Source organism: Flavobacterium sp. 1, from assembly GCF_002797935.1.
Taxonomy (GTDB): Bacteria; Bacteroidota; Bacteroidia; order Flavobacteriales; family Flavobacteriaceae; genus Flavobacterium.
Genome location: NZ_PGER01000001.1, coordinates 230,687 through 288,357 on the forward strand (window position 1 = coordinate 230,687; position 57,671 = coordinate 288,357).

The window sequence follows — 57,671 nt, forward strand, 5'->3', positions numbered from 1 at the left end:
TTGTCCGCTGGCTTGTGCAATGATGTCCTGCAGTTTTACATATACGTTGTGATACGCCCAGCGTGTTCCTGCATCGGCGGTGTAGGTAAGGGCAGAGGGAGAAACATCATCGGTGCTGTCATCCAGACCGGAAGTCATGGTTAATAAATGTTTGCAGGTGATTAGGTTTTCTTTGGCAAGAGGTGCGCTTGTCCAGCCCGTTCCTATATATTGTGATACTTTGTTGTTGATATTGATGAGGTTTTCCTGTTGTGCAATTCCCGTAAGGGTTGATGTCAATGTTTTTCCTGCGCTAGCCCAATACCAATTGGCAGCAGCATCATGACCGTTGAAATAATTTTCCATTACAATGCGCCCATTGACAAGGATAATAAAACCTTTGGAATGTTTGACTTCCAAATAATCCAATAGCGGCTGCACGGCCGATTGCTTCCATCCAAGGTTTTCTATGGATTTGGTTTCCCAATCAGTGCCTGTGAGTGGCGGAAAATAGAGTGTTTCTGTGGGAGTTGGAACGGGTTCATCATTATTTGAGGAACAATTGATGCAGAAAAATGCAAATACAAGTAACAGTATTGATTTTGACATGGTTGCGGAGGTTAGTTTTGGGTAAGACCAAAAATATCAAAAATAGTTTAATGAGAATGTGTTTTTTTTATTTTCTTTGGATTTTTAAAGTTTAACTTTGTCGTATTAACTGAAGATGTTGATCAATTGGATGCCCTAGCCCTGATAGAAGCGGTATCCTTTTTTTGTGATTTTTCATCACCAAAAAAAGATACAAGCGGATAGCAGGAAGTAGCTCCTAAAAAAGAAAATTATTTTATGAAAAAAGTATTTGGTGTTTTATTGGTTGTCCTTTTATTTGTTGGATGCAAGCAAAAAATAACTCCTGCTGATGTTGTTAAAATCAACGGTTATTGGGAGATTGAAAAAGTGGTTTTGGAGGATGGAAAAGAGAAGCAGTACGGTATGAATGAATCATTTGATTATTTTCAAATTGACAAAAAGAATGTGGGGATTCGCAAGAAAGTGATGCCGCAATTGGATGGTACATTTTTAGTAAATGATACGTTTGAAAATGTAAAAGTACGTTTTGCCAATGATCAGACTTTTTTGGATTACAGTACAGTATATATGAAATGGAGCGAGGAAATACTGGCTTTGACAGATAAAGAGTTGGTTGTTTTGAATGCTGAGAAAAAAGAATATCATTATAAAAAAAACGGGACCAATAAATTTAGATGACTATGGCAAAAAGATTAAATAATCAAAGTTCGATAGGGGACGTTTTGAAGCAAATTATCGAGGTCAATAAATTGCAATCTGGAATGGATGAGATTGATGTGAAAGATGCTTGGCGCAATTTGATGGGGAACGGTGTGAACAGTTATACCAATAATGTGGTTTTAAAAGGTTCAACTTTGTATGTTCAGTTAACATCGGCGGTGTTGCGCGAGGAATTAAGCCATGGTAAATCCAAGATTATTAAAATGATTAATGAGGAATTGCGGAGAGATGTGGTGAGGGATGTGGTTTTGCGTTAGACTTTTTTTTGACTTTTAAACGGATCTGAATTATTAGATTTTAATTTTAAAAAATATAATTAGCACTTCTATTTTAGAAGTGTTTTTTTTATACATTTGATAGTAAGTATTTTTTTAATAAATAAAAAAGCTTACTTGTAAAATAATCAACAACTAAAAACAATTAAAAAAAAACAATGAGAAAAGTATTATTTATTTTAACCGTATTATTTGCTTTAAATAGTTATTCACAAAAGAAAAAAGTAGCAGTTGTTGCTTTTTATACCGACAAAACAATCGATTTTTCTGATTTGGGTCTAAATGGTTTGGCTTCAATAGCTGATTTAGGCAATAATCCAGACTTTAATCTTACTCCTATTTTAGAGAAATATCATAATGCTTTTTTTAATGTTTATTCTAAACAATTTCCATTTGATATAATTCCTGAAAATGAAGTGACTCAAAAACAGGGATATATTGATTTTTCTCCTAAATTCGCTAGAGAGGGTGAAGCGGGAAAAACTATAATTAATTACCCAGGATACAAATATATTTATGAAGGAATAGCTGGTGAAGCAAATGAAGTAGGAACTGCTACTATTTTTAAAGAAATTGCAGATGGTGTTTTATTTACAGAAATACATTTTGCTTTACAAAAAGGTTTTGCTGTTGGAGGGACAGGAACAGTTAAAATGAGAGCTTATGCTAGAATTTCTTTGTATGATAAAACAGGAAAAAAAATATTTGCTTTCAATGAAGGGGCAAACTCTAAAAAAACTGGAGCTATCATAGGTGGAGTTCCTGTTTTAACTCCTGAAAAAGTACTGCCTATGTGCGAAAGCGCTTTAGAGGAACTTCTAAAAGATTTAGATGAAAGAGTTAATAAAATCATTAAAAAGACAGCTGATAATCTTTAATAATTTTGCTATTAAAAAAAGAAACCCACTTCATAGAAGTGGGTTTCTTTTTTTGAATTTAAGTAGCCTAAGAATTTTAAATCTAGAAATCTAAAATTAGAACTGCTCTCTTCCTGCAAAATGAAAAGCTCCTTCGATAGCAGCATTTTCATCGCTATCAGAACCGTGAACAGCATTTTCTCCGATAGAAGTTGCGTATGCTTTACGGATTGTTCCTTCAGCAGCTTCAGCTGGGTTTGTAGCACCAATTAAAGTTCTGAAATCTTCAACAGCGTTTTCTTTTTCTAAAATTGCAGCAACGATTGGACCACGAGACATAAATTCTACTAATTCTCCATAGAAAGGTCTTGCAGCGTGTACAGCGTAAAATGCCTGTGCATCTGCAACTGTCAATTGTGTTAATTTCAAAGAAACGATTTTGAAACCACCGTTTGTAATCATTGCCAATATGTTTCCGATGTGTCCGTTTTGAACTGCATCTGGCTTAATCATTGTAAAAGTTCTATTAGTCGCCATTTTTTCTGTGTTTTAAAATTTTGTGCAAAAATATACTTTTTTTATCGAATGATTTTAGCAAATTGTCAATTTACGGGTAAATATCTGTTATTACTTTGGTGTTTTTTTGATTCTAAACTTTGAAATACATTTTGTTTTTATAAAAATAAGCCAAAAGTACAGACCATAAACCTACATAAAGAATTGCAAATATTAATGAAGCGGTCATCGGATTATTGAAAAATGGCTGCACTCCCGCAACATATAAATAATCTAAAAGATTGATTTGTTCTGTTGGGGTTTTTGGGTTCGGAAACGAAATCATCACCATTGCCTGCGGTATTATTTCGGACAGGAAAAATACAATCATTGGATTTACTCCCCAAATCAGAAATAATTTGGTTCCTTTTTTATAATCAGCAATATCAATGATATAGTATAAAATGGATAGGGTAAGCGTAGCAAGCCCAGCAGTGTATAGAACGAATGAACTCGTCCAAAGTGCTTTGTTTATAGGAAAAATGATATTCCACAACTGACCCAATGCAATAAGAACGATTCCTATTATGGCCATTTTTTTTGCTTTTTCTATTTTTAGCAATGGGCTGTTAAGCAATTGTCCAATAAGCAAACCTATTATTCCTGTTGCAATTGCAGGAATCGTGCTTAGTATTCCTTCTGGATCCCATGTATTGGTTACTTCCCACATGTGTCCTTTTAAGAAAATACTATCCACCCAAGCAGCTAAGTTGGTGGCTTTTTCAAGGTTTGTGATTTCGAATCCTGGTGCTGGAACCAGTGTCATGATTGCCCAATAACCTAGCAATATTCCGATAGCAGCAAGTAATTGTGTCTTTTGAGTAGTTTTTAGATACAAAAGCGAGGCGATGAAATAGACAATTCCGATGCGTTGCAGCACACCTGGGAGTCTTACTGTTTTATAGGCTTCGATACCGCTATAGGCCAAGATTAAATAAATTGCAAAAATGGATACAGCCAAATAGGTTTTTAGTTTAGCATTAAAATTACCCATTAATGCATAACCAACTCCAGCAGTTATAATTAAACGACCAATCACTAATGGAATGTCTTCCAATCCAAAGAGCTGTATTTTTCCAAAAAAATTAAAAAATACCCCCAAACAAACCATGCGTAACGAACGGGTCAGTATTTTGTTAAAGGTGGTTTTGTCGTAGGTTTTGGTAGGCATTGCAAAAGAAATGGCTACTCCCATAATGAAAATAAAGAACGGGAAAACCAAGTCGGTTGGGGTACAGCCGTGCCATTCGGAGTGGAGTAAAGGAGGATAAACATTTGTCCAACTGCCGGGGTTGTTGACAATGGTCATTAATAAAATGGTTAATCCTCTAAATACATCAAGCGAAATAAGGCGGTCTTTGGTCATTGGTTTTTTGGTTGAAGTTACTAAGTTGCTGAGATTATGAGTCTCTGAGTTTTTTTTAAGGTTTTCAATTTTGTTATTTAAATCTTAGTTGCTTAAAATCTTAGAGATTCAGCAGTTTAAAAAGTTACTATATTAAAATTTTGTTCCAATGGTTTGAGCTGTTTCATTATTTTCGGAATCAAACGCGCTCCATTTTCCAGATAAAATTCTGAAAAATTAGCTTGGCGTTCCTGTAAACTTTGGTTGGGAAACAATTCGTTCTGCAAGTCAATAATGCGTTGCAGTTCATCATGATATTTTCTTTTTTGAGCAATAAGCAATCTTTTTTCGAGAGTTTCTAATCCTTTAGTTTGTTTGACTTCTTGTGCTTTTACTGCACCTAAAAAAGATTTGTCTGTATGATCAGCCAGTTCTAAAAGTGTTTCAAATTGTTTTCGCAATGCTTCTTTCTGCTCGGTGAAATCAATTGGGAAATCAGATAATTTTTGAGTAATTCGATTGACTAAAGTGGCTTGTTTGGAAAATAAATCAGACCAGCTTAAGTTTAATTTATCGGCTTTTTTGTTCTGTTTTTCGGTTGTCAAAAGCGCGGAGTTTCTCAACAATAAGATCGGAAAAGTAACTTTTGCGGAAGCGAAAAAAGATTTTAATTCCAGCCAATAAGCAATTTCTCCGCCTCCGCCAATGTAGCATAAATTGGGTAAAATAACTTCTTGGTACAAAGGACGCATGATGACATTTGGACTAAATTTTTCAGGATTGCTTTCCAGTAATGCCAGAATTTCAGATTCTGTGAATTCTATTTTGGTGTGGTTGACCTTGTAAATTTCATTATCCAGAATAATTCGTTCACGCAGATTATCCTCAATATAGAACAAATTGATTTCGCGCGGATTCACCTGAACGAAATAGTCTTTTAATTTTTCGATGGTTTCCGTTACCGCCTTAAAGGAAGATTGGCGAAGCAATTCTTCTTTTACGTATGGAATAAAACTGCGTTTCAAATTCTGGTCATCAGCATCCAAAATAACTAAACCTGATGCTCCAAAAAGTTCGTTTGCTAAATATCTCGTAGCATCGGCTAAGCTGTCGTGTTTGAGGTAAGAATTTTCAAAAAGTTTTATAATGGTTTTTGCATTGATGCTGGAGCCTATTTCCAGGGCATAAATTTCTAGAAAATCGGATAAGCCTTCTGTAGATAATCTTCCAACTGGCCCTTTGCTGTCTCTATTCCAGTGAAATTTTTTTCCTTTGAAACTGAAATAATTTATTTCTTCGAAATCATGATCTTCGGTTGCCATCCAATATACGGGTACAAAATTATAGTCAGGATATTTCGCCTTTAATTCGCTTGTCAAGTTAATAGTCGAAATGATTTTGTACAAAAAATACAAAGGACCACTAAATAAGTTGAGTTGGTGTCCAGTAGTAACGGTAAAGGTGTTCGGATGGTTTAAAAGCTGAATATTTTGTTTAGTTAAATCCGAAATTTCAATTCCGGCATATTGTTTTTTTAAAGCATCAACTAAAGCAATTCGGTTTTCATTATTGAAATTATCCTTTTTTTCAATGATTTGATCTTCAAAGTTTTCAAGAGTGGGGAAACGATGGTATAAGGGGTTTAATTCGTTTTTTTGATTTAAATAATCGTTCATCAATGGAGAGAAATATCCGGAATTTTGATAGCTGATACAGTCGGTTGGCATACACTTTTATTTTATTGCTAAAATAACAAAAATATTGCAAGAGATTATTTAAATGTTGTCTTTTGAGGTATAACCTTATCTTGAATTCATGAATGTTTATTAGAATGACTATGTTGTAAGTTGGTAACTCTATTTTTTTAGGGTAGGGGGCTTTTTTTAGTAAATCTTTAAACATTATAAAAACTAATTCATCAAACATGTTTAAAATAAGAAAAGGCAACTCAAATTGAGTTGCCTTTTCTCAAATAAAATTAAAGTTAAAAAGCTTACATGTGATTTTGCTCAGTAATAAAAAAGAAAACTATTAGTATTACTGATATAATCAGCATCCTATAAATTGATGATTTAAACATTGCCGTACCATTGAGTTGGTCTTCTCTTCTCTGTTTAATAAGATTAAAAATCATAAATGGAATGAGTAATGGTATAGACAGATATAAGAAGTATCTATAATATTCACTATATTCTTTTGAAATAAATACAAGCATAAATATCCATAAATAGATAATCACATTTACTGGTGTGATATGTTTCTTTATCATAATTATAAAATTATTCTTTTGTTATTAATTAACTCTTCCAACATATTTACCATTGGAGTCTGTTGTCCAACAACTATCCACTACTGCATCTAAAGTGCAATGTATCGTTAATTCTCCTGTTGGTGGTGGCACACCTTCTATTACTTCTGTTAAACATTCTGTATAGTTTTCCTGTGCTCTGTTCTGACAATTTACTTTATTATACATGCAAATTGCTGCCATTACTAAGCCTGGCCATCCCCCTGCATACGTAGAAACAATAGCACCTACTGCACATCCTCCAAAATCTTGATTACATCTATTCCAATTTCTAATAAGACGCCTTCCACATTTAGTGTCAGGAACAACTTGTCCTATATTTGGTAATGGTGTATTCCAAATATAAGTGCTTTTGGTTAGGTCAATACTTGCATTTAGTAGTTCGATTCGTGTTTCTATAGGTAAATTATAAAAGCTTGGATTTTCAGAAATAAAATCTTGTTGTGCTGTGACCATAGTCTTCAGTAGATCAATAACTTCTTGACTATTTGCTATTCCCGCCTTCTCAAATGCAAATCTTAGATCATTTTCGTTTGTTGCAACATTCACCAATTGAATAGCTTCATTATTAAATCCTACATAATTATTTTTGTTTAATGCAGTTTCTATACTTTCGACATTTGCGAAAGTTTGTTGTGAAAATGAATTTACATTCCCAGTATCATAATCCGAAATAACAACTTCTGATTTATTTAAAGTTTCATTTTTGCCTGATTCTTTTTTAGCTTCAGCATTTCCTGATTTAGTTATCGATTCAACTTCGGTATTAGAACATGAATAAAAAATTATCATAATCAATACTGTTATAAATCCGTACAGGTAAATTTTCAGTTTCATTTGACTGAAAGGCGCATTAGAGATGTTTTTTGTTTTTTTCATAATTATAGCTTTTTGTTTATTAAAAATACTACAAATATATTAATAAAAAAAGAATAATCTTAATAATAATAAATTAATTTGATGAATTTTCTGTAAAAATTTATGATTGTTTTTTGAAATTCAATTAAAAAAGCAGTTCAAAATTGAACTGCTTTTCTTCAAAAAATAATTAATTAAGTTTCCAAGTGGTTATTATATATGTTATTAAGACTATCCGTAAAATATGTATCAGTTGTTTTTTCTTCCACTGATTTCACTGATTAATAAAACTTGTGAACTCTATTAATCTTGGCTACGGATAGTCATAAATTTTATTAGGTATTTTATACCAATACTGATTATATTCTAAGCCAATCGTTCTGGTATAATATCGTATGGGCATTCAATATAATCCAATTTTTATTCAACTATATTTTAGCATAAACGATGTTAATTTATTATTGAAAAGCCCAAGTTGTCATTCTAAAAGGGCTATCAGTACTTGTGAAAGTAAAAACAGCATTACTTGCGCCTACTGTAAAGTTTTCTCTTTTAAAGTATAAACCTTTTGGATTCATTAAATTGTCATCTAAGTCTTTCAAATTTGCTTCAGCTGATATAGTAACGGCATTCGCAAAAGTTGATCCCTTTTTCCATATAGTTGTAGGATGTAAGGTTATAGTTTTGTTTGTAGCATCACTTGTTAGCGTAAAATAATGATAGACTCTTGTTGTCGCTCCTGTTGAACTAACAAATCTATACTCGACGTAGCTCCCATTAGGAGTATTAAACCAAGGCTGTATTCTGGTCAGCTTTGATCCGACCGCCAAAGTGGACTCAATGGTTTTAAAAATTGAAATAAATGAAAGGGAATTTGTTGGAGCTAATTCAAGTATAGATCTGTCATGCCCATATACTACATTTGCATTTAAAGGTAAAAGAATTTTATAATCATCAGTCAGAACCAAAGGTTTACTTGAATATTTAATAGTTGCACTTACACCGTTTGTACCTGTAGCTGTAAAACTTCCATCAGCATTATTGTAGACAAAAGTTGTTAACTTTTGGCCTCCAACTTCTACCGCAGGACTAACTACAATACCTGTTGGCGAATAACCAATTCCCATATCATAGGTTACAGAATAACCAGTCTCAACAGAATTTGCTTCGGCAAAACGAGTAGCCTCAGAAAAAGAAAAATCGAATTGGTGTATTGTTTTACCATCATTGGTTTCAAGTAATCTGAAAAGAGGTCTAGATGGGTCTCCAATGACATTGTCAATCATATCTATGTTTTTAGGCAAGTCAGTCCAATCTTGAGCAGTTGCTTTTACAAAGCGGAGCTCTTGATTGCTTCTATTTGTTCTAAAAATAATTTCTCCATTCTCCTGTCCATAATACAGAAATTGAAAATCACCAAGATATCCTTTTGCTCGCAATGCTGGAATAGGATAATTATCTGATTCGGATAAAAGATGTATTCTGTTTTTGGTAGTAAATACCAAACTTACCGTACTTCCTAGTTGAATAGCATACTCACTTTTATAAACATCAGTATCGTCATCAAAGTCAGAAGCCATTTCGACAGTTCCATCTTTTGCAAATTTGATTAAATGAGTGTAGCCTCCTAAAACGGTATTGTCAGTAAAATAAACTACTTTCCAGCCATTTTCTGAAGAAAGCAGCATATCGGTTAATTCTTTCTTCTGCGAATTTAAACGTTCAGTTGGTGTTTGTTCGAATTTTTGCTCAGCGTCTGTATTAGTACAAGCAGCCAGCAGTAAGGCTATAAAACCTACAATTAGATATTTATATATATTTTGTGCTTTCATAATTATTGGTGTTTAATTAGTTTATAACAGCATTCGTATTTTTTTCAGCTTCATCGCGTAAAGTATAAAAATCCATATCAAAAGCATCTTTAAAATATTTTACGACTAACGCTTCTTTTGCTATTAGTGCAAAATATGCCGAATCACTTATAATATTATTCAAAAAAGCAGCATACTCAGCTTTTGAACTGATTAATATAACAGAGGCTGTTTCGGCAAAATCTTCATTAATATTAGATCTCGCATAACTAGTAATAAAACCTAATTCATTTGAGGAAGGAATTGTATAATTGTACCAATCGGCAGTATATCCAACTGGAGTAATTGCCGCCCAAGCTTTCTCATCAAAAGGTTTATTCTGATTTAAAATATGAATATACTCGTGTTGAATGGTGTGTATAAACTCTTTTATATTTGCTCGATTTGTTTTGTCGATATAATCAGTTTCAAAAAGTGTTACTCGTTGTCCTCCTTCGGCTAGTCCTAAGGTTCTCGTACCTACACTATTTAAATTAACTCCTCCTATCAAAACAATTTCTCGCGGAGCAATTTTTTTTACAAAATCTGCCCCGCCGATTGTTTTATAGCTATCAAGCCATATTTTTTGAACTATCTCAAGTGCTGGCTGGACGCTGCTTACTAATGGCGGGAATAAATAGCGGCTATTATCTACCGTATTTTGGTTCCACTTATATTGGACATTTATATTGTAAGGGTTTAGATAATTTATACCTATCCAATTATCCAGTGCAGTTTTTGTTGGCTGATTATAATCAAGCTGGCTTTCACCTACTTGATCATCATTCGAACAAGCAACAAGAGCCGCCAATGTCAAAAACAAAACTGCTATTTTATTATATTTTACTATTTTCATGATATTTTGCTTTTAAAAATTATCTAGGATTTAATTCGATACCATTACCTGATGCGTGAAGAGGTATTTGTAAAGCTCTACGATTATCATCTTTGGCTAAAACATTGGTTGGTTTGTTTTCAATTTCATGATTAACAACAATATTAAAACGCTTTACATCGAACCATCTCATCCCTTCGTGTATAAAATCTCTTCGTCTTGTTTCGGCAATTGCTTTTATATAAGATGTTTGTACTGGAGTCATAGTATAAAACGGAGTGTACTCATCAGCAACTACAGGATATTTTGCAACAACTTTAGCTTGTGTTAGTTTATCAGTAGTGGCGTTGTATCCTACTGTTCTAGTCGATAAAAAGTATTCCAATTCATCATTTGCCAAACTTATCTGTCCAGCCATAACATGGGCTTCTATACGATTTAAGAAAAACTCATCATTGCTTAGCAAAACTTCAGCAACATAAGGTTCTCCAATTCCCGCTGTTACATTTGTATACTTGAAATACTCATAGAACTTAGGAAGAAATACAGTTCTGCTGCTATTGTATGAATAAAAATTGTACAGCCAGCTTTTTCCAAAAAGACTGGTACCAGACCCCAAAATTTCTCCATACCTAGTTCCCGACAGATAAAATCTACTTTGGGAGGCTGATCTTCCGACAATTGAATTTGCCGATACTATTAATAAATTTGTTTGAGCTGCACTGCTGGCATAGCTTACACGCTGCTCATCTGGAGTCATTAGATCATAGGATGCAAAATCTCTTATTTTTCCAACTGGTGGTTTAGAACCTAAGTCGTTTGATAATGCGATTACCCTATTCCAATCTCCTTTTATTAAATAAAACCTGCTTGCAAATGCTTTAGCGGCATCTTTATTAAAATGGAATTTTGGTTCTTTATACCCATTGGTTATATATGGCAGTCCTTCTTCAATATCTTTTTGAATAAAGTCAAAAACTTCTTGAACTGTGTTTCGCTTGTATTGAGGAGCTAGCTCGGTTTCGGGTTTTGTAAGATAGGGAATTCCTATAGTTGAGCTAGCTGTAGCAGGGTTGTACCGTTGTGACCAAAAAGACACTAACATAAAATGAGCATAGGCTCTAGCTAATAATGCTTCTCCTTTTTGAGGATTTAGACTGCTTGGACTTCCTAAATCTTCAATTGCCTGCAGTGCTGTATTTGCATGTGCAATAGCTCTGTAGCAAGCATCCCAATAGTAGGCTTGGGTATCAATATTATTAGTTTCTGTTTGAATTTCCCAATTGTAGTTTTGAAGGTTTTTTATGAGTGTGTTTCCAAATTGGATTCCACTATCAAAAACGTTATCAGACATTGTTTCGGCAATATCAAAATAGCTCATCTGAGGATAAGCATTGACCAAAACTTCAGAGATTTTATCAGGAGTATTTATTTCGGTTCTATTATCGGGTTTCTCAGAAAGAAAATCATCACAACTGCTAACACCTGCAAGGATTAGAAGTAATAGTGTTATTTTTAAGTTTTTCATAATTTTATAATATTAAAATGAAAGGTTTATAGCAAAAGTATATTGAGTGGTAACTGGCATGGCAACGCCTCCAGTATTTCGGAATTCAGGATCTTGGCCATTTAATTTTTTGTCAGAATAAATTAGCCAAGGATTAACAGAAGAGCCTCTTAAAGTAAAGGCACTAAGTCCTAATTTTTTCTTCAAATCTTTTGGGAATTCCCAACTCAATGATATGTTTTTTAATCTTACAAAATCACCATCTGCAATTCTAACATCTGAATAGTTATAAGTATTATAAGCTCTTGCTAATGTTCTTGATCCATCGTAGTTTGTATTCATTTGTTTATCAGCAATAACTGGAACATTTGTGTAATTTTCATCGCCAGGGTTGATCCAACGGTTAGTAAATTCTTTGGTAAAAACGGTTAAATCATCATAAGTGCTATCATAAATAGGATTTAGACGTATTTTGTTTCCACCAGATCCAACAAAAAAGACATATAATGACCAATTTTTATAGGTAAATGTATTTGCTAAACCAATAGATTTATTTGGTTCAATAGAGCCTTCGTATTTTAAATATTTAGTAACATCTTGATTATCTTGAAAATTAGCTCCTGTGATTTTATCTGTTTCTCCTTCAGCCATTATAAAAGTTGGTAAACCTTGATTATTTAAGCCTGTAAATTGATAAGAATAAATTGCATTTCTCGGGTGTCCAACAGTATTACCGCCATTACCATCAATTAAATCGAATGCAGTAGGCTTATTTTGTAATTTTGTAATCTCTTGATTATAAATTGAAAAGTTTAATGTTGTTGACCATTTAAAATCTTTATTATTAATGTTTTTTGTTGTAAAACCAACTTCAAGACCTTTGGTTTCCATATTTGCATAGTTACCTTGTTTTATTCTTTGTCCTCCTACCCCAGAGGTAATAACATAATCCACTAAATCAAATGCTTTTCTGCTGTACACATCTGTTGTAAATTGTATTCTGTTATTAAACATTCCTAAATCTAATCCTAAATTAGTCTCAAATTGTTTCTCCCAAGTCAATGCTCCGTTTTGTAATTCATCGATTTGGATTCCTGATTCTCTGTCATCAATATTAAAACGATCAGTAATATAACTTTTGTAGATTGCCAATGAGTTTGTCGCCGGTCCAGCTGTTGCAGTAAGTCCATAAGCCCCCCTTAGGCTTAAATTGTTTACAGATTCAATATTCTTCATGAAATTTTCTTCAGAAAGATTCCATTTTCCACTAAAAGTGTAAGTAGGTAACCATCTTGAAGAACCGCTGTCTCCCTGTCTGTTTGATCCATCATAACGGCCTGTTACTGAAGCTGTATAGCGGCGGTTATAAGTGTATCCAACTTTACCGAAGAAACCTACCGTTCTTTCTTTTTCTACATTAAATCCATAATAAGAATCTCCTCCGTTAATTATTTTTTCGATAATTCTAGGGTCAGTAAAAGCGGTAAGACCTCGGTCATACTGAATTCCAGCTGCTGTAAAATTATCACTGCTTCTATCTACAACACGCATTTCAGTACCGAAGAAACCTTCTAATTCATGTTTATCTTTGAAAACATCTCTGTAGGTAATACTATTTCTAAGATTATAAGAAGTCATATCATTTGTGAATTTTCTCAAGAAACCGCCATTTGGTAAAACCGAAACTTTAGGAGCAGTTAAGTCATTAGGATCTTGATATAAAAAAATATTCTCATCCCTAACCAATGTGTTAACACCATCTTCACCATCAGGAGTTCCTGCTTTGTAAGCGCCCACAACATTTGAATTTTCTAATATTTTATGTTCACGGCTTGTATTTGCGTAACGGCCAGATCCTGTTAGATTATAGTTTAGTTTGGAATTAATTTTATAATCTAAATCTAGTTGAAATCGAATGTCCTTAACTTCAATTTCCATAAAATTGTTTTTCAATTCATTTAGGATATTCATCGAGGCCCAATTGTTTCTGTAATATTCTAAATTCCCATTATCATCATAAGGTCTTAAGGTTCTGCTAGTATTTAAAACATAATTAAAAGGATTGATATCAAAATCTCTGGTAACTTTTCCAAAAACTTCATCTTTTTCACTTTCGTAACTTCCTGGAGCGTTTTGATTACGAACTGAAGCTAGAGTTGATAAGGTTATATTTAATTTATCGTTTACAAAAAACGTTCCTTTGATGTTTGATGATAATTGGTTTACTTGATCAGCAATAGTCCATCCTGGATCATTGTAATAGCCTAATGAAGCATAAAAGGTGTTGTTTTTACCTCCTCCGGCAAAACTCAAAGAATGATTTTGTGTAATTGAGGGTCTAAAGAGTACATTGAACCAATCTGTATTGGCTAATTCATATTTTTTTAGGAAATTATTACGGCTTACAGGATCATTATTTACTAAATAACCGCCAGTTTCTGGAACATATGTATTGATTGCTCTTCCTAAAATGTTATAAGCACCTCCATATCTGCCATTTACTGTTGATGGTAAATCCAAATATCCTTTAGCTTCCATTTCTTTAAAAATACTCATTGATTCTTGAGAATTTAAAATGTCATATTGTCCATAATTTGGCACAGTTCTAAGGGATTGCTCTAGTGAGTATGTTATTTTTAAAGGCGAATCTCTTCTGCCTTGTCTGGTAGTAACAACAACAACACCGTTTAGAGATCTTGAGCCGTAAATAGAAGTCGCCGATGCATCTTTAAGGATTTCTATACTTTGAATGTCGTTAGCGTTTAAACCCGCAATTGATGAACTTAGTAAAGTCTCTGAGTTTCCTGAAGCTAAATCAGCAAATGAAAGATTGATAATGTCTTCTTGTACTACTCCATCAATAACCCATAGCGGTTTTGTATCTCCGAAAATTGATGAAGATCCACGTACCGTAATTTTTGGTGCAGTACCAAAAGTACCTGTAACATTTTGTACAGTTACCCCGGCTGCTTTACCTTCAATCATTCGGCTAACATCAACTACTCCGTCTACTTTTAGTTCCTTATCGGTAATTTTGCTGACAGCTCCTGTAAAAGTTCTTTTTGATGTTTTTTCATATCCAGTGGTAATGATAACTTCGTTAAGACTTTGCCCTATTTCAGATAAGACTACAGTGATAAAATCATTAGTAACATCAATTTCTTTGGTTTGCATGCCAATGTAACTAATCACAATTTTTGAACTGCCGGCAGGTATTTCTATCGAGAATGCCCCGTCAAAATCGGTTAATGTGGTAACCTTACTTCCTTTTACCAATATTGATGCTCCTGGTAACGGATTGCCATTGGAATCTATTACTTTTCCTTTTACAATCGTAGCTGCAATTAAATTAGAATTTAATGACTCTAAAAGATCAAAATTTGCAGGTTCTTTAGCAGGTATAGTCTGTAGAACAATCTGGTTGCTTATTTCAGAGTAACTGATGTTTAATGGTAAAAGTATTTCGTTTAAAACACTGGAGAGTATTTCATCGTTAGCATTAATGTTCACTTTTTGGTTAAGCTGTGTTATTCTTGAATTATAAGAGAACTTTACGTTAGCTGATTTTTGAAGTTTAGATAATGCACTGGATAAACTCAAGTTGGTAATCGAAATGGTAACTTTTGTATCTAGTTTTTTCTGTCCTTTGACGCTGTTGGCCATTAAAACAGTCGAAAAGACAAAAGCCAGTACTATCTGAAAGAGTGTTATTTTCATGATTCGATAGAGTAATCGTTGTTTGACAACAGGTTTTTTCATAATTTTGATTTTGTTTTGATTAATACTTTTTAAACGGGTGTTTTGAAAAACTTACCAAAATGCTTTTTACAGAAAGCTTTTGATATTAATTTAGCGTCGAATGTGTTACAGCATATTCGGCGCTTTTTTTGTTTCTAGTACATTTTTTACATAGGCTTGGTTTTTAATTGCATCCTTGGGATGTTATGATAATCTGGTTTCCGTTCATTTCATAACTAGTATTATTCCCAATGCTTTTACAGATAATCTTTAATTTTTCGGGTAAAGGCTGATCGATTAATGAAGTAGTTAAATGACAATTTTTTAATTTTTCTTTTGGAAAATCAATCTCTACTTCGTAGGCTTGCTCGATTGTTTTAAATATATGGCTAACAGGCATGTCTGTAAAATCGAAACTCAATTGTTCTATGGGTTTTGCAGTTTGTTTCAGAACAATATCTCTAGTGACATCTGTTATTTTATCAAATTTGGCAGTTTCTCTCACGAAGCGTACAGCTTCATTGGGTAATAAAAAAACTTCTTCAGAAGAAGTTTTTGCCGCCTGATTGTTAGAGTGAACTTTTACTTTTCCAGTGCGGACTATTACTTCTACATTAGGCTGGTTCTCAAAAGCACAAATTCTAAAACTCGTTCCTACAACTTTGGTCACAATTTCGTTGGCAAAAACAAAAAATGGTTTACTTTTATTTTTACTTATTTCAAAAAAAGCTTCACCCGACAAATACACCTTCCGTTCATTTCCGATAAAAATTTTAGGATAGCTCAGTTTACTTTTAGGTTGTAACAAAATAGAACTTCCATCAGATAAGGTTATGATTTGAGGATTTTTGGAGTTGTTTGTTTGCTCAACTAATCCTTCATTATTTTCTATGAGAAGTTCTTGGTAAACACGATTGTCTTTGGCTGTGTCAAAAAAGTTGAAATATCCCCATGAAAATGCTAGACCCATTACCAAAACAGCTGCTGCGGATCTAAACCAATTGCTATTCCAAATTTTAGATTTTGGATTTTGGACACTTTTAAGAGCAGCCTCTTTAAGAGCGATTTTTTTCCAAGTATTTTCTAAGGCCGATTCCACTGTTGCCGTTAACATCTGGGTTTCCTCGACTTTGGTAGCAAGAACCCATAAACGAGCTTCTCCTACTAATTTTGCTCTTTCAGGATTTTCGAGTGTCCAATTCTCCCACTTGGAAGCATTTTTATTTTGCAGAATCCATTGGCGAAAGGAATCATCACCTAAAAAGTCTTCTATCTGAGTATATTTATTTCGCTTTTGCATCTTTGTAATAAGGGTTACAAAAACAATAAGGACACCTCTTTTGTTATATACTCACCTAATTGTGATTTTTTTTAAAATAAATTAAATAAATATTTTACAACCTAGATATATGATGAGTATAATATCAAAATGATTGAAATATTCTCTTTCCAATCTTTGCGTAATTTTTTTATTGCCCGGTTTTGAACGTAAAGGACAACAAAGATCTTCAAGTTCCCGCTGATGTGAATTTAATTGCAATTGAAAATGCCTTGGTGAAAAGGGATAGAAAAGTAACTACCAAAAGTATTGCTAATTTGAATCATCTTTTTCAAGAATGCGAAACCAGTTTGTCCATTGAATATGGAATTATTGAACAGACATTCTCTCCAACTGCCTTGGATGAAATTTCTAAATGGATTTTGGTTCACGTCAAGTAAATCGATTTATGATTTATAAAGAGACTGTTCAAAAAAGTAATTTTCGGACAGTCTCTTTAATTTTAATGCTTTATTATGTGAAATTTGCTAATACCTCGAATAAGTTATGGTGTTTTATCTTCCTTAGGTTTAAATTTTTCAATTCGTTTAGAATATAAATTAACACCAAAAATTATTGTTCCCATAATGAATGGGATAAAGTGAGAAATTTGCCAAAAAAGATCGATTCCGGTTTTCAATCCTTCATCAGACAGATCAAATATACCTAGTCCTATAAAAAATAGACATATAACAAATAAAATAAATTGGATCTTATAGTTTATCTTAATCATAGATTTTGAATTTGTGTAAGAGTGATTTAATATTACAATGATAAAGTAACTAAAATTGGTGAACTGTTTAAATCTCCTTCAGCGTCAAATGTGATTAATTCCTCAACTTTCTGCTCTTTTGGTGCTTTCCACGCAGGTTGTTTAGGCGGCTTATTCCCGCCGCAAGCTGCACCCCATTCTGCACTTGCCCATATAAATCCGGCAACAGCAACTCCTGTAGCTGCGCCAAATGAACCAACTTCAATAGTAGCAAGACCAACAAATGCTATACCTACTCCTATAGAAGCTGATGCACAGCTTCCAAAGAATCCTCCATTCTTTTTAGAAGTTAAAGTGACTCCTTTGAAAAAGTCTGGATCGTAATTGTTGATAACTTTTAAGCCATCGATAAAGTTATAGAAACGTTGTAATTTTTTACTTGACATCGGTAATAATAAAATTGCGCTTTCAAAATGAGATATTGAAGTATCGAAATTTTTAGTGTTTAATAATTCATCTTTTAGTGTGGAAACTGTTGCTAATTCTTGTGTAGTAAATAAATGCAAATCAGTTAAATATTGGATATTTTATTCATATGTCTGATCTAATATAGGTGCTATTCTACTATCTATTTCAATACTTAAATCTTGAACTTCTAAAAGTTCTTGATATTCTTCATATGGCTCTTCAACGGGAGTTTCAGTAAGGCTTTTATGTGATAAACTAACTCTTTCGGTTGCTAATTGTGCATCTTTGGTTTTGATTGCATTACTAACTGTTAAAATATCTTCGTCTGTTAATCGATGTGTTGCAATGGTACTATTCCTTATTGAATCTTCTTTGGTTTCGCAAGATGATATTAATAATATACAAGTGATAATTAGTGTGCAAAATTTAGACTTTAGTTTATAATTTATCATTTTGTTGTGTTTTTATAATGAATAATGTATCTGGTGTTTTCTTACGAGTTTTAATCAAGTAATTGTATACTTGGTTAAAATTCTCAAATAGCCTCTGCAATTTTTTGTTAAATTTCTTTTTTATAGGCGTATATTTATTTCGCTTTTGCATCTTTATGATAAGGGTTACAAAAGCAATAAGGACACTTCTTTTATTATATACTCACCTAATTGTGATTTATTTTAAAAATAAATAAATAAATATTTCACAACCTAGATATATGATGAAGATAATATCAAAATGATTGAAATATTCTCTTTCCAATCTTTGCGTAAGTTCTGTATTCCTCTAAATAGAATGTTGCTTGCAGACTGGTAATTGACTGACATTATTTCGGCAATTTGATCTACCGTTAGTTGTTGATGATAGCGTAAATATAAAGCCTCTTTTTGTCTAGACGGCAAGCTGTTAATCAGCATATTGAGTTGTAATACTTTTTCAGCTGTAGTTTCATCATCAATTAATTGTTGTTCAATGGAGAAATCAAATAGGAATTCAGTAGTTTCTATATTGCTTTCTTTTTTAAAAAAGGGATCGCGTTGGTACAATCGGGCAATTCTTTTTCGAACACTGGATAATAAATAGGCTTTTATAATAACGTTATCGGAAAGTGATTCTCGATACACCCAAATATCTGTAAAAACATCCTGAACACAATCTTGTACCCTGTCGTCATAGGAACACAAAGAATTGCCATAACGTACTAAATCAGAATAGTATTTTTCAAAAAGTATTGAAAAAGCTTTTTCATCACCAGTTTTCAAATTATTCCACAATGTGAAATCATCTAAAATGTAAGTATGGTTAAATTGTATTTTCAAAATTAATTTGAGGCTATTTAATTATTAAGGTATCGTTAATTTTTTTGTAATTTTACGTTTTTTTTAACAGAATATCAAGTTTTTGTTCTTTTTGTGTATTGATTTATTTATTTGATAAAATGAAGCCCTGTTTTTTTCATTGTCTAAATAAAAGATAAGGTTTAAATATTAAAAACAAATATTTGCCATATTCAAAAATAAGATTCATTTTTACATCCTATTTTCTTAAAAAACTATATCAAAACCGCATGGAACAGGACCAGAATAAAAAGAACTCTTTAAAACACGTTCTTTTTGGAAGCCTAATTGGCACCACAATCGAATTTTTTGACTTTTATATTTATGCCAATGCAGCAGTATTGGTTTTTCCACAGCTGTTTTTTCCGAGTTCAGATACGACGATGGCAACATTAGAATCCTTGGCAACCTTTTCGATAGCTTTTTTATCCCGTCCATTGGGTTCGGCATTTTTTGGACATTATGGTGATAAAATTGGCCGTAAGTTTACTTTAGTAGCTGCCTTGTTAACTATGGGAATTTCGACAGTGACTATTGGTTTTCTGCCAAGTTACGCAAGTATTGGTGTTGCCGCTCCATTATTATTGATGTTGTGTCGATTTGGGCAAGGAGTTGGATTAGGAGGAGAGTGGGGAGGAGCTGTTTTATTAGCAATCGAAAATGCTCCGTCCAACAAACGCGCTTGGTATGGAATGTTTCCGCAATTGGGCGCTCCAATTGGTCTGCTTCTTTCGGGAGGAACTTTTTTGCTGTTAACAGATTCAATGAGCAGTCAAGATTTTATGAATTATGGTTGGAGAATTCCTTTTATTGCCAGTTCTCTTTTGGTTGTAGTTGGTTTTTATATCCGAACTAAAATTACCGAAACTCCTTCTTTCGAAAACTCAAAAAAACAGCACGAAGAAGTTAAAATTCCTTTTCTTACTTTGGTTAAATCGTATAAAAACCAATTGCTTTTTGGAACATTGGCATCTATTACCACTTTTTTGGTATTTTATTTAATGACGGTATTTACATTGAGTTGGGCAACATCCGATTTGGGTTACGAGAAAAGAGATTTCTTGTTGATTCAGTTGTTTTCGGTGTTGTTTTTTGCTTTGTTTATTCCAATTTCGGCTGTAGTTGCCGATAAAATTGGGCGACGCAAAATGCTGATTATTGCTACGACAGCCATTGCATTTTTTGGTTTTTTCTTTTCACATTTTTTAAATTCCGGAAGTACAGTAATGGTAACATTCTTTTTGTGTACAGGAATGGCTTTGATGGGATTCACTTATGGACCTTTGGGAACTTTTTTATCCGAATTATTTCCTACTACTGTTCGTTATTCAGGAGCTTCATTAACTTTCAATATGGCCGGAATCCTTGGCGCAGCTTTTGCACCCATGATTGCTATTTGGCTTGCATCAACTTATAGTTTGACTTATGTGGGTTTCTATTTGACTATGGCTGCTTGTATTTCGTTGTTTTCTTTATTAGCGATTAGTAGGAAAGAGCACAAATTTTAAAATAAACAGTAATACAGTTTATTTAAAGAGCTCCAAAATCGTTTTTGCAGCTCTTTTTTTGTTTTACAAATTCGCTTTTTGCTTGAATGCTAGAATATAATACCAAACGCATTTAATTTTTAGACCAAATTTGATCTAAAAAGACGTAGGCATAACCACAGATACTCATTACCTCTTTTTTACTTGTGTTTTTAACTGCAGTAATAATGAAATCTTCTACATCTTCGATTGAATTATAAAATTTATTAGAAAATTCTCTTTTGTATTTTGCCCACATTTTTTCGGCTGGATTAAGTTCCGGGCTATATGGTGGCAGGAAAACCAAAACAATATTTTCTGGAACGATCAATCTTTTAGCCTTATGGAATCGCCCATTATCCAATACCATTATTTTGAGTTCTTTGGGGTTTTCTTTTGAAAAATTATTTAGAAAAATTTGAAAATTATCAGTGTTGCAATGTGGAAGTATTAATTGAAAATGATCCCCTGTTATGGGCGAAAAAGCCCCAGAAAGCCATGTTGATTTAAAAACTTGTTGGAAAGTGCAAATTGGTTTAACCCTAATTGCAGTAACTGATTTTCCATTTCGAGTAAATAAGCCAAAACGTGACTCATCTTGAAAATATAAATTTACAGAGCTAAAATCGCCTACAGCATTTAGTGCTGTTTCTTGACAGATTCTTCCGAAGTCTTTTTAAAAGAGCTTCCTAGGTCTTCATCTTTTTTGACATGACTTTTGCGGGCAACTTTTACACTTGATTTAAAATTTCTGATGCAGTAATAAAGCAAGGTGTTGTAATTAAAGCTTTTTCCAGTTTCTTTTTCAATCCAATCTTTTAATTCTACATAACCTTGAAGCCCATTTTGAGGGTTATTGAGTTTTGTTTCCAACATCGTGTGTTCAGCAGCATTAAAAACAGATGGCTTGAAGCCTGTTTTTCCATGTTTAATCAAACCATCAATTCCAGAATTGAGGTATAATGTCCGCCATTTCTGAACACTGTTTGGGGCAACCCCTGCTAATTTAGCAACTTCACGTCTAGAAATCCCTGTTTCTTCATTTTGCTTCAAAATTAAAAGTACTCTCAAGCGTTGTCCAATAAATGGAATAGATTGCTTAAGTAGATTTTTAATCTCTTTTTCAGTTTCCTTAATTACCAAAATTTTTGGATGTGCCATGATCACTGTTATAATATAGTCCAAATGTAATCTAAAAAAAACAATTATCAAAATTGGTATTTATTATATTTTTGTTTGGTATAATTTAAAATTTATTTGGAAGATTGAAAAAATATTTAGACATTTGTCTAAATATATAAATACTTTAAATTATGAATGACATATTTAAAGCATTAAATGATGCCACGCGGAGAGAAATACTAGAGCTTTTGAAAACAAAGAACATGTCTGCCGGAGAAATAGCCGATAAGTTCAATATGTCGAAGCCGAGTATTTCCCATCATTTGGATATTTTGAAACGTGCCGATTTGATTACTGCCGAAAAATCAGGTCAATTTATTTTCTATTCCATCAATACAACCATAATGGAAGGTGTGTTGCAGTGGATTTTAACTTTTAAAAAATAAAACGATGACTGTAACTTTAAAAAAAGAACTTCCTATTATTGGAATTGTGTTAATGCCTTTTATTTATTTGGCTTTTATTTGGAAAACATTACCCGATAAAGTCCCAACCCATTGGAATTACAAAGGCGAGGTAGATCACTGGGGAGATAAGTTTTCCCTGATTGGATTACTTTTTATGCTGCCTGTTTTGACGTACATTTTACTGCTTGTCATTCCAAAAATAGATCCTAAAAAAAGAATCGCTTTTATGGGCGGGAAGTTTTATCAATTGAAGTTTTTTCTTGTTTTATGCATGTCAATGCTGGCTTTGTTTATCATTTTCATTACCAAGAATCAGTCTTTTTCCAGTTCAAATTTAATCTATATCATACTCGGGGTTTTGTTTTTAGTGTTGGGTAATTATTTCAAAGTAATTCAGCCCAATTATTTCATAGGGATTCGCACCCCTTGGACTTTAGAGAATAATGAAGTTTGGAAACTTACCCATGTTTTTGCAGGTAAACTTTGGTTTATTGGAGGATTGCTAATCGTTTTGGGCGGATTGATTTTTGAAAATAATTCATTCACAATTGCTTTTCTTTCCCTTGTTGCTATTTTGGCGATAGTCCCAATAGTGTACTCCTATATTAAGTTTAAGGAAATAGAGAAAAAAGGTAAATAGCCACTTTGATTATTAATCTGGAGCAGAATGATTTGGCATTTTTAGGTAATATCGTCCCGTTTTCCGCTACAACCTTTTGTGCCGAACCCCGGCACAAAAGGGTTTCCACTTCAACCGGGGCTAAGGGGAAATATTTTGCTTTTTTGCCATTATCTAAAAAAAGGTAAGATGGTAACAATTAAGTTCACGTTTTTAAACTATTTAATATCAGTTTTAATTTAAAAAATAGAATCATCTAAAATGAAGAAAGCAGTATTTTTTTTAATAGCAGTTTTGGTCTCTTTTACTATGTTCGGGCAAGAAATTACAGGACAGTGGAACGGAATTTTAAAACTCCCGGGAGGACAATTAAGAGTTGTATTTAATATAACTAAAACCGAAAATGGTTACAGCTCGACAATGGACAGTCCCGATCAGGGAGCCAAAGGAATTCCGGTAGCGACAACCAGTTTTGAAAATTCAGTTTTGAAGCTTGCCATTCCAAGTGCTGCAATTGTTTATGAAGGAACATTAAAGGATAATGCAATTGCTGGTAATTTTAAGCAAGGCGGTCAATCTTTCTCGCTGGATATGACAAGAGGAACAGCTGAAAAGGAAGCTATAAAAAGACCTCAAGAACCAAAAACTCCGTTTCCATATTATACAGAAGAAGTCACTTTCGAAAATAAAATCGATAAAAATATTTTGGCAGGAACTTTGAGCCGGCCTAGTAAAGAAGGCAAATTTCCAGTTGTGATTCTAATTACGGGAAGCGGTCCAGAGAACAGAGACGAAGAACTGCTAGGACACAAACCGTTCCTTGTTCTTGCCGATTATTTGACAAAAAAAAGAATAGCGGTTTTAAGATTTGACGATCGCGGAGTAGCAAAATCCACTGGTGATTATAAAACAGCAACCACAATGGATTTTGTCAAAGATGTTCAGGCAGGAATAGATTATTTGAAAACCAGAAAAGAAATCGATAAAAACAAGATTGGATTAATTGGCCACAGCGAGGGAGGAGTAATTGCGCCGATTGTTGCTGGGAATTCAAAAGATGTAGATTTTATCGTTTTATTGGCAGGAACAGGGATTCGCGGAGATAAATTAATGCTTTTGCAAAAAGAAAAAATCGAACGCCAAATGGGAGTTCCTGAAAATGAAATTCAAAAAGGACAAGGAATTTTCAAGGGTGCTTATGATATTATTTTGGCTTCATCTGCAAACGATGATACTCTAAATACTAAAATCAACAGCTATTTGAAACTACAATTTGGGGACAAAATGAATGAGAAACAAATAAGCGGATTAGTTTCACAAATTACTAGCCCTTGGATGGTTTATTTCTTGAAATTTGATCCAGCATCTGCTTTAGAAAAAGTAAAATGCCCAGTTCTTGCAATCAACGGTGATAAAGACGTGCAGGTTCCCGCCGATGTAAATTTGGATGCAATTAAAAAATCCTTAGCAAAAGGAAGGAATTCAAAAATAACAACCAAGGTTTTACCCAATTTGAATCATTTGTTTCAAGAATGCAAAACGGGTTTGCCAAATGAATACGAAACCATTGAGCAAACATTTTCACCAGTGGCGTTAGAGGAAATCTCCAAATGGATTTTGGTTCAAGTCAAATAAAGGAATTTATATTTTACTCAAAAAGCCCATTATTGGGCTTTTTTTATGCATATATTTTTTATCTCTTCAAGCTAAAATGACTTTTAAATTCAGTTCCATTTAAGCGGGTAACCACAAACCAATAATCCGTTGAGGGCAAGGGTAGATTTTGATAATTTCCGTCCCAGGAAATATCCGGTGTTAATTCTTTGATTAATTTTCCATAACGATCAAATATTCTGATGGTTGATTTGGGTGCCAAATAAGCAAAGTCAATTGTCCAATGATCATTGAATCCATCATTATTTGGTGTGAAGAATTTTGGATAGGGAAGTACGTCAATAAGATTGATGCAATCAGCAGTTGTAGCTTCCTGAATTTTAACAGTTATAGGAGTTCTTTCGCTTTCGCAATTGGAAATGGTTTGCGAGGCATAATAAGTAATTCCGTTTTCAAGAGGAGTTGATTCTGATAGATTTGCTCCATTTGTTATAGCATCATACCACTTAATGTTTTGTCCATTAATTTTAATAGTATTGATTGTTACATTTTGCTGAATACAAAAACTCTGGTAAGCATCAGCAATTGGAGTTTGAGTATCTTGAATTTTTATAACAATACCAAGTCTGTTACTTTCGCAACTATTATTAGTTTGAGAAGCATAATACGTTTTGTTTTCAAGAGCTGTTGTAGTTGTCAAAACGTTACCAGCAGATGATACATCATACCATTTTAAGTTTTGGCCGGTTATCATAATATCGGTTAAAGTTGCATTTTGTTGAATGCAGAAGGTTTGAGAAGTAGTTGCCGTTGGCAATGGTTGATCACTAATAGTAACAGTTTGATTTTGATGTGAGATATTCCTATTCCCATCATCATAATTCCAAACAATAGTATAAGTTCCTGGCAAATTATAAGAGAGTGGGCTTGTGGTAGTGGCTGTAATTTCTCCTACACAAGCATCTGTGGCGGTTGGGATTGTTGTTATTGAAGTGTGACAATCTCCAGTTATTGTTTGGAGAGTTGTTAGGTTGGGAATAGGAGCAACGGTATCACCAATAATTACATCAACAATTAAAACACCATCACAACCACCAGAACCAGTAATATTACAACTGTATTGACCACTATTTAAAGCAGTAGCATTTGGTATTGTTGGGTTTTGATCTGTTGAAGTAAATCCGTTTGGTCCAGTCCAAGCATAATTTGTACCTCCAGAGGCTTTTAGATTTAAATTAGCACCTATGCAAATTGGAGAGTTGCTTGACGCTAATGGATTAGAAAACATTTGTGAATCTTGAAATTTAATTAAAAATCCTTGCATACCATGACTTGGAGTGTCTTGATATGCCCCTGGACTTGCAATATCATTATCTGGGAAGCCATTAAAAATTCCAGTAACAAAAATATTATTTGTTCCCTCACTTATGATTATTGGATCGCGAATAAGACTTGTTTTACTAAAATAAGTTCCCCAGTTTTTTTTACAATTTTCATCTAATTTTATTATAAATCCAGAAAATGTAGAATTTATTGGATTATAAGCATTGGGACATGCGATATCAAAACCATATGTTGATTCTCCCGTGATGTAAATTTCATTATCATTTTTGGGATAAATTGATGTAACATTTCCTAACGAATAACTTAGCCAGGTTAGTTTTTGCATAGTTAAATTAAATTTCGCAAAATAACTACTTCGATAAGAAACTTTCATAATAGGATCGAAGGCATTTGGTGTTGAAATATTATTGTTTTCAGTTTTTCCTACTATATATAAGTTGTCTTTGTAAATTTTACAATTATATATCCAATCACTGTTTTTATCACCAAAATAGGTACTCCAAATTCTTTGACCATTGGGATTGAACTTTACAATCATTCCATCACCCCTTGAAGATAAATCCCCTAGATGATAAGTGGGTTGGTAAGAATTAGTTGTTGCAATATCATTTTCACTTTGACTGTAGCCAACTAAAATAATATTTCCATCTTTATCAATAGCTGAATCTTCAAAAGAATCATCTTTATCTCCTCCAAAATAAGTTCCCCAAATTCTATTTCCGTTTGTATCAAATTTTGCTAAAAATCCATCAAATCGATTATTATCAATTCTTGTTTCTTTGAATGAATTTGGAGTTGAAATAAATTCATCACTTGTGGTTGCACCTGAAAGATAGATGGAGTTCTGTTCGTCCACTGCAATACTATTTGCAAAAGTCAAACCATTATCATTCCCATAATAAGTAGCCCATTGCCTAATTCCATTTGAATTTAATTTACCTAAAAACATTTCAGAATATGACCCTGATTTGTTTTCTTTAAAAGATCCTGCAGTAGATATATTACTTAGACTGTTTGTATTTCCACAAAAGACAAGATCTTTACTATTGGTAACTTTTATTGATTTAATATAATCGTCATAATTTCCGCCATAATATGTTGCCCAAAGTCTATTTCCATTAGAATCAAATTTAGAAATATATCCATCATAAGTAATACTTCCAAAGATTTTTATAAAACCTGCGGATGATTGATGAGAACCTGCAGTAGCAATAGTTGAAACACTGGCTGTTTTACCTGCAAAATAAATATTTCCAAGGTCATCTTTATCAATAGTATTTGATTCTGTCCAATCTGCTCCGCCATAAAATGTTCCCCAAAGCCTTGTAGGAACTGGATCTATTATAACCGTCTTGTCAGAAACATTTTCAGCACTTTCAAACCCATAAACATTCTTCTTAATCTTAGTATATCCTACAGGAATCTCTTTTTTAAGTTCTCCATCTTCAGTCCAGCTCATTGGAAGGGTTTCTTCCATTTCTCCAAAACGGACACTCATTCGGATTTTATTATCAACCAATTCTGTTTGTACTCCACTGAATTTTAATTGAATATCGGATATCTTCCCTTTGGGATGAACCACAAAATTATATTCTACGGTTTTTAAGGTGTCTTTTGGCATAGAGAAAACTACGTCAATGTTGGGGTAAATATTTTTATAGGTTATTTGCTTGTATTGGTATACCATCAAAACTCCCTCGGGTTTATTGGGGATATTATAGTAATTGTCATAGTCCAAAGATTTTTCTTCCGTAATCAATTCTACTTTTGGATTTGAATTCAGGAAATCTATGTCTATTCTATGAAATTGGTATTCTAAAGTATAGTTGGGAAGATTTTCATTGTCTTTTGAGGGAAATGGTAAAGGTTTTTTCTTTTCATCGTGAGAATGATTGACAGGATTTTTTTTTGCTTCATAAACATCATAAGAAAAACCATTTTTTCTCAGCTGAATATTCAATCCGCCTGAGTTTAAAAGATATTTCACGGCATTGTTGGGTTTGCCTTTTTGATCTATAATTTGGCCTTTGTTCTCTTTGAAACCAATTGTTTTGTTTTTGTTTTGAGCAACGGAAGAAATTGTGATTAATGTTATAAAGAAGAGTAATTTTAGGTTCACTAGGGGTACTTTTAAATAATTTTGTAAATGTATTTAAATCTTTACAAATTATCTAATTTGATTCTTATTTGAGGATAAAATAACATATTGAAAAGTTACAATTAGCTTTTATGGAGAGAAACTAAAAATATCCCTTATTTTTGCACAAAATAATATCCCTTGAAAACCAAACTTTTTCTCATCACGCCTCCTTTTACCCAACTGAATACTCCGTATCCGGCAACCACTTATATAAAAGGGTTTTTGAATACCAAAGATATCGAATCGGTTCAGGCGGATTTGGGTATTGAAGTGATTTTGAAATTGTTTTCCAAAGACGGATTGAGGAATTTATTTCAATCCAACAGCCAAGAGCCAATAACGGATAACTGCAAACGAATTCTAGCTTTGCAAGACGAATATATTAAAACCATCGATTCGGTTATAGCTTTTTTGCAGGGTAAGAATCCAACATTGGCACTGCAAATCTGCCAAGAGGATTTCCTGCCGGAAGCTTCAAGATTTGCACAATTGGAAGAACTCGATTGGGCTTTCGGAACGATGGGAACTCAGGACAAAGCCAAACATTTGGCAACTTTGTATCTCGAAGACATTTCGGATTTTATAGTGGAATGTGTTGATGAAAACTTTGGGTTCAGCCGTTATGCGGAAAGACTGGGACGAAGCGCCAATTCTTTTGATGAATTGTACGAAGCTTTGCAACAGGCACCAACTTATATTGACGGGATTCTGCTTTCGATTTTAAAAGAGAGAATAGAAACGATTCAGCCGACATTATTCTTGATTTCGGTTCCGTTTCCGGGAAATTTATATTCCGCTTTTCGCTCGGCGCAATGGGTGAAAAAGCATTATCCGAACATCAAGATTTCGATGGGTGGCGGTTTCCCGAATACTGAATTGCGTTCGCTTTCAGATGCTAGGGTTTTTGAGTTTTTTGATTACATCACTTTGGATGATGGAGAAACACCAATAGAGGAATTGATTTCCAATATTGAAAAGCCAAATCACAATTCGTATAAAAGAACATTTCTTTTAGAAGACGGAAAAGTGGTTTACAAAAATAATTCTGCTAAACCAGATTACAAACAATCCCAAGTAGGAACGCCAGATTATTCGGATTTGCTTTTGGATAAATACATTTCGGTTATCGAAATTGTGAATCCAATGCATCGTTTGTGGAGCGACGGACGCTGGAATAAGCTCACTATGGCGCACGGCTGTTACTGGGGGAAATGCACATTTTGTGATATTTCTCTAGATTATATAAAGGTTTACGAACCCGTTGCGGCGAGTTTATTGTGCGACCGAATGGAAGAAATGATTGCCCAAACAGGTGAAAACGGTTTTCATTATGTCGATGAAGCTGCGCCACCAGCGTTGATGCGTGCTTTGGCACTCGAAATCCTTCGCCGAAAACTAGCAGTAACCTGGTGGACAAATATTCGATTCGAAAAAAGTTTTACCCAAGATTTATGTCTGTTGCTCAAAGCTTCGGGTTGTATTGCCGTTTCTGGAGGGCTAGAAGTAGCTTCGGATAGATTATTGAAACTGATCGACAAAGGCGTAACGGTAGAGCAAGTGGCGAAAGTCACCCGCAATTTTACCGAAGCAGGCATTATGGTACACGCCTATTTGATGTATGGTTACCCAACGCAAACGGTTCAGGAAACGGTGGACAGTCTCGAAATGGTGCGTCAGTTGTTTGAAGCGGGCGTATTGCAATCGGGGTTTTGGCATCAATTTGCGATGACTGCTCACAGTCCGGTGGGAATGTTTCCAGAGCAATTTGGAGCTGTTAAAGAAACGGAAACAATTGGAACTTTTGCCAACAATGATATTAATTTTATTGATAAAACAGGAATCGATCACAATAAATTTAGTTTTGGACTCAAGAAATCGCTGTTCAATTTTATGCATGGCATTTGTTTTGACTATGAATTGCAGGATTGGTTTGATTTCAAAATTCCGAAGACAAAAATTGGTTCTGATTTTATTTTTGATGCACTTCAGGAAGAAACTAATTTCAATACCAAACCAACTGCCAAAATCGTTTGGCTGGGAGGAAAACCATCAATCGAAGCATTTACCAAAGCCAAAAAAGGGAATTCTTGGGAAATGATGACTTTAACTTTTCACGACAAAAAAGAAAGCTTCACTATTCAGACCAATAAAACAGAAGGAGAATGGTTAAATGAAATGCTTCTAAAACTCTCGGTTTCGAATAGTAAAACCTATTCATTTCAGGAAGTAAAAACCGATTTTGAAACCCAACTGGAAGATTTCGAACTATTTTGGTATTCCAAACCCGTGAATGCTTTGAGAGAATTTGGACTGTTGGTTTTGTAATTTTTCTTAATTCAATATTAATTTTTTTTAGAGCAACAACATTTATGCATTTACTGAAGTACATCCTCGTTTAAATCTGTAATTAGAAAATATTGTAGTTGTACAAAAGTAATTACAAAAACAATAATTTTATATTGTTGATAGTCAGTATATTGTAATATTATACATCTGTCTAATTGAAAAAATTGCATTTGAGCTATAAAAATATCCATTAAACGAGTTTAATTTTTATTTCGTTATTAAGTCGTTCTATTTGCGGATTGAAATTCATTTGTCTTTTTTTAAAATGAATGATCTAAATGCTTATATATTAGAATTATACCGATAATAAAATTAGCCCTGAATGTCCAAAAATTTTGTTTGTGTTTTTATTATTTTTTTTGGTTTCCTTAATTCATCTGTTGCTCAATCTTCGGTAGCTCATGAAGTAGGCGGTTTTTTTGGCTCTAGTTTTATGAAATCGGATTATGGACAAAGAAATGATAATTCCTCTAGTTACGGGAATGCTGGTTTCGCTATTGGTTTGGTGCATTATATAAATTTTTCATCCAAATCGATGAGCAGTGCATATTTCAAAGAACATTTTAAAGTGAGATCCGAATTATCTTTTAATAAAACCACATTGAATCATTTTGGCAAATGGGCCGAAAATGGTAATAGTATAGGAAAACAGCAATTAAGGGCGATGGAAGGTAAATCATCTATTCTAAATTTAGGCGCACAATTAGAATATTTTCCATTTAGTAGAATTCACGATTTTGAATATACTATTGGAGGAATTTCTCCTTACGTAAGTTTAGGTATTCAATATAATTTTTATAGCGCAAATTCCTCCTCAACAATGGGTGAATTAGGAACTTCAAAAACAACTTTTCCAAAATATCTAGTCCCTTCAGATGGGCATCTTTATGGTTTTTCTTCGGAAAGCAGCAGTACTTGGTCTGTTGTTTCCGGTATAGGTGCCCGTTATAAATTGACCGCTTTATCAGACTTAATGATTGAAGCCCGTCTTCAGTATTTTGGTTCTGATTGGGTGGATGGACTAAATCCCAATAAAGAAATTTATACCGAAAACAAATACAACGACTGGCAGGTTTGGATGACTTTTGGTTATATATTTTACCTAGACTAACGGACTATTGTTATCAACTCGCTTTAGATATCTTATTTTTATAAGGAAACCACGTCCTTAATTATATATCTTTTAAAGATTTTGTCTTGATTTTTATTTTTTTTCACGAAAACGTTTTCTTTTCCTATTTTTACTACTCTAAAAAAGAGTAAAGAATGAGTTCAAATTACAAAGTAACTGTAAATGATAGTTTCCATTTTGATTTTGAAAAGGAAAGTATTTCTCAACTGGATGCTGTGCCAACGGAAGTGAACGCGTTTCATGTACTGCATCAAAATAGATCTTATAAAGCAGAAATCACTGTTTCGGATTTCAATCAAAAAAGTTATACAATTAAGGTAAATAACACCAATTATACTGTCGTAATTTCAAATCCTTTGGATATTTTGATTAAAGAAATGGGATTTGAAGTTGGGTTGACCAAACAGGTCAATGCGATTAAGGCGCCTATGCCGGGATTAATTTTGGAAATTAGCGTAGTTGTTGGACAAACTGTCAAAGAAAATGATAACCTAATCATTCTTGGTGCCATGAAAATGGAGAACAGTTTTCTGTCGCCTCGCGATGGTGTGATTAAATCTATTTCGGTGAGTACCGGAGATGCGGTGGACAAAGGGCAGTTGTTGATTGAGTTTGAATAGTGAGAAAAAAGAGAATAGAGAATAGAGTATAGAAAATAGATAAAAAACTAGAATTTATAGACTTTTACTTCAGGGAAATAGTCTTTGCTCTTTATTCTATTTTCTTTATTCTTTTAGTTTTAAAATATGAAAAAAATATTAGTTGCCAATAGAGGGGAAATCGCCATTAGGGTGATGAAAACCGCACAGAAAATGGGCATTAAAACGGTGGCTGTTTATTCGACTGCCGACAGGAATGCACCACACGTAAAATTTGCCGATGAAGCGGTTTGGATTGGAGAAGCTCCTTCTAACCAATCCTATTTGTTGGGAAGCAAAATTATAGAAGCTGCCAAAGCTTTGAATGTTGATGCAATTCATCCTGGATATGGATTCCTGAGCGAAAATGCCGATTTTGCCGAAGAAGTTGAAAAAAATAATCTCATTTTTATTGGTCCAAAATCACACGCCATTAGAATCATGGGAAGTAAATTGGCTGCTAAAGATGCTGTTAAAGAATACAATATTCCAATGGTTCCCGGTATAGATGAAGCGATTACCGATATCGAAAAAGCAAAGCAAGCTGCGACAACAATTGGATTTCCTATCTTGATTAAAGCTTCGGCTGGAGGTGGTGGAAAAGGGATGCGTGTGGTAGAAAGTGAAGCTGATTTTGAATCCCAAATGAATCGTGCCATTAGCGAAGCAGTTACTGCTTTTGGTGATGGTTCTGTTTTTATAGAAAAATATGTGGCTTCTCCAAGACACATCGAAATTCAGGTGATGGCAGACAGTCATGGCAACATTTTGTATTTGTTTGAAAGAGAATGCAGTATTCAGCGCCGTCATCAAAAAGTGGTTGAAGAAGCGCCTTCGGCTGTTTTAACGCCTGAATTAAGGAAGAAAATGGGTGAAGCGGCAATTTTGGTGGCAAAATCTTGTGATTATCTTGGAGCGGGAACTGTCGAGTTTTTATTGGACGAAAACAATAATTTCTACTTCCTCGAAATGAATACCCGTTTGCAGGTAGAACATCCCGTTACGGAATTGATTACTGGTACCGACTTGGTTGAACTGCAAATTAGAGTGGCAAGGGGAGAAGCATTGACTATTAAGCAGGAAGACCTAAAAATAAAAGGTCATGCGTTGGAATTGCGTGTTTATGCCGAAGACCCAATGAATGATTTCTTGCCGAGTGTAGGTCATTTGGATGTGTATGAATTGCCTGTTGGCGAAGGGATTCGTGTGGACAACGGTTTTGAGCAAGGTATGGATGTTCCGATTTATTACGACCCGATGCTGGCCAAATTAATCACTTATGGACAAACTCGAGAAGAAGCAATTCAGTTGATGATTAAAGCGATTGAAGATTATCAGGTGGAAGGTGTTCAAACGACTTTGCCTTTCGGGAAATTTGTTTTTGAGCATGAAGCGTTTCGTTCGGGGAAATTCGACACGCATTTTGTGAAAAAATATTATAATGCAGACGCATTGAAAAACCAAATGGCACAAGAAGCCGAAATTGCAGCTTTGGTGGCATTGAAACAGTATTTTGAAGATCAAAAAATAGTACGATTGCCAATTCAGTAAAATCAACAGTAAAATTAAACACATAGAAGCATAGTTTTTCTTTACTGTAGCATAAAGGCGTTTTACTTTTCATAGATTTCATAATGCTATGTGGAAAAAATATTTTCTATTAATTTCTTTCGGCTAACATTTTGAAATTTTTCTATGTTTCTATGTGTTTAAATTTTTAAGGGATAATCAAAAACAATAATTGACAACAAATGGAATCTAAAATAAAAACACTAAACGATAAAATCGCTGAAGCCCATTTGGGTGGAGGAATAAAACGCATTGCAAAACAGCATTCGAACAAAAAACTGACTGCAAGAGAGCGCATCGATTATTTGATGGATGAAGGTTCTTTTGAGGAAATCGGGATGTTGGTAACACACCGTACTACCGATTTTGGGATGGAAAATGAAATGTACTACGGAGATGGAGTCATTACAGGATACGGAACCATTAACGGAAGATTGGTTTATATTTTCGCTCAGGATTTTACGGTTTTTGGAGGTTCGTTATCCGAAACACATGCCGAGAAAATCTGTAAGATTATGGATATGGCTGTCAAAGTTGGAGCACCAATGATTGGATTGAACGATTCGGGTGGAGCGCGTATTCAGGAAGGTGTTCGTTCGTTGGGCGGGTACGCCGATATTTTCTTTCGAAACGTACAGGCCAGTGGTGTGATTCCGCAAATTTCTGCAATTATGGGACCTTGCGCCGGTGGAGCCGTGTATTCTCCTGCCATGACCGATTTTACGATGATGGTCGAAGACACCAGTTATATGTTCGTTACTGGGCCGAATGTGGTGAAAACCGTGACCAATGAATCCGTGACTTCGGAGGAATTGGGAGGAGCGAGTACGCATTCTACGAAGTCGGGTGTGGCACACTGCACATCGGCGAATGATGTGACTTGTTTGGAAGACCTCAAGCGACTGTTAAGTTATTTGCCTCAAAATAACAAAGAAACTGCACGCAATTTACCTTACGAACTTAAGGATGAGGTTCGCGAGCAATTAGCCGATATTATTCCGGATAATCCGAATAAACCTTATGACATGCACAGCGTGATTGGTGGGATTATAGATGAAGATTCGTTTTTTGAAATTCATAAGAATTATGCCGAAAACATCCTTGTGGGTTTTGCCAGACTGGGTGGACGAAGCATAGGAATAGTAGCCAACCAACCGATGTTTTTGGCGGGCTGTCTGGATGTAAACAGTTCGAAAAAAGCAGCGCGTTTTACCCGTTTTTGCGATGCGTTTAATATTCCGTTATTGGTGTTGGTGGATGTGCCGGGTTTTTTACCTGGAACCGACCAAGAATGGAACGGAATCATTGTTCACGGAGCAAAACTGCTTTACGCTTTAAGCGAAGCTACGGTGCCAAGAGTTACCGTGATTACCAGAAAAGCGTATGGTGGTGCTTATGACGTAATGAATTCCAAACACATTGGAGCCGATATGAATTTTGCATGGCCTACCGCCGAGATTGCCGTAATGGGAGCTAAAGGAGCTTCGGAAATTATCTTTAAAAAAGAAATCCAAGATGCAGAAGACCACGAAGCCAAACTCCTAGAAAAAGAAGCCGAATATGCCGAGTTATTTGCGAATCCATATACCGCAGCCCAACGTGGTTTTGTAGATGAGGTAATTCTACCGCAAGATACGAGACGCAAACTGATAAAAGCGTTTAGCATGCTTGAAAATAAAGTAAGTGTAACACCAAATAGAAAACACGGGAATATTCCTTTGTAATCTTTAAGTAATAGAAATAGAAAACCACCAAATTAGGGTGGTTTTTTTGTTTTAGGATTGTTATGGATTTAGAATTTGAATGTAGCAATCTGTTTTATCTTTATTTCAACAATTCGACTTCAATAGAGTTCAACAGAAGCGAAATCTGATCAATAAAATATAGGATTATCCTTCAAGTTATACAAAGAATAGTCATTCAAGTCTTTTGTTTGAGTAATCTTTTATTAGTAATACTATTCAAATTATTATAACTACAGAATTAATTAATTTAAGGCTCCCTATTTTGGTTAAATAATAAGTATACGTAGTATTACTCTATTTATAATCAGGTATTTATACTCTTTAAAAAAATATTATTCTTTCTAATCTTTGTGTTGTTATCAGAAGGAAAGTTGTTGTAAAATAAAATAGGACACAACTATTTTTAAATAATAATCACACACGGCGTAATCCGAAAAGCCTAAAATAGAGTAGGAAAATTTTAAAAATAACACATATGGAAACTCAAGAACTTAATGAGAATGTAGGAATTGGACTAGCTTCATCAAACGAAATTATCAATGTTCAAATCATCATTGATACTGATAAAATTATCAGTGATATGAAAAAGAAAGGTATAACACCTAGTACAAATAAAGATGCTCCAACTGGTTTAGATCATAGTTACCAATTTATGGTTGTTTCAACTTTGGCAAATATTAAAGGTCAAGGAACTGCTGACTTAGAGTTTAAAGCTGAAGTTGGTGATGTTGTGAGATTTAATACTGTTTCTGAATATAATAATATGGATAATGCAGTATTACTGTATCAAATTAAAAAGTTTGGTGGTACTGATGTCTTCAACGAATTTTCGTCAAAGGTATATACTAAAAAAGTGATTCAAGCCGCCGGAGGTACCTCACCACTTCCTCCGACTTTTGCAGATGTAAGATTCTGGTTTTATGAGTCTAGTATAGCAAAGGCAGGAACAGAGGATTTTGATATCCGTTTTGCATTATATACAAGAGTAAGAGGCCAAGAAAATCCAGTTTTATATGGCTATTTCTATTGGGATCCAAGAGTTGTTGTGAAATTCTAATTTCTAAAAGAACACTTATTGGTTTTATTAGTTATGAGAGACTGTCCAAAAACTAATTTGGGCAGTCTTCTTATATTATAGCTGTTCTTTTTTATTTGATAGATCTAAAAAAAGCAGCAAAAATTGAAAAGTCTTAGATGGAACAGAAAACCTAAAAAAAGTAAACATGAAAACAGAAGAAATTTACGAAGAAACTAATGACTTTGTAATCAACTCAATAAATGAAATAATAAATGTGCAAATCATTATTGATACAGATAAATTAATAAGTGATTTTGAGACTCCTAGTGTAGACGATGAGAGTCCTATTGCCATAGATCATAATTATATGTATGTAGTTGTTTCGACCCCAAATGAGACAATAGGTCATGAAAGTAATATCAATTTGAAACTTAGTGCAGAAGTAGGAGATATTATTCGATTTAATACTATTTCAGAATACAATAACATGGATAATTCGGTATTGCTTTGTGAAGTTAAAAAAGTTAAAGGGGCCAATGTTTTTGGAAGGTTTAAATCTAAGTTTTTCAATAAAATTAGTATTGAGGCTGCTATAGGAGAATCACCACTGCCGCCTGTCTTTGTAAAGAGGGCTTTTTGGTTTTATGAATCGAGTGTCAAAAAGATAGGGAAAGAGACATTTTCTTTGAAGTTTGCTTTATATGTAAGGAGGAGGGGTCAACAAGATCCTATTCTTTGGGGTTATTATATTTGTAATCAGGTTATAGTAGTTAGAGGCTTATCTGCTATTCATGAGTAGCATATATTAAACCATATTTAAAGAAGACTGCCTAAAGTATTTTAGACAGTTTTTTTAAATTAAAGTGTTTTGAAAAAAACAATATCAGGTTATTCTCGAGTCAAAATCATTATAGTAATTCTAAAAAATGAGTTATTAAGTTTTTTAGATTTTGTGTGGTTTCTTCGTCTTTTATATTTCCATTTTCGTCTGCTTTACCTCTAGCACCTTTTATCAGAAGAGTAGTGTTGTCATTAAACTTTGCCTCAAGCGTCTTCATTATCAGATTTAATTCTTCCTGGGCTTTTTCTCCCGATGCCGTTATCAAAGCAACGGGCTTTTTTGATAACAAGGTAGTAGAAACAGTCCATTCTAATCCATTTTTAAAACTTCTAGGCAAGCTAAGCACATATTTGGGTGTGCAAATAAGGATGCCATCTGCAATTCTTATTTCTTCTCGAAAAGAATGAATTGATTCCGGTAATTGTTGATTGTCTAAATCAGGATTGAAATGAGGCATGTCTGCAATGGTATCAAAAATCAAAAAAAGAGCTTTCTCTGAAAATGTTTTTAATATTGCTTTTACGATTTGTAGGTTAATCGAATTTTCTCTAGTGCTTCCTAATTTATGGATATGATTCTTTTTTTATCAGACATTTCTGTTTCGTGATTTTAATACTTTGGGAAAAATTTAAAAAATAAAAGTAACTATCTATCGATTGTAAAACGAAATCCTATTGCGTGTAAATTTTCAATTGCAATTCCTTTTTCGTTTGCCAAAATTTTACGCAGGCGGGAAATAAACATGACTAAGTGTCTTGAACCACTTGAAGAGGTGTTTTTTTTGTAAATTATGGACTCTTGAAGATTTTTGATTATAATTTGAAAAAATAGTATCTAATCCTAAAAGGCATTCGCTTTATATTTGTTGTCAATAGTATTATGAAAAGCCTAAAAGATTATGAATTACAAAAAAAAATACCTTTTATTTTTATTGATTGCCATTTCGTTTGCTTCTATTGCCCAAAAAAAGACTGAAACCCAATCGCTTTTTGAATATCAGGGGAGAGTCGAAAAAATGCCCGACAATAAAGCAATTCTTATTGGTGCCGCTTCATCAGTGTCTTTTGATTTCATCGAAAATTCCTGTTCTGTATCTCTGCAAAGTGTTGAGAATCATCAAAACTATGTTTCGATAGAACTTGACGGAAACTATATTGGGAGAGTTCGAATTGAGAAAGGGGAAATGAAAACCTATCCTATTAAAGTTTCTAATAGTAAAAAAACACATCATCTTTCCATTTATAAAGCCACAGAAGCGGCCAATGGTGGTGTTTTATTTGGAGGAACTACTGCGAAGTTAGCCGAAAGTTCGGTTTCCAAAAAGAAGAAAAAAATTGAACTTATAGGCGATTCCATAACGTGCGGTTTTGGAAACGATGCTTCAACAATTCCTTGCGGGAGCGGAGATTGGTACGATCAGCACAATGCGTATTGGGCTTATGGTCCCGTGCTTTCCAGAGCATTGAATATCGATTTCGTATTGAGTTCTGTTTCTGGTTACGGCATGTACCGCAACTGGAATGATGAGCATGAGAACGAACCCATTATCCCGGATGTATATGAAAATTTATATCTGAATAAAGACAGTTCAAAACCCTATGATTTTGCTTTTCAGCCTGATTTGGTGAGTATTTGTTTGGGAACCAATGACCTTTCGGATGGTGATGGCAAAAAAGCTAGATTATCATTTAATGAAGAAAAATACGTTTCAAATTATATTGATTTTATCAAAACGGTTTACAAACACGCACCTAACACCAGAATTGTTTTGCTGAACAGTCCGATGGTTTCGGGAGAGCGGAATGTGACTTTGGTAAAATGTTTGAAAAAAGTGATTCAGGCTTTTGAAAATGATAAAACACACAAACCAATTGTGCTGTTTGAATTCCAGCCGATGTCTCCAAAAGGCTGCGGTTATCATCCCGATATCGCTGATGATAAAGTGATGGCAGATCAATTAATTCCTTATTTTAAAAAGTTACTAAATGAAATGAGCATTCCTAAGAAGCTCTAATCAAAAAGGAAAGTTTGTATGCGAATTCCATTTGACAAATAAAAAAACAATATAATACACAAATGAAAAATAAGATAATTGTCTTTGTTCTTTTCCTGATACTTTCAAATACCGCTTCCGCAAATGTTACGCTTCCGAATATCTTTTCGGATAATATGGTTTTGCAGCGCAATAGTGAAGTTATCATTTGGGGATTTGCTAATCCGCAGGAAGAAGTTGTGGTTACACCAAGCTGGAATAATCAGGAGTATAAAGTAAAAGCAAGCAATCAGGCAAAATGGGAACTCAATATTCCAACTCCAAAAGAAGGAGGACCTTATACTATTATCATAAAAGGATACAACGAAATCGTACTGAAAAACATTCTGATTGGCGAAGTTTGGATTTGTTCCGGTCAATCGAATATGGAAATGAATGCTAGTTGGGGAATTGAGAATGGTGATGAAGCGGTAAAAAATGCGATGAATCCTAATATCCGATTTTTTTTGGTGCCTAAATTAACCGCCATGACTCCGCAAAATAACATATCGGGAACCTGGACGGAATGCTCGCCGGAAACGATGAAATATTTTAGTGCCGTGGGGTATTTTTTCGGAAAGCGTCTGCAGGAAGAATTGAAAAATGTACCCATTGGTTTGATTTCGTCTAATTGGGGAGGAACGCCTGCTGAGATCTGGATGCCGGAAGAGGTGATTCAGAACGATGCCGTTTTATTGGAAGCAGCCAAAACACGAAAAGAGGAAAGTTATGGGCCAAACCAGCCTGGACGCGCTTTTAACGCGATGATTTATCCGCTTACAAAATTAAAAATTGCTGGAGCATTGTGGTATCAGGGAGAAAGCAATGTGGGATCAGCGGTTTATGACAAAACACTTTCGGCTTTAATCATTTCGTGGAGAAAATTATGGAATTATGATTTTCCGTTTTATTTTGTACAGATTGCACCTTATAAATATGGAGAAGATCATTTTGGAGGAGCTATAATCCGAGATGCCCAGCGAAAAGTACTGCAGGAAGTCCCGAATACAGGAATGGTAATGACGAGTGATATTTCGCCTATAGATGATATTCATCCAAAGGATAAAAAATCGGTGGGGATTCGTTTGGCCAATTTGGCTTTGGCGAATACCTACAAAACGAATACAGCATTGGTAAACGGACCGCTTTATAAAGCAATTACCGTTGAAAAAAATAAAATAATAGTCGCTTTTGATTATGCAGATGGCTTGTATTTTAAGGACAAGAAAGCTGATTTGTTTGAAGTGGCAGGAAGTGACAATGTGTTTTATAAAGCTGCTGCTGTTATTAAAAATAATGCGGTAATAGTACAGTCGGATAAGGTGAGAGCACCGGTTAAAGTGCGTTATGCTTGGAAAAATACCGATCAGGGAAGTCTTTTTAATAAAGCGAATTTGCCTGCTTCGTCTTTTATAACAGAATAATTTCATCTTATTTTAGTACAAAAGACACATTTGTTTTAGTTTTTGCATCATCTGTTTTATTGGAGAAAGAATTAGAAAGGTAAATTGCTTTCTGTTTTTTATGGAGCTTGATTCGTTTTTAATCTGGTAAGAATAAAAAGGTCTTGAAATCCGTAAAGCTGCGTGAGGGATAGAGCAAGGCGCCTTAGCGCTCGTGATAGCCCGACCGCTATGAATAAAGGGGGCGAATAATGATTTCTAAAGTCTGCCCCCTTTGTTCATCGCGGTCACGCCCAAATAATTAGAATAGAACAGTTCGTTTTTTAAATGATGTAAAAAAATAAACCCTTAACTCTTGAAATGAAAAAAATAATTACAGCAGGGATTTTTACCCTGATTACAATTGGAACTATGATTGCACAAAAATTACCCCATTTAGACAAAACTAAACCTATTGAAGAGCGCGTTGATTTGCTGTTGAAACAAATGACACTGGAAGAGAAAGTGGGACAAATGAACCAATACAACGGATTTTGGGAAGTTACGGGGCCAGCTCCAAAAGGCGGTACTGCCGAGCTGAAATATGAGCATTTACGTAAAGGATTTGTGGGATCTATGCTGACAGTTCGCGGTGTGAAAGAAGTTCGAGCTGTACAGAAAATTGCAGTTGAAGAGACGCGATTGGGGATTCCGCTGATTATTGGGTTTGATGTGATTCATGGTTATAAAACATTGAGTCCTATTCCGCTCGCAGAATCGGCAAGCTGGGATCTGGAAGCGATAAAAAAATCAGCTCAGATTGCGGCTGATGAAGCTTCGGCATCTGGAATTAACTGGACTTTTGGACCAAATGTAGATGTTGCCAATGATGCCCGCTGGGGTCGTGTGATGGAAGGGGCAGGAGAAGATCCTTATTTGGGAAGTAAAATTGCGACTGCCAGAGTTAAGGGTTTTCAAGGAGAAACCATTGCCGATTTGGCAAAAGTAAATACGATTGCTGCCTGCGCGAAACATTTTGCGGCTTATGGTTATGTAGAGGCTGGATTAGAATATAATATTGTGGATATCAGCAATTCTAAATTGTATAATTCAGTTTTGCCACCGTTTAAAGCCACTGTTGATGCGGGTGTTCGTACGTTTATGAATTCCTTTAATACGCTGAATGGTGTTCCGGCAACAGGAAATGTGTTTCTGCAAAGAGATATTCTGAAAGGAAAATGGAAGTTTGATGGTTTTGTAATTTCTGACTATGCTTCGATTCGCGAGATGATCGCGCATGGTTATGCCAAAGATGAGGAAGATGCTACTTTGAAAGGGGTAGTTGCAGGATCGGATATGGATATGGAATCGTATTTGTATGTGGCGAAATTAGTTGGGTTGGTTAAGGAAGGAAAAGTTAAAGAAGCTTTGGTGGATGATGCTGTCCGCAGAATTTTGCGTGTGAAATTTGAATTGGGATTATTTGATGATCCTTATAAATATTGTGATGAAAAACGCGAAAAAGAAGTTATTGGAAGCAAAGCCAATAATGAAGGCGTTTTGGACATGGCGAAAAAATCCATAGTGTTATTGAAAAATGCTCCCTCTCCTTCGGGGAGGGCTGGGGAGGGGGTGCTTCCACTAAAGAAATCAGGGCAAAAAATAGCTTTGATCGGTGCTTTAGCAAATGATAAAACCAGTCCATTGGGAAGCTGGAGAATAGCATCTGACGATAATACGGCAGTTTCGGTTTTGGAAGGGATGCAGCAATACAAAGACAATAAACTAACTTTTGAAAAAGGCGGTGATTTGACGGTTGGGAAAATTTCGTTTTTGGATGAGGTTGTTTTCAATACTACTGACAAAAGCGGTTTTGAAGCGGCCAAAAAAGTGGCTAAAGAAGCGGATGTTGTTGTAATGGTTCTAGGAGAACACGGTTTCCAAAGCGGTGAAGGACGCAGCAGAACGGATCTTAATTTGCCTGGTCTGCAGCAGGAATTGCTGGAAGAAGTTTATAAAGTGAATCCAAATATTGTTTTGGTTTTAAATAATGGACGTCCGTTGAGTATTCCGTGGGCAGCAGAACATGTTCCTGCCATTGTTGAGGCTTGGCATTTAGGAACGCAAACTGGAAATGCGGTAGCACAGGTTCTATACGGGGATTATAATCCAAGCGGCAAACTGCCAATGTCTTTCCCAAGAAATGTGGGACAGGTTCCGATTTATTACAACAGATACAGCACTGGAAGACCTGCAAATACTGATAAAAATGTATTTTGGACGCACTATACAGATGTCGAAAAAACGCCTCAATTTCCGTTTGGTTTTGGTTTGAGTTATACAACATTTGATTATAAAAATTTGAAGTTGAATAATACTGCTTTCGCAAAAGGAGAGCCTGTACAAGTAACTGTTGAAGTGACCAACTCCGGAAATTATGATGGAAAAGAGGTTGTACAATTGTATATTCATGATGATTACGCGAGCATTATTCGCCCGATAAAAGAGCTAAAAGGGTTTGAATTAGTCAATTTGAAAAAAGGAGAAACCAAAACTATTTCTTTTACTTTAACTGATAAAGAGCTTGGTTTTTATGACAATGATGGAAATTATTTGGTTGAGCCAGGAACTTTTAAAATTATGGTTGGAGGAAGCTCAGACAAAGGGTTGGAAAGCGGTTTTGAATTGAAATAGATTTCGGATTAGTCTTAAAATATTTTCACGCAGATTTAGCAGATTACCATAATCTGTTAAATCTGCGTGATTTTTTTTGTATTTTTAAATTTTTAAAACCTTCAATTATTAAATAAAAAATGAAATATAACAGATGTGGAAAAAGCGGGCTATTATTGCCTGAGATTTCTTTAGGATTATGGCATAACTTCGGTTCAGTAGATAATTTTGAAAATGCTGAGAGTATTGCTAAAGAAGCTTTCGATAAAGGAATCACTCATTTTGATTTGGCTAATAATTATGGACCAGTTCCAGGTTCAGCTGAAGAGAATTTCGGTAAAATATTATGGCATAATTTTCAGGGAAATCTTCGTGATGAAATTGTAATTTCGACCAAAGCAGGTTACACTATGTGGGATGGACCTTATGGAGATTGGGGTTCCCGAAAATATTTGCTGTCGAGTTTAGATCAGAGTTTAAAGCGCATGAATATTGATTATGTAGATATTTTTTATTCGCATCGTCCTGATCCCGAAACGCCAATTGAAGAAACTATGATGGCACTTGATCATGCTGTGAGAAGCGGAAAAGCTTTGTATGTTGGAATAAGCAATTATTCGGCAGAACAGACTAGGGTTGCCGTAGATGTATTGAAACAGCTGGGAACGCCTTGTTTGATTCATCAAGCCAAATATTCAATGCTAGTGCGTTGGGTAGAAGATGGCTTACTGGATGTTTTAGAAGAAAAAGGAGTGGGCTGTATTGCTTTTTCGCCTTTGGCGCAAGGGCTTTTAACCGATAAATATTTAAACGGAATTCCTGAAAATTCCAGAGCGCATAATCCAAACGGACATTTAAGAGAAGATGAGGTTACGCAGGAACGTATTCAGAAATTAATTCAATTAAATGAAATTGCTCAAAACAGAAATCAGTGTTTGGCACAAATGGCTCTGGCGTGGCTGCAAAAAGACAAACGAATTACTTCGGTTTTAATTGGTGCAAGTTCTGTTAGACAATTAAATAATAATATTGAATGCCTGCAGAATCTGGATTTTTCTTCGGATGAAATAAATGCAATTGAGAAAATTTTGATATAAATAAAATTAATGTAGAAAGATAATTTATAAGAAAAAAAATGAGCATATATTCTAATATTTATGAAAAAGTTTCTTTACTTATTGATAATAGGGATTTTATAATTCCAAATAAACAACCCAATGATTCTTACTTCCCAACATATTTAGAAAATCTTTTGAATGAGTATATAAAATTTTACCAAAATAATCTTTCTACTTTTATTGACGATGTAGTTCCATTTAGTGATGAAAATGGTGTTAAAAAAAAGAATGTTACAATTAATAAGATTAAATTTTTATCAGAGACAATTATCCGGACTGTTAATCTACATTATGAGGGCAAAACATATCAGGCTTCAAAATATTTCATTGAAAATTTAAATAATGAATCAATAAATGATTTGATATTTTCTTCAAAGGTTTCAATTAATACTGATTTTTATAGGGCAAGAAAGGATGATGGTAATCAATTTAAGGCTTCTGATTTATTTCATATAAATTACGATTTAAGGCATATCGTGTCAACGAAAAGATATAGTATTCCTGGTTTGCCTGCATTATATTTTGGAAATACAACTTATGTATGTTGGGAAGAATTTGATAAATCGCAATTTAGAGATTTATGGTTTGTAAAAATGCAAAATCAACAGGAATTAAATGTTACAGTAATTCAAAGAATTGAAGATTTTTTATTAGATCTTGAAAAATTACACGATGATTTTAAATTGACTTATTTGTTAAGTTATTTAGTCACTTTTCCTTTAACTTTAGCAACTACAATTAAAGTAAAAAATAGTAAAGGTAATTTTAAACCTGAATATATAATACCTCAAATGCTATTGGAATATATTTCTAATAATGAAACCATCGATGGAATTAAATTTCCTTCGACAAAAGTGAATTACAATTCTTTACACAATCTTCAAGCATACAACTATGTATTTCCTGTTAGAAAAATAAAAGAGTCTGGATTTTGTGATGAATTAACGAATATTTTTTTTACAACTCACCCAACTTCTCTCAACTTTGAAGAGATACTTGATAATCCTCATAGAAAAGCCTCAGTTGCTGGGTTTGGGATACCTAAAGATGACAAAGAAATTGAATTAATTGAAGAAGTAAGAGTAGAATATAATAAAACAGCTTTTGGAAAACTTGAAAATAAATTACAAAAAAGAAATCTGTACAAAATTAAATAATACAGTGATAAAGTAAAGATGCATTTCCAGTGCATCTTTACTTTATCACTGTATTAATATTTTATAACCATTGCTAATCCGCCGCCGCCTGCTAATCGGTATTTTAGTTTAGTAGCAGAATCTACGGCTATAATTTCTCTTTTATAATCTACAGCGGCTTTCTCAGCGTTTATTCCGTCAGAGAAAATTTCAGCTTCGTATTTTTTGCCTTTTTCAAGGAATGAAAAATCAATTGTTATTTCTCTGGAATCCCAATTCGTAATCGCTCCTAAATACCAGGTTGAAGCTTTTCTTCGTGCCAATGCTACAAATTTACCAACTTCGCCATCTATAGCCACAGTTTCATCAAAAGTTGTTGGTGTTTTGGCAATAAAATTAGTACTTTCCTGTTCTTTCATATAAGCCGTAGGACTATCAGCCATCATTTGCAAAGGAGCTTCAAAAATAGTATAAAGTGCCAATTGATGACATCTTGTTCCCTGACTTTCGGGAGCAGAATTACTTGGTTTGAATTCACTTTTTGTAGCATTTCGCATTGCACCCGGTGTATAATCCATTGGGCCTGCCATCATTCGGATAAACGGAATCGAACAATCATATGTCGGAACATCATCATTTGGTGTCCATTTATTATTCTCTAAACCTTTTACACCTTCAAAATTTAGGATATTTGGGAAAGTACGCTGAATTCCAGTTGGTTTATGCATGCCATGAAAATCTATAAGCAATTTATTATCAGCTGCTTTTTGAGCTATATCATAAATCGAATTTACCATTTTAGCATCATCACGATCTAAGAAATCAACTTTAAATCCTTTAATTCCCAAGTTGGCATAATTCTTTAAAATTCCTTCTGTATTTTTGGTTAAAGCCATCCAGGAGCACCACAAAATAATGTCCACATTTCGTTCTTTTCCGTATGCGATTAAAGTTTCCAAATCTACATTTGGGCTATGTTTCATTATGTCATCTTCAAGGCTCCAACCTTCATCCAAAACAACATATTCGACTTTGTTTTTTGAGGCAAAATCAATGTAGTATTTATAAGTTTCAGTGTTAATTCCGGCTTTAAAATCAACATTATAAATGTTCCAGTCGTTCCACCAGTCCCAGGCAACTTTTCCGGGTTTAATCCAACTGATATCTTTGATTTTTGTCGGCTCGGATAATTTCTGAACCATATCATTATTGGCTAAGTCCTTATCATTTTCAGAAATAACAATAATTCTCCAGGGAAAATTTCTGGTTCCTTTTGTTTTGACTAAATAATCAGCTCTTTCTGTAATAAGCAGGTTGATATTATTGAAACCTCCGTTTTTTTCCTGCAATGGATATTTGGAAAAACGGGATTGAAATCCGGATTTCGAAGCATTATTAGTTACAAATAATCCCGGATAATCCTGAAGATTGGCTTCAAGAAAAACTGCTTTTTTTTGGTTTTTAAAATCAATTAAAAATGGTAAAAAAGCTAACGTATCTTTCGCAAATTCGCTGATTTTTTTGTTTGCATAATGTGCTTCAAAAGAAGAAATATATGGATCTTTTGGATTTCTCAAATCACGTACATACGGCATTAAACTACCATAATCCTGATCGAAATTTAAACTAACTTCTTCTGATTTAACCGTAATGTCTTTTTTCTTTTGTGTTATGAACCGATAGGCAGCACCATCATCAAAAACACGATATTCAATGCTGAATCCATTTTTAAAATTTAAAAGCAGGAGATTGTATTGATTCTTTATTGTACTTTTTTTGTAAAAAGGAGATTCAAACGTAGTGTTTACTTTTTCTCTTTTTGAATTCAAAACCAAAGCGTTTTTTCCTAAAACTTCATTTTGATCCAAAGTCATTGAAATAGAGGAAGGTGCCAGAATTTGATTTTTTTCATGCAGAACAGACCATGTTATTTTTTCGCCGACCAGAATGCTGACCTTAATTTTTCCGTTTGGAGAAGTTACTACAAAGTCTTGAGCTTCCTGCGAAAATGTGGCATTAAAAAAAAACAGTGTTAAAATAAAGAATATTCCTTTTTTCATTATTAGGTTATTTGAGTATAATGGCAAATTTAACTAACCATATGAATTATAAAAGTATATTTTATAAATTTATTTAAGCTGTCCTCTCAAATGAAACTTTCATAACTTATATGGTTTTAAATGTTTTTTAAACTAAGATTTACTTCAGTTTACAATTATATTTTTTTATAATTTTTAAAGTTGATTTATCAGATGAAAAAACCGAATTTAATCCTTGTGGCTCCTGCGGAGGGTCAGTTGTCAAAGGATCTCCGGGATTCCATTTTCCTGTTTCGTTTACCGGTTTTCCTTCACCGCCAAATCCCCAAAAATTTGCTGCCTGCAGTGGACCTTTATTAGCTACACTTTCAGCAACCCTGTTAAAAATATAATTGTAAAAAACATCCCTGTTTGTAACAGATGAACTATTAAGTAAACTCTCATTTTCTCTTGGTAAACCAAATTCTTCAATGATAATTGGGCGTTTTAAATTATTTGCGACTTTTACATGTTTGTCGATATAAATCCCGGCATTTTCTAAAGTTGTAGGTAAAGTTTTTTCGGCATTATCTGCCTTAAACCAATTCCAGTTTTTTGGCCAGATGTGCATCGTTAAATAATCGATATTCGGATTTTGATGTGTTCTCTCAAAAATTTCCATGCTGTCATTAGAGCTGTTCAATCCTTCTGAACCTGTAGAAATCAAATGATTTTTATCTAAACTATCAATTAAATCCACAATATTATTTAGCCAGGTTGTAAATTTTGCTTCATTTTCTACAGTAAAAAGTCTTGGTTCATTTCCAACCTGCCAAGCCATTATCGTGTTGTCTTCTGTGTACTTCTTTTTAGAATAAGAGTTTGTTCTGCCAATAATAAACTTCACATGATTATTCAAAGCTTCCATACAAGGTTCACAGCTATGAAATTGCTCAGTATATGACATGAATTGAGACCAGGTATTTGGTGCGATTGCCGGAACAGGAATTGGCCCCTTGCCATTCCATTCCAAATATTGCGACATTCCGCCTGACCATTCCCAGTTATTAGTCAAATACAAAACGGCGTACATTTTGCGCTTGTTCATTTCGTTAATCAGGAAATCCAAACCATCAAGTAAATCCTCATCATATTTTCCCTGTTCATATTGTAGTGCCGGACGAACTGTAAAATCATATTTTCCGCCATCAGCACCAACGAGGATACGTAAGTTGTCGATACCGTTTTTCTTCATTAAATCAAGTTCGCGAAGTAATCTTTTACGATCTCCAATTTTTTTTGAAGCTAGCAAACTCCCATACCAATAATTTGTTCCAATGTATGAATATGGCTTATCACCTTTATAAAATTGCGTTCCTTTTACGGTAATTTTTGGAAGCTGTTGTTGTGCCTGGCTATTTAAATTCGCTAAGCAAAAGACAAACACAATTAATTTTGAAATAGAATTTTTCATGGTTTTATAAATTGGTAATTTATTTTTTTTCAATAACAACAAAAACAGAAGAACGGGCTGGCAGTGTTATATTTGTCCCTTTTGTCGTTTCTGCTGAAAATGGTTTTAAAGAGGCGTAATTAGTTGGTCCTCCTGCTACTAAAGTTGGACCAGTTCCGTTTATGATTACTTTTCTTGAAAATTCACCATTATCGGTATCACCAACTAAAGTGTACCAAAACATTCTTTTTCCGGTAAGGAAATTATTAAGTTTTACTTTTATGTTAATTGCAGTTGTTGCTTTGTTTACAAAGGCCAGACCTACTTTTCCATCAGAAAATGAAGAGGCATACACTTCGTAATTTCCGTTGGTATCTTTATTGGCTTCAATCAAACGATCTCCCATATATTTTTGAAAATAATACATATGATAGAATGCCGGTCGGGGTGTGCCTTTAGGTATGTTTGGTTCATCTCCGTTACTAAAAGTTCCGTGATCATCTCCGTTTGACCATCCATTTGCTAAATCCCAACGTGCTGCAAGACCAATTTTGTTTTTTAAAACTTCTCCCAAAATCAATACTGCGTGCATTCCGTTTATATGCGAAACCTGCTGTTTGCTTCCAGTCGAGAAAATATTCCATTCATCTAATGCAAAAGGTTTGATTTCATTGCTTGTTGCAGTTAATTCACTTTTACAAAAAGTCATCATTTCGGCAGTTACCTTTTTAGGAGTTTCTAAAATTTCTGCTGCAGGTGCATTTGTATTATAATTGGTGTAATAATTATGAATCACATAATAATCGGCATTACCATTGATGTTGGTAAGCAATTTATTATTCCATGTTTTATAACAATCAGGTACATAGCTGGCAGGGGTATTTTCGACCATTATAGCTCCAATTTTGATGTTTGTGTTCCCAACCGCTACTGCAGCTGCACGCATGGCGGCTGCTATTATTTTAAAATGTTCGGCATATAATTTTCCGTTTAAAAGTTCTGGCTGGCCATCTTTATTGTTTGCGGTATTGATTCTGTAACTTGCTTCCCAATCAGCATAAACTTCATTGCCAATTTCCCAATATTGTGTTCTTCCATTATCATAAGTTACCCAGTCTGCAGCTAGTTTTGCAGCATCCTGAACAGGATTTGTACCAGTTCCATATCTGGCATAACCATAATTTACAGTAATAATTCCTTTACTGTTGGTCGATTGCAAAAGTTGATAGTAATTATCTAATGAAATCGTCCAGTCACCATCATTTTTACCAAACCAATAGCCGGATTCTACTTCACTACCATCGGCTTTTATTAATTTTGAAGGAGCAGTCGAAGGAGCATTTAGCGCATTCCAAAAATAAACATCGCTAATACTTCCCCCTGGAAATCTGATGATATTGGGTTTCAGATTGGTTATATCATTTACCAGAGTTGTATTGGTAATCATTTTTCCGGACCATAAATTGGCATTGTTTCCGTAAATGGAGTTGGGGATTTTAGTAATTACATTGGCATAATCAACAGTAACAGTAGAAGTTGTTGTTTCAGGAACAGCAGCAGCAGTATAATTGGCTGGAGACGTTAAGCTTTTAGATGTCCAGTTATCCAGAAAAAACCAATTGTATTTGATACTGATGGATCCGTTTGTGGTTTTATTACAGGATCTTCCGGTGTTGGTGTTGGATCAGGAGAATTGTCATCTTGTTTTGAGCAAGATGAGAGTTGTAATAAAAGGATACTAACTGTTAAAAGGATTATTTTTTTCATCTTGGCTATATTATTTAGGTAATTCATACATTTTTGGCAAATAATTTACCAAAGCCGATTTTGTTTTTGTTGCAAATGTTTTAAAATCAGATGCATTAGATGCCGTAGGCGTTGGGTTTGAGTTGTCATTATAACAAGCCGAAAGGAATAACAATCCCGACAGAATTGTAATGATATAATTTTTTTTCATAAAGATGATTTAGAATTGCTATTTAAAATCAACCGAAAGTGTATCGGCATATAGTGTTCCTGTTGCAAATCCTAAAGCCAGCATGATTCTGTATTTTTTTGTTCCTGCTGGAAGAGCAAAAGTTTTGGTGTAATATGTCCAATCAGTGGTTGCGGTTATAAAAGCAATGTTTTGGTCACCTGTTTTTTGATCGCTGCTTCCTGTAAATTCTACACTGTATAATCCGTTATTCCATGGATCTTTTCCTTGTTTGATATCATCCGATTTCAACCAGCCCGAAAGTGTTATGGTTGTTGCATTTTCTGGAACATCGGCTATTTGGTCAATTCCAGTCCAATCAAATGTGGCTGAATTTAGTACAAGCGCTACTTTTCCTTCTTTGAATATAGTTGTAGAAACTGTTGCGTTTCCACGCCAAGAATCTATTCCGTTTTCAAAACCAGTATTTGTTAATTCAGCTGTTTTAGATTCAGAAGCTGTTGATGCATTTTTAGTATTTTCTTCTTGTTGAATTTTGTCAATCTGCTCTTGCGTAAAGGCAACAGCTTTTAGATCATCAAAAAATATGGTTCCGTTAGTTTGTCCTAAAGCAAGCATTATTCTAAGTTTTGAAGCTCCTGCAGGAACGGCAATTACTTTTTTGTAAAAAGACCATGGAGTTGTTCCTAAAACCGAAGCGATACTTTCGTTTTTAATTCCTTTGTCTCCGGAATTTAAAAATTCAATATCAAATTTTCCGGTGTTCCAGTCATTTTTACCTTTTTCGACACCTTCTGTTTTTACCCATCCGCTCAATTCAATAGCAGCTGTATTCTTTGGAATAGCTATAATCTGATCAACTGCTTTCCATTCGGCTCCCACATATTGATTAATGGTGCAGCTATTTTTGCCAGATTTTTTATCAAAAGGAGAAATGGCAGCTACATCTTCGCCTCTCCAATTTAATAATTCAGTTTCAAAACCAGCATTTTTAATGAGGTTGGTTTGCGCATTATTTGTCACAGCAATAAAAAAAAGACCTAATACAAGCAATGCTTTCATAATAAATTAAATTTAGAGGTTACTTTAAATTAAAGAGGGAGGTTTGGCAAGCTTTTAGATGCGGTGAATTAACTCAATGCACGCTCTGCCGTTGTGATAGGGACATTTCCAGAAACCAGCTTTGTCTTTTTCCATAGTAGAATAATCGCTAAAAATACCCCAAAACCATTCTCCATTTTTTTTGTCAATGATGTGTTTTTGTATGAAATCCCAGTTTTTGAAAATTATGTCCAAATACTCTTGTTTGCCGGTAAGCTGCCAGGCTGTAAAATAACCTATCATTAATTCGGCTTGTGGCCACCAATGTTTTTCGGCCATTAATTCGTTAGTTTCCGGATCATATTCATACCACAATCCGCCATCATTATCTATTCCTTCTTTGGTCACTTCTGCAATTTGAACGGCATGCTTTTTATAATTGGCAATTAATGCTGCATCTTCAACAATTTCTGCACACTGCAATAAAAGCCAAGCAGCTTCAATGTCATGACCATAGGAGATTACGTCTTTCTTTTCTATCCAATTCTCATCAAAAAACAGCCTTAAATGTCCTGTTTCTGTATTAATGAAGTATTTTTCTATAGTTTCTAATAGTTCAATAATGACTTTTCGTAATGATTCGTCTTTCCAAACAGTGTATAAATTTGCATATCCTTCAACGATGTGCAAGTGGGTATTCATTGTTTTCTTTTCGTTGGCATCCTTTTCGCTTAAGCGCAAATCATCAATTGGCTGCCAATCACGGGTAAAGGCTTCAAAATAACCGCCTTTTTCGGTATCGTAACTGTATTCCTGAATTTTAGCATATAAAGCAATAGCTAGTTTCAAAGATTTTTTATCTTTTGTAACTGAATAATATTCGCTCAAACCATAAATAACAAAAGCTAAAGCATATACTTGATTTTTGGTGTCTTTTGGAGTTCCGTCATAATTAATGCTCCAAAAGATACCGCCAAATTCAGTGTCATAAAAATGCTCTGAAATATATTCAAAAGCACGTTTTGCTGTGTTTAAATGTTCTTTATTATTGGAAATCTTATAAGCTGCAGAAAAGGTCCATAACAGTCTCGCATTAAGTACAGACCCTTTTTCAGCTTCATTATTTGTGTTGTTATTATAATCTATTTGTCCAACAAAGCCCCCGTTTTTTTCGTCCACAGTATTTTTCATCCAATAGGAAAGAATACTTTGGAGCTCAAGCTTTAATTCTGTTTTTAGATTTTTTAAATTAGAATTCACAATTATGAAATTTCTTTGTTTTTATTCACTTGATTGATAATAGCATTTACTGAACCTGCCGAGGTCAAAGTATCTTCGGGAGTATTGATAACATAATCCACTAATCTTTCTATAGAAGAAACAGCTACGTGCATTCTAGTATCTGAAGAAGCATAATAAATGAAAACAGTACCGTCTTTATCTTCAATCCATCCATTAGAAAATAAAACATTAGATACATCTCCAACTCTTTCAATGCCTTCTGGACCCATAAAATGGCCTGCAGGAGCATGAATAACTTTGGCAATATCATTCAAATCTGTCATGAACATGTATAATGTATAGCGCAAACCCGCAGCAGTGTTGCGTACGCCGTGAGCTAAATGCAACCATCCTTTTTCAGTTTTGATAGGTGCTGGTCCAAGACCGTTTTTCAGTTCATATATTGTGTGGTATTGTTTTCCGTATATGATTTTTTCTTCTTTTACGATTGGATTAGTCATGTCTTCTACATAACCAAGTCCAATTCCGCCACCGTTTCCTACATCAATAAAACCATCTTGAGGACGAGTGTATAAAGCGTATTTTCCGTTTACAAATTCTGGATGCAATACCACGTTGCGCTGTTGTCCGGTATTTGAAACTAAATCTGGTAATCTTTCCCAGTTGATTAAATTTTTGGTACGAACAATTCCTGCATTTGCAATGGCAGTACTAGTATCACCTTTTGGAGCAGACGGATCTTTTCTTTCGGTACAGAAAATACCATAAATCCATCCGTCTTCATGGTTTATTAAACGCATGTCATATACATTGGTATCAGGCTCTTCAGTTTGAGGAATAACGCAGGGTTTATCCCAAAACTTGAAATTATCTACTCCATTTGGGCTTTCGGCAATGGCAAAGAAGGATTTTCTGTCGGCACCTTCAACACGCGCTACTAGAACGTAACTGTCGTTCCATTTCATGGCTCCAGCATTGAATGCTGCGTTTATTTGAATTCTTTCCAAAAACAACGGATTTGTATTTGGATTAAAATCAAATCTCCATTCCAGCGGTGTGTGTGCAGCTGTTAAAACTGGGCTTTTATAACGAGAGAATATGCCGTTTCCAATGCCGTCCTGAGGTTCGTTTTTTGTTTGTATTAGCGTATTAAACTGTTTTTCAAGTTCAATTTTTATTTGTTTTGTATCTGCTTTTATTGCTGTTGTACTCATAATTGAATGTTCTAAATCAAGTATTATTTATTTATATTTCGTTTGTCATTAAGATCGTCCTCAATGGCTTGTAATTTTTCTTCGGATAGGGGATAGAATATGATGAAAAGTACTGAGATTGCTGCCGCAATTGCTGGAAGAATGCTCAGCATTAATTGTATTCCAGTTTGTGCAGTTACTGTTTGTGCTACATTGGCTTGGAAACCAAAGTATCCTAATAGCCATCCTGTTGCTGCGCCACCAATTGTCCATCCAAATTTTTGTGACATGGACGAAGCTGAGAAAATAAGCCCCGTTGCTCTTCTTCCTTGTTTCCATTCGGAGTAATCGGCACTGTCAGCATACATAGACCAGATTAATGGGAATATACAGCCAGCACAAATACTGATCAGCACTTGGAAAACCATGATAAGGATTATATCTTCTTTTCCTAAATAATAGAAAATGACACTCAAAATTGCTGCAAGAGCCATAGCCCCAAAGAAGGTTTTCTTTTTTCCGATTTTATTTGCAATAGGCGTGGCGGCAATAACACCAATGATATTTGCAGCTTGTCCTAATACTAAATAAAGTGTGGTTGGAGTCATTGCAAAATTTTCTCCCAGAATATTGAAACTGTAGCTTATAGTGCTGCTTACGTAGTATTTAAAATAATAGACAGCGGCTCCGTCACGTATCGAATTGAATATTAGAGCTCCGATTCCTGCACCCAGTAAAATCCACCAAGGTCTGTTTTTAAGGAGGTCATTTAAATCTTCTTTTAAGTTAGGTTTTTCATCGTTAATAGGCTGTACTCTTTCTTTGGTAAGGAAAAAGCAACCCCAAAAGAAAATTGTAGTAATCATTCCAAAAACAATGATGGTATATAACCAACCCGTTTTAGAATTTAAGCTTCCGCCAAAATGATTTACCAAAGGCTCAATTAGCCATAAAGCCAATAAGCTTCCGCCAAAAGCAAAAACCATACGATAAGATGAAAGTGTGGTGCGTTCTTTACGGTCACCAGACATTACCCCAAGCAAGGAAGCATACGGTACATTAATTACTGAATAAATCATCATCATTAAGGAATAAGTGACGTATGCATATATTATTTTTCCTTTTTCGTCAAAATCAGGTGTGTAAAAAGTCAGGACTCCGATTATTGCAAATGGAATGGCAGTCCATAATAAATATGGTCTGAATTTTCCCCAACGGCTTTTCGTTCTGTCTGCAATAATTCCTACCAAAGGGTCAAAGCAGGAATCCCAGATACGGGTAATTAAGAACATAGTTCCAACTACAGCGGGCGCTATTCCAAAGACATCTGTGTAAAAAAACATTAGATACATGCTGAAAATTTTCCAGAACATGGAGGAAGCAGCATCTCCTAATCCGTAACCGATTTTTTCTTTTAATTTAATTTTTTCTTCCATTTTAGTGTGGTTGTTGACTTTGGGATTATTTTTTATATAAATTTATTTTGGCAGCATCTTTTTCAAAAAGAATATTGTCCAGATTGTAAAATTGCACAAAATCTTTTTCACTGACTTGACCTTTGAACGGAGCGTAATAATGCATTTTTTGTTCTTTTTCCTGCCAGCCGTGGTTTCTCCAAACCAGTACATACGATATTTTATACGCTCCCATTGCTTTCATTAAAGTGTCTGTCCACCATTTGTCATAAGGAATCGCTTCATAACCTGTTTCGGCGAAAGCGATTAGTTTATGTTGTTTTTTTGCAATTTTATCAATTATTTTAAACTGGTTTTGAGTTTCGGCTACGAATTTTTCGCCATTCTTATCATCACTGTTTTGATAATTATCGAAGCTTAGAATGTCAGCATAATTAGCACCTGGATAGTTTTGAAGAAACTCTTCTTCTGTTTTGAAACCACCAGTGTTATAAATGTAAATTAAATTATGAACCCCTTTTTTTTGCAGATATTCAAAAGTAAATTTCCATAACGATTTAAATTCTTCTGGTGTACAATTTCCTTTCCCCCACCAAAACCATCCACCAGTAAGTTCGTGAAAAGGTCTGAAAAGAATTGGAATGGTAATTCCTTTTTTATCTTTTAATGATAAAAAGAAAGTAGCTGCTTTATCTAACCAAGTTGTGAATTTTTTATGATTTTCTCCTCCTGGAAGAACAGTTTTTAGTGAATTTGGTGTGTTGTCCCAAGCATTTTTCCCTGTTGCGGGATTATCAAAATGCCAGCTAATTGTTGATATTCCGCCTCTTTCATTAGCTTCTTTTATGTATTGTTTCATTTTATCAAATGGAACTCCGTCTATGTTTTTAGTGTTGTCTTTTTCTAATCCAGCAATGTCCCAACCATAAATGGCAGGGTAATCTCCTACGACGTCTTTTATATCACTTCGACCTTCCTCATATTTCCAGTTTACACCATAGGCCAAATCATCCTGATGTCCAAAAAGAATTCCTTTATTAGCCGTTTTGTATAAATTTTGGTATAATAGAATGGTACTTTTTGTTGATTTTTTGTCAGATAATGATAATTTAGTATCATTGTTCTGAGACTGAGCTGAGCAAAATATACTGAAAGCGAATAAAAAAGACAGTATGTGGTTTGTTTTTGTCATAATTTATATTAAAAGGTTTTATATAGTTTTAATCAAAGTTCAATCAGTATGAATTAAGTATTAAAGGGTTGTGTTTTAAAAGCTGTGATTTTATATTTATATTAATTTTTTGATAAAATGTTAAAAAAAACGTCATTTTAAAATGATTTATATTTTTTGTCACTATTTTTATATTCAAAAACATAAATTCATTTTTCAAAGATAAAGTAATAACATCTTTCGGATTAATATTATTTTATCAAATTTATATCTTATTATTGCAAATAAAAAAATGAATTATGAGCAATTTTAAAAGTTTTCAGAGAGAAATAGTGCCGCTTGCAGCTCAAGATAGCTTTTTAGTTTTTGATAGAGTTAAAGATGAATTTGATTATCCGATTCATTATCATCCTGAATTTGAAATCAATTTTATATTGAACGGGAAAGGGGTGAAACGTGTGGTAGGCGACAATATAGAAGAGATTGATGATAT

At 34.2% G+C, this 57,671-nt stretch carries 49 protein-coding genes (2 of these 49 running past the window's edge); 21 read left to right on the forward strand and 28 right to left on the reverse strand.

The annotated features are described in order from the left end of the window. Nucleotides 1-588, reverse strand: partial view of a serine hydrolase gene (locus CLU83_RS01095; RefSeq protein ID WP_100429909.1) — the 5' portion only. Its footprint begins 483 nt before the window's first position; 588 of the gene's 1,071 nt are visible here — the first part of the coding sequence; its start codon is at nucleotides 586-588; its stop codon lies off the left edge, out of view. Between the two features lie 237 nt (nucleotides 589-825). On the opposite strand from CLU83_RS01095, the gene CLU83_RS01100 reads away from it, so the two are divergent. The 3 genes from CLU83_RS01100 to CLU83_RS01110 all read left to right on the forward strand — a co-directional run bounded on the left by CLU83_RS01100 (nucleotide 826) and on the right by CLU83_RS01110 (nucleotide 2,443). Further along, nucleotides 826-1,248 carry a hypothetical protein gene (locus CLU83_RS01100; protein ID WP_232726929.1) on the forward strand — a complete coding sequence of 141 codons (423 nt, stop codon included), beginning with the start codon at nucleotides 826-828 and terminating at the stop codon, nucleotides 1,246-1,248. Between the two features lie 2 nt (nucleotides 1,249-1,250). Further along, entirely contained in the window at nucleotides 1,251-1,547 is a 297-nt protein-coding gene (locus CLU83_RS01105; RefSeq protein WP_077376378.1) for a DUF721 domain-containing protein, read from the forward strand. Between the two features lie 176 nt (nucleotides 1,548-1,723). Beyond that, nucleotides 1,724-2,443: a hypothetical protein gene (locus CLU83_RS01110; RefSeq protein ID WP_100429910.1), complete on the forward strand. Its 720-nt coding sequence runs from the start codon at nucleotides 1,724-1,726 to the stop codon at nucleotides 2,441-2,443. A gap of 96 nt (nucleotides 2,444-2,539) precedes the next feature. Here the strand turns inward: CLU83_RS01110 and CLU83_RS01115 are convergent, their stop codons facing one another. The 9 genes from CLU83_RS01115 to CLU83_RS01160 form a co-directional block, all read right to left on the reverse strand. Continuing rightward, nucleotides 2,540-2,959, reverse strand: coding sequence for a nucleoside-diphosphate kinase (locus tag CLU83_RS01115; RefSeq protein ID WP_100429911.1), 420 nt, complete (start codon nucleotides 2,957-2,959; stop codon nucleotides 2,540-2,542). 112 nt (nucleotides 2,960-3,071) lie between these two features. Then, on the reverse strand, nucleotides 3,072-4,343 hold the full coding sequence (locus CLU83_RS01120) for an acyltransferase family protein (protein WP_100429912.1): 1,272 nt from the start codon (nucleotides 4,341-4,343) through the stop codon (nucleotides 3,072-3,074). 116 nt (nucleotides 4,344-4,459) lie between these two features. Next, the gene (gene bshC / locus CLU83_RS01125) at nucleotides 4,460-6,049 is read right to left on the reverse strand and encodes a bacillithiol biosynthesis cysteine-adding enzyme BshC (RefSeq protein ID WP_100429913.1); all 1,590 of its coding nucleotides are present in this window, start codon (nucleotides 6,047-6,049) and stop codon (nucleotides 4,460-4,462) included. Nucleotides 6,050-6,615: 566 nt separating this feature from the next. Beyond that, nucleotides 6,616-7,509 (reverse strand): hypothetical protein, encoded by an 894-nt coding sequence (locus tag CLU83_RS01135; protein WP_100429915.1) that lies wholly within the window; start codon nucleotides 7,507-7,509, stop codon nucleotides 6,616-6,618. Nucleotides 7,510-7,946: 437 nt separating this feature from the next. Next, nucleotides 7,947-9,320 (reverse strand): DUF4302 domain-containing protein, encoded by a 1,374-nt coding sequence (locus tag CLU83_RS01140; RefSeq protein ID WP_100429916.1) that lies wholly within the window; start codon nucleotides 9,318-9,320, stop codon nucleotides 7,947-7,949. Between the two features lie 16 nt (nucleotides 9,321-9,336). Beyond that, complete coding sequence (locus tag CLU83_RS01145; protein ID WP_100429917.1) at nucleotides 9,337-10,194, reverse strand: substrate import-associated zinc metallohydrolase lipoprotein; 858 nt, start codon at nucleotides 10,192-10,194, stop codon at nucleotides 9,337-9,339. A gap of 19 nt (nucleotides 10,195-10,213) precedes the next feature. Next, on the reverse strand, nucleotides 10,214-11,701 hold the full coding sequence (locus tag CLU83_RS01150; RefSeq protein WP_100429918.1) for a RagB/SusD family nutrient uptake outer membrane protein: 1,488 nt from the start codon (nucleotides 11,699-11,701) through the stop codon (nucleotides 10,214-10,216). Between the two features lie 12 nt (nucleotides 11,702-11,713). Continuing rightward, the gene (locus tag CLU83_RS01155; protein WP_100429919.1) at nucleotides 11,714-15,439 is read right to left on the reverse strand and encodes a SusC/RagA family TonB-linked outer membrane protein; all 3,726 of its coding nucleotides are present in this window, start codon (nucleotides 15,437-15,439) and stop codon (nucleotides 11,714-11,716) included. Nucleotides 15,440-15,602: 163 nt separating this feature from the next. Further along, entirely contained in the window at nucleotides 15,603-16,718 is a 1,116-nt protein-coding gene (locus tag CLU83_RS01160) for a FecR family protein (protein ID WP_100429920.1), read from the reverse strand. Between the two features lie 182 nt (nucleotides 16,719-16,900). Here CLU83_RS01160 and CLU83_RS01165 point away from each other — a divergent pair, with 182 nt between their 5' ends. Continuing rightward, nucleotides 16,901-17,137: a hypothetical protein gene (locus CLU83_RS01165; protein ID WP_100429921.1), complete on the forward strand. Its 237-nt coding sequence runs from the start codon at nucleotides 16,901-16,903 to the stop codon at nucleotides 17,135-17,137. A 104-nt stretch (nucleotides 17,138-17,241) separates the two neighbouring features. On the opposite strand, the gene CLU83_RS01170 is transcribed toward CLU83_RS01165, so the two are convergent. The 4 genes from CLU83_RS01170 to CLU83_RS01185 all read right to left on the reverse strand — a co-directional run bounded on the left by CLU83_RS01170 (nucleotide 17,242) and on the right by CLU83_RS01185 (nucleotide 19,229). Further along, complete coding sequence (locus CLU83_RS01170; protein WP_100429922.1) at nucleotides 17,242-17,469, reverse strand: hypothetical protein; 228 nt, start codon at nucleotides 17,467-17,469, stop codon at nucleotides 17,242-17,244. Nucleotides 17,470-17,501: 32 nt separating this feature from the next. After that, complete coding sequence (locus CLU83_RS01175) at nucleotides 17,502-18,014, reverse strand: hypothetical protein (protein ID WP_157801963.1); 513 nt, start codon at nucleotides 18,012-18,014, stop codon at nucleotides 17,502-17,504. A gap of 21 nt (nucleotides 18,015-18,035) precedes the next feature. Beyond that, nucleotides 18,036-18,368 (reverse strand): hypothetical protein, encoded by a 333-nt coding sequence (locus CLU83_RS01180; RefSeq protein ID WP_100429924.1) that lies wholly within the window; start codon nucleotides 18,366-18,368, stop codon nucleotides 18,036-18,038. Nucleotides 18,369-18,620: 252 nt separating this feature from the next. Next, nucleotides 18,621-19,229 (reverse strand): RNA polymerase sigma factor, encoded by a 609-nt coding sequence (locus tag CLU83_RS01185; RefSeq protein WP_100429925.1) that lies wholly within the window; start codon nucleotides 19,227-19,229, stop codon nucleotides 18,621-18,623. 248 nt (nucleotides 19,230-19,477) lie between these two features. On the opposite strand from CLU83_RS01185, the gene CLU83_RS01190 reads away from it, so the two are divergent. Then, on the forward strand, nucleotides 19,478-20,755 hold the full coding sequence (locus CLU83_RS01190; protein ID WP_100429926.1) for an MFS transporter: 1,278 nt from the start codon (nucleotides 19,478-19,480) through the stop codon (nucleotides 20,753-20,755). Between the two features lie 112 nt (nucleotides 20,756-20,867). On the opposite strand, the gene CLU83_RS01195 is transcribed toward CLU83_RS01190, so the two are convergent. Further along, the gene (locus CLU83_RS01195) at nucleotides 20,868-21,434 is read right to left on the reverse strand and encodes an IS630 family transposase (RefSeq protein WP_100429851.1); all 567 of its coding nucleotides are present in this window, start codon (nucleotides 21,432-21,434) and stop codon (nucleotides 20,868-20,870) included. Continuing rightward, entirely contained in the window at nucleotides 21,413-21,934 is a 522-nt protein-coding gene (locus tag CLU83_RS01200; protein WP_100429927.1) for a helix-turn-helix domain-containing protein, read from the reverse strand. Before CLU83_RS01200 ends, CLU83_RS01195 begins: the two co-directional genes overlap by 22 nt. 152 nt (nucleotides 21,935-22,086) lie before the next feature. Here CLU83_RS01200 and CLU83_RS01205 point away from each other — a divergent pair, with 152 nt between their 5' ends. The 3 genes from CLU83_RS01205 to CLU83_RS01215 all read left to right on the forward strand — a co-directional run bounded on the left by CLU83_RS01205 (nucleotide 22,087) and on the right by CLU83_RS01215 (nucleotide 24,616). Next, complete coding sequence (locus CLU83_RS01205) at nucleotides 22,087-22,341, forward strand: autorepressor SdpR family transcription factor (RefSeq protein WP_100429928.1); 255 nt, start codon at nucleotides 22,087-22,089, stop codon at nucleotides 22,339-22,341. Nucleotides 22,342-22,345: 4 nt separating this feature from the next. Next, nucleotides 22,346-23,002: an SdpI family protein gene (locus tag CLU83_RS01210; RefSeq protein WP_100429929.1), complete on the forward strand. Its 657-nt coding sequence runs from the start codon at nucleotides 22,346-22,348 to the stop codon at nucleotides 23,000-23,002. A gap of 240 nt (nucleotides 23,003-23,242) precedes the next feature. Continuing rightward, the gene (locus CLU83_RS01215; RefSeq protein WP_100429930.1) at nucleotides 23,243-24,616 is read left to right on the forward strand and encodes a S9 family peptidase; all 1,374 of its coding nucleotides are present in this window, start codon (nucleotides 23,243-23,245) and stop codon (nucleotides 24,614-24,616) included. Between the two features lie 58 nt (nucleotides 24,617-24,674). On the opposite strand, the gene CLU83_RS01220 is transcribed toward CLU83_RS01215, so the two are convergent. Then, complete coding sequence (locus CLU83_RS01220) at nucleotides 24,675-28,058, reverse strand: T9SS type B sorting domain-containing protein (protein ID WP_100429931.1); 3,384 nt, start codon at nucleotides 28,056-28,058, stop codon at nucleotides 24,675-24,677. Nucleotides 28,059-28,217: 159 nt separating this feature from the next. Here CLU83_RS01220 and CLU83_RS01225 point away from each other — a divergent pair, with 159 nt between their 5' ends. From CLU83_RS01225 to CLU83_RS01255, 7 genes are all read left to right on the forward strand, one after another. Next, nucleotides 28,218-30,404, forward strand: a complete 2,187-nt coding sequence (locus tag CLU83_RS01225; RefSeq protein WP_100429932.1) for a radical SAM protein — start codon at nucleotides 28,218-28,220, stop codon at nucleotides 30,402-30,404. A 343-nt stretch (nucleotides 30,405-30,747) separates the two neighbouring features. Beyond that, nucleotides 30,748-31,536, forward strand: coding sequence for a glutamate dehydrogenase (locus tag CLU83_RS01230; protein ID WP_100429933.1), 789 nt, complete (start codon nucleotides 30,748-30,750; stop codon nucleotides 31,534-31,536). A 155-nt stretch (nucleotides 31,537-31,691) separates the two neighbouring features. Continuing rightward, nucleotides 31,692-32,177, forward strand: coding sequence for an acetyl-CoA carboxylase biotin carboxyl carrier protein subunit (locus CLU83_RS01235; protein ID WP_100429934.1), 486 nt, complete (start codon nucleotides 31,692-31,694; stop codon nucleotides 32,175-32,177). A gap of 126 nt (nucleotides 32,178-32,303) precedes the next feature. Beyond that, nucleotides 32,304-33,746 (forward strand): acetyl-CoA carboxylase biotin carboxylase subunit, encoded by a 1,443-nt coding sequence (gene accC, locus CLU83_RS01240; protein ID WP_100429935.1) that lies wholly within the window; start codon nucleotides 32,304-32,306, stop codon nucleotides 33,744-33,746. Nucleotides 33,747-33,946: 200 nt separating this feature from the next. Continuing rightward, nucleotides 33,947-35,488, forward strand: a complete 1,542-nt coding sequence (locus CLU83_RS01245) for an acyl-CoA carboxylase subunit beta (RefSeq protein ID WP_100429936.1) — start codon at nucleotides 33,947-33,949, stop codon at nucleotides 35,486-35,488. A gap of 496 nt (nucleotides 35,489-35,984) precedes the next feature. Further along, on the forward strand, nucleotides 35,985-36,566 hold the full coding sequence (locus CLU83_RS01250) for an inclusion body family protein (protein ID WP_100429937.1): 582 nt from the start codon (nucleotides 35,985-35,987) through the stop codon (nucleotides 36,564-36,566). A gap of 166 nt (nucleotides 36,567-36,732) precedes the next feature. Beyond that, nucleotides 36,733-37,326 carry an AidA/PixA family protein gene (locus CLU83_RS01255; RefSeq protein ID WP_100429938.1) on the forward strand — a complete coding sequence of 198 codons (594 nt, stop codon included), beginning with the start codon at nucleotides 36,733-36,735 and terminating at the stop codon, nucleotides 37,324-37,326. A 109-nt stretch (nucleotides 37,327-37,435) separates the two neighbouring features. Here the strand turns inward: CLU83_RS01255 and CLU83_RS01260 are convergent, their stop codons facing one another. After that, complete coding sequence (locus CLU83_RS01260; protein ID WP_100429939.1) at nucleotides 37,436-37,939, reverse strand: NADPH-dependent FMN reductase; 504 nt, start codon at nucleotides 37,937-37,939, stop codon at nucleotides 37,436-37,438. 327 nt (nucleotides 37,940-38,266) lie between these two features. Between CLU83_RS01260 and CLU83_RS01270 the strand changes: the two genes are divergently transcribed. The 5 genes from CLU83_RS01270 (at nucleotide 38,267) to CLU83_RS01290 (ending at nucleotide 45,730) form a co-directional block, all read left to right on the forward strand. After that, entirely contained in the window at nucleotides 38,267-39,382 is a 1,116-nt protein-coding gene (locus CLU83_RS01270; protein WP_100429940.1) for an SGNH/GDSL hydrolase family protein, read from the forward strand. Nucleotides 39,383-39,444: 62 nt separating this feature from the next. Next, a complete protein-coding gene (locus CLU83_RS01275; RefSeq protein WP_100429941.1) occupies nucleotides 39,445-40,824 on the forward strand; it encodes a sialate O-acetylesterase in 1,380 nt (459 codons plus the stop codon). Between the two features lie 339 nt (nucleotides 40,825-41,163). Continuing rightward, nucleotides 41,164-43,476 (forward strand): beta-glucosidase BglX, encoded by a 2,313-nt coding sequence (gene bglX / locus CLU83_RS01280; RefSeq protein ID WP_100429942.1) that lies wholly within the window; start codon nucleotides 41,164-41,166, stop codon nucleotides 43,474-43,476. Nucleotides 43,477-43,595: 119 nt separating this feature from the next. Further along, on the forward strand, nucleotides 43,596-44,552 hold the full coding sequence (mgrA, locus tag CLU83_RS01285; protein ID WP_100429943.1) for an L-glyceraldehyde 3-phosphate reductase: 957 nt from the start codon (nucleotides 43,596-43,598) through the stop codon (nucleotides 44,550-44,552). A gap of 38 nt (nucleotides 44,553-44,590) precedes the next feature. Then, the gene (locus CLU83_RS01290) at nucleotides 44,591-45,730 is read left to right on the forward strand and encodes a hypothetical protein (protein WP_100429944.1); all 1,140 of its coding nucleotides are present in this window, start codon (nucleotides 44,591-44,593) and stop codon (nucleotides 45,728-45,730) included. A 53-nt stretch (nucleotides 45,731-45,783) separates the two neighbouring features. Here CLU83_RS01290 and CLU83_RS01295 read toward each other — a convergent pair whose 3' ends face one another. The 10 genes from CLU83_RS01295 to CLU83_RS01340 form a co-directional block, all read right to left on the reverse strand. Further along, nucleotides 45,784-47,769, reverse strand: coding sequence for a glycoside hydrolase family 97 protein (locus tag CLU83_RS01295; protein WP_100429945.1), 1,986 nt, complete (start codon nucleotides 47,767-47,769; stop codon nucleotides 45,784-45,786). A 139-nt stretch (nucleotides 47,770-47,908) separates the two neighbouring features. Further along, the gene (locus tag CLU83_RS01300) at nucleotides 47,909-49,201 is read right to left on the reverse strand and encodes a cellulase family glycosylhydrolase (RefSeq protein WP_100433568.1); all 1,293 of its coding nucleotides are present in this window, start codon (nucleotides 49,199-49,201) and stop codon (nucleotides 47,909-47,911) included. A 19-nt stretch (nucleotides 49,202-49,220) separates the two neighbouring features. Further along, on the reverse strand, nucleotides 49,221-50,627 hold the full coding sequence (locus CLU83_RS01305; protein WP_100429946.1) for an alpha-L-arabinofuranosidase: 1,407 nt from the start codon (nucleotides 50,625-50,627) through the stop codon (nucleotides 49,221-49,223). A gap of 134 nt (nucleotides 50,628-50,761) precedes the next feature. Beyond that, nucleotides 50,762-50,947: a hypothetical protein gene (locus CLU83_RS01310; RefSeq protein WP_157801964.1), complete on the reverse strand. Its 186-nt coding sequence runs from the start codon at nucleotides 50,945-50,947 to the stop codon at nucleotides 50,762-50,764. A 10-nt stretch (nucleotides 50,948-50,957) separates the two neighbouring features. Then, nucleotides 50,958-51,137, reverse strand: a complete 180-nt coding sequence (locus CLU83_RS01315) for a hypothetical protein (RefSeq protein WP_100429948.1) — start codon at nucleotides 51,135-51,137, stop codon at nucleotides 50,958-50,960. Between the two features lie 18 nt (nucleotides 51,138-51,155). Further along, the gene (locus CLU83_RS01320; RefSeq protein WP_100429949.1) at nucleotides 51,156-52,178 is read right to left on the reverse strand and encodes a hypothetical protein; all 1,023 of its coding nucleotides are present in this window, start codon (nucleotides 52,176-52,178) and stop codon (nucleotides 51,156-51,158) included. A gap of 54 nt (nucleotides 52,179-52,232) precedes the next feature. Continuing rightward, nucleotides 52,233-53,417, reverse strand: coding sequence for an AGE family epimerase/isomerase (locus CLU83_RS01325; RefSeq protein WP_100429950.1), 1,185 nt, complete (start codon nucleotides 53,415-53,417; stop codon nucleotides 52,233-52,235). Between the two features lie 2 nt (nucleotides 53,418-53,419). Further along, nucleotides 53,420-54,613: a glycosidase gene (locus tag CLU83_RS01330; RefSeq protein WP_100429951.1), complete on the reverse strand. Its 1,194-nt coding sequence runs from the start codon at nucleotides 54,611-54,613 to the stop codon at nucleotides 53,420-53,422. Nucleotides 54,614-54,636: 23 nt separating this feature from the next. Further along, complete coding sequence (locus tag CLU83_RS01335) at nucleotides 54,637-56,028, reverse strand: MFS transporter (protein ID WP_100429952.1); 1,392 nt, start codon at nucleotides 56,026-56,028, stop codon at nucleotides 54,637-54,639. Nucleotides 56,029-56,053: 25 nt separating this feature from the next. After that, nucleotides 56,054-57,199, reverse strand: coding sequence for a glycoside hydrolase family 26 protein (locus tag CLU83_RS01340; protein ID WP_100429953.1), 1,146 nt, complete (start codon nucleotides 57,197-57,199; stop codon nucleotides 56,054-56,056). 278 nt (nucleotides 57,200-57,477) lie between these two features. Here CLU83_RS01340 and CLU83_RS01345 point away from each other — a divergent pair, with 278 nt between their 5' ends. Then, a protein-coding gene (locus tag CLU83_RS01345; protein WP_100429954.1) for an AraC family transcriptional regulator crosses the window boundary here: on the forward strand, nucleotides 57,478-57,671 show its start. It continues 685 nt past the right edge of the window; only the first 194 of its 879 coding nucleotides appear in the window; the start codon lies at nucleotides 57,478-57,480; the stop codon falls past the right edge of the window.

Excerpts from the sequence above, each read along its gene's own strand:
- CLU83_RS01100 (WP_232726929.1), top strand. The coding sequence starts at position 826 with ATGAAAAAAGTATTTGGTGTTTTATTGGTTGTCCTTTTATTTGTTGGA.
- CLU83_RS01105 (WP_077376378.1), top strand. The coding sequence starts at position 1,251 with ATGGCAAAAAGATTAAATAATCAAAGTTCGATAGGGGACGTTTTGAAG.
- CLU83_RS01110 (WP_100429910.1), top strand. The coding sequence starts at position 1,724 with ATGAGAAAAGTATTATTTATTTTAACCGTATTATTTGCTTTAAATAGT.
- CLU83_RS01115 (WP_100429911.1), bottom strand. The coding sequence starts at position 2,959 with ATGGCGACTAATAGAACTTTTACAATGATTAAGCCAGATGCAGTTCAA.
- CLU83_RS01120 (WP_100429912.1), bottom strand. The coding sequence starts at position 4,343 with ATGACCAAAGACCGCCTTATTTCGCTTGATGTATTTAGAGGATTAACC.
- bshC (WP_100429913.1), bottom strand. The coding sequence starts at position 6,049 with ATGCCAACCGACTGTATCAGCTATCAAAATTCCGGATATTTCTCTCCA.
- CLU83_RS01135 (WP_100429915.1), bottom strand. The coding sequence starts at position 7,509 with ATGAAAAAAACAAAAAACATCTCTAATGCGCCTTTCAGTCAAATGAAA.
- CLU83_RS01140 (WP_100429916.1), bottom strand. The coding sequence starts at position 9,320 with ATGAAAGCACAAAATATATATAAATATCTAATTGTAGGTTTTATAGCC.
- CLU83_RS01145 (WP_100429917.1), bottom strand. The coding sequence starts at position 10,194 with ATGAAAATAGTAAAATATAATAAAATAGCAGTTTTGTTTTTGACATTG.
- CLU83_RS01150 (WP_100429918.1), bottom strand. The coding sequence starts at position 11,701 with ATGAAAAACTTAAAAATAACACTATTACTTCTAATCCTTGCAGGTGTT.
- CLU83_RS01155 (WP_100429919.1), bottom strand. The coding sequence starts at position 15,439 with ATGAAAAAACCTGTTGTCAAACAACGATTACTCTATCGAATCATGAAA.
- CLU83_RS01160 (WP_100429920.1), bottom strand. The coding sequence starts at position 16,718 with ATGCAAAAGCGAAATAAATATACTCAGATAGAAGACTTTTTAGGTGAT.
- CLU83_RS01170 (WP_100429922.1), bottom strand. The coding sequence starts at position 17,469 with ATGATTAAGATAAACTATAAGATCCAATTTATTTTATTTGTTATATGT.
- CLU83_RS01180 (WP_100429924.1), bottom strand. The coding sequence starts at position 18,368 with ATGATAAATTATAAACTAAAGTCTAAATTTTGCACACTAATTATCACT.
- CLU83_RS01190 (WP_100429926.1), top strand. The coding sequence starts at position 19,478 with ATGGAACAGGACCAGAATAAAAAGAACTCTTTAAAACACGTTCTTTTT.
- CLU83_RS01200 (WP_100429927.1), bottom strand. The coding sequence starts at position 21,934 with ATGGCACATCCAAAAATTTTGGTAATTAAGGAAACTGAAAAAGAGATT.
- CLU83_RS01205 (WP_100429928.1), top strand. The coding sequence starts at position 22,087 with ATGAATGACATATTTAAAGCATTAAATGATGCCACGCGGAGAGAAATA.
- CLU83_RS01210 (WP_100429929.1), top strand. The coding sequence starts at position 22,346 with ATGACTGTAACTTTAAAAAAAGAACTTCCTATTATTGGAATTGTGTTA.
- CLU83_RS01215 (WP_100429930.1), top strand. The coding sequence starts at position 23,243 with ATGAAGAAAGCAGTATTTTTTTTAATAGCAGTTTTGGTCTCTTTTACT.
- CLU83_RS01230 (WP_100429933.1), top strand. The coding sequence starts at position 30,748 with ATGTCCAAAAATTTTGTTTGTGTTTTTATTATTTTTTTTGGTTTCCTT.
- CLU83_RS01235 (WP_100429934.1), top strand. The coding sequence starts at position 31,692 with ATGAGTTCAAATTACAAAGTAACTGTAAATGATAGTTTCCATTTTGAT.
- accC (WP_100429935.1), top strand. The coding sequence starts at position 32,304 with ATGAAAAAAATATTAGTTGCCAATAGAGGGGAAATCGCCATTAGGGTG.
- CLU83_RS01245 (WP_100429936.1), top strand. The coding sequence starts at position 33,947 with ATGGAATCTAAAATAAAAACACTAAACGATAAAATCGCTGAAGCCCAT.
- CLU83_RS01250 (WP_100429937.1), top strand. The coding sequence starts at position 35,985 with ATGGAAACTCAAGAACTTAATGAGAATGTAGGAATTGGACTAGCTTCA.
- CLU83_RS01255 (WP_100429938.1), top strand. The coding sequence starts at position 36,733 with ATGAAAACAGAAGAAATTTACGAAGAAACTAATGACTTTGTAATCAAC.
- CLU83_RS01270 (WP_100429940.1), top strand. The coding sequence starts at position 38,267 with ATGAATTACAAAAAAAAATACCTTTTATTTTTATTGATTGCCATTTCG.
- CLU83_RS01275 (WP_100429941.1), top strand. The coding sequence starts at position 39,445 with ATGAAAAATAAGATAATTGTCTTTGTTCTTTTCCTGATACTTTCAAAT.
- bglX (WP_100429942.1), top strand. The coding sequence starts at position 41,164 with ATGAAAAAAATAATTACAGCAGGGATTTTTACCCTGATTACAATTGGA.
- mgrA (WP_100429943.1), top strand. The coding sequence starts at position 43,596 with ATGAAATATAACAGATGTGGAAAAAGCGGGCTATTATTGCCTGAGATT.
- CLU83_RS01290 (WP_100429944.1), top strand. The coding sequence starts at position 44,591 with ATGAGCATATATTCTAATATTTATGAAAAAGTTTCTTTACTTATTGAT.
- CLU83_RS01295 (WP_100429945.1), bottom strand. The coding sequence starts at position 47,769 with ATGAAAAAAGGAATATTCTTTATTTTAACACTGTTTTTTTTTAATGCC.
- CLU83_RS01300 (WP_100433568.1), bottom strand. The coding sequence starts at position 49,201 with ATGAAAAATTCTATTTCAAAATTAATTGTGTTTGTCTTTTGCTTAGCG.
- CLU83_RS01305 (WP_100429946.1), bottom strand. The coding sequence starts at position 50,627 with ATGATTACCAATACAACTCTGGTAAATGATATAACCAATCTGAAACCC.
- CLU83_RS01310 (WP_157801964.1), bottom strand. The coding sequence starts at position 50,947 with ATGAAAAAAATAATCCTTTTAACAGTTAGTATCCTTTTATTACAACTC.
- CLU83_RS01315 (WP_100429948.1), bottom strand. The coding sequence starts at position 51,137 with ATGAAAAAAAATTATATCATTACAATTCTGTCGGGATTGTTATTCCTT.
- CLU83_RS01320 (WP_100429949.1), bottom strand. The coding sequence starts at position 52,178 with ATGAAAGCATTGCTTGTATTAGGTCTTTTTTTTATTGCTGTGACAAAT.
- CLU83_RS01330 (WP_100429951.1), bottom strand. The coding sequence starts at position 54,613 with ATGAGTACAACAGCAATAAAAGCAGATACAAAACAAATAAAAATTGAA.
- CLU83_RS01335 (WP_100429952.1), bottom strand. The coding sequence starts at position 56,028 with ATGGAAGAAAAAATTAAATTAAAAGAAAAAATCGGTTACGGATTAGGA.
- CLU83_RS01340 (WP_100429953.1), bottom strand. The coding sequence starts at position 57,199 with ATGACAAAAACAAACCACATACTGTCTTTTTTATTCGCTTTCAGTATA.